This is a genomic window from Faecalibacter sp. (assembly GCF_057177045.1).
Genome location: NZ_CM169987.1, coordinates 2,076,172 through 2,133,842, shown reverse-complemented (window position 1 = coordinate 2,133,842; position 57,671 = coordinate 2,076,172). Strand labels below are relative to the sequence as shown.

Sequence of the window (57,671 nt, the reverse complement as noted above, 5' to 3'; positions counted from 1 at the left end):
GAATGAATGTTCTTTTTAACCAACCTCAATCTAAACCAACAACCTTAAAGTCGAAAAAAGCGAGCTAACCACTCGCTTTTTTTATTTTATTCTTCGGCCATTGCCTGCCACTTCCTATATCGATTAATCATGAAATAAAATACGATAACTACTACCATTGGATTAATGTACGTATACCAATTCAATAGTTCATCCAATAATAGCAAGTCAGGATGATTATACACATCATAACGACTATATGTTGGATCTTTTAATAATTCGGCCTGATAAATCATTTCTTCTTTTATTTGTCGATAGCATCCAAAAAGGATATACATGATCACAAAAGAAGAAATTAACCACCAATTCATAGTCATTCCAGTAATTACTTTATTTTTATTCTTGGATAATCCATACCAACTAATCACGATAAATAGGATATAAAACCCTAACGTTATGATGTAGTTCGAATACTCACTTATTCCAAATAGACTAAGTGTAATTCCCATTCCTCCTCCAATGATAGATAAGATTCCTAAGCCAATCCCACTCATCAACCAGACTTTAAATGAACTTAATCGGAACATCATGATGATAAGTGCTACAACTAACGCTCCGGTGATGTAATGAATAAAATCTTCATAAAAGGAATAGGTATATTTTGAATATCCAATGTTCTTGTAGATTTCGATGAATGTATCCATATTGACATAATCGCTTTTCTGGTTTTTCACTCCATCCGAATAATGAGGTTGCGAAAGATTTGAATGGATAAAATAATAGGGCGGCTGATAGACATGATCAATCCATGGTTTCTCATTAAAACGATATCCGATTTGGTATTGATCGAATTTGTTTTGAACAGTTGTTAATAACATTTCAATCTGCTGCTTATCATTGGATTGTAAAAGTTTTATCAATTGCTCATCATAGTATTGGTGTGTTTTTTCGGGCTGAGAAGGAACTTCGAATACACGCTTACTATAATTATATATGCTATACATCTTCGGCGCATCACTTTTCTTTTCAAGATCGTCCGCAGCATCCATGACCACCATATCCGGAGCATAGGTTTCTTCGACATAGTGATTTGTATTTATTTCTTTATAATGGTGATAATTTTGGTCAAAACGTAAACCAGACGGTTGATATACTCCCGATAATTTTCGATACAATAGAATATTATACTCTTCATTACGAAAATACGGCTCTAAAAATTCTTTGTAACCATAATTATTTTTTGTGACATACTCATTTTTACGTTGTGTGTACAATTGCAATACTTCTTGTGCACTGACTAACGAATCAAAAATTGGAACAGATAAATTTCTGGAATGATTACTATATCCATTTTGATCCTGTAGGGCAAAAGGCATCGCTCGATTAATTAAATCCACATCTTCTTCATAGGCTTCATCTGAAATAAAATGAGAAATTCGAGTATGCACACCCGCTGAAAACACATTAGGAATTGCAGCAAATAGCATGATAATACCAAACACACCCAAAAATTCTTTGAAGATATAATTTCTGCTCGTTGGATATTTGGATTTGAAACGGTTGTTTTTAATATAATAGTACAACCAAATAATTAAGATGATCAGTATAATAATGAAGTAATAAAAAATGTATAACTCCGAATAAAAGATTGTCTTAAAATTATTATTTGTAATTAACGTGGGTTTGCTGTAATGGAACCATCCATTCACGAATGCAATAATATTAAATAGTATTCCAATCAGAACCATCCAAACCAATTTAAGATTCCAGATGAGTGGGTAATGGGTAATTAAATATTGATTTATTTTTTTGAACATAGTAATAAGGTTAGTTGACAAAGAATCGACGACTTGAAGTTGAAATATCTCGGATATATTTTACTTTTAGATCTGAATTTCCTATCGCAATTAAAATATGATTTAAAGTGATTGATTCTTCAAAATAGGCGATATATGATCCTCCATTGAATTTTAAACTTTGCATTTTTAAATGTTGTAAGGCTGTTGATAACTCCTCTTTCGAATTGTCTACATCAATTTCAACAATAGTTTTATTGGAAGATGCTTCCGTTTGATCTTCTTGATATCGAACGACTCCATGTTCTAGAAAGATCACTTCCGTCGAAACTTTTTCCACTTCATACAATTGTTGAGAACTCAAGATCACACCAAATGGATTCCGAATGGATTGGGATAAATATTTTAAATCTTCCAAAATAATTTGTTGCGCCATTATATCCAAATTGGCCAACGGTTCATCCAACAAAAGTACTTTCGGACGACGAAGTAAAGTTCTTGCTAATTCGAAGCGCATCTTATAACCTGATGAGAGTTGACGCCATTCCAAATCCTTATATTCCCACAACCCCAAACGTGCCAACATCACTTGAGCAAGTAATAAATTTTCTTCCCCTTTGATCTGATACGAACTTAACGTGAACTGTAAATTGTTCATTAAATTCCCATATAATTCTTCGATGCGTTGTGGAACAAAAATTAATTGTGACTTTAAGTCAAAAGAAAATGGTTCGTGCTTGCTGAAAAGATATTCAATTTTTCCACCCGTTGGTTTCAATTCTCCTGCAATAAGTCGGAGTAAAGTGGTTTTACCATTTCCGTTTTCTCCAACTAGTCCAACAACTTCGCGCGATCGCAAATCAAAACAAACCGGATGAAGTTTAAAATTTCTGCGATGATAAGCTTTTTCAACATCTTCTGTTCGAATTAAAATTTCTTCTTCCGAATAAGTGGGAGGTGTTGTTTGTTTTAATTCTTCTAATAGGTCTAAGGCTTGAGATTTTTTCTTTTCATCAGAGGTTTGTTCTGTATAATACAGATCTGAATAAGCAATTATTTTTTTATAAAAGTGTAAATCGCCCAAATCTAAAATTAGGTCGATTAATCGTCGGTACCCCAAGTTCAAATCTTGTTGATGAATGTGGTTTTCGACTTCGTTAATTCTGTGTAGAAAGATATTCATTGGTTTAGATCTTTCATTTAAAACGGCAATCCTTTCATTTTGTTTTAAATGGCTCGTTACCAATATTATCAATGAACATCTTTGGTTATCAACAGTTATTAACAATCACTATTCATAACCTTTTAATTTACTGAAAATCAATTGTGTTTTATTAACAATTCTGACTATAAGGAATAAAAAAAGTCGAACCGAAGTTCGACTTTATGGATATGATTTTAACTTATTTTTTTCTATTTTAAAATGGCAGCTACCCCTGGTAATTCTTTTCCTTCCAAAGATTCTAACATGGCTCCACCACCTGTTGAAACATAACTTACTTTGTTATCGTAACCAAATTGTTTCACAAATGCGACAGAATCACCACCACCAACTAAAGAAAAAGCACCGTTTTGAGTGGCCTCAGCAATAGCATCACCTAAAGCGACTGTACCTGCAGCAAAATTTTCCATTTCAAACACACCTAATGGACCATTCCAAAGAATGGTTCTTGAGTTTTTAATGACCTCTGCATTTTGTTTTATAGTTTCTTCAGCCACATCCATTCCCATCCATCCCGCAGGAATTTCTCCAACCGCAGTAATTTGTCGTTGGGCTTCGTTATTGAAATCATCTGCAATCACATTATCAATGGGTAAATAAACTTTAACGTTATGTTTTTCACAAGCTGTTAAAATTTCTTTGGCTAACTCTAGTTTATCATCTTCTACTAACGATTTACCAATTTGGCCTCCATTCGCTTTAACGAAAGTATAGGTCATTCCACCTCCAATAATCAAGTGATCAATTACAGGTAAAATGTTGTTAATAATCGTGATTTTAGAAGACACTTTTGCCCCCCCAAGTATTGCAGTAACAGGCTTTTCACCATCTTCTAACACTTTTTTTATGGCTGTTAATTCTTGTTCCATTAACAATCCAAAGCATTTGTTCTCTGGGAAAAATTCAGCAACTATTGCAGTAGAAGCGTGCGCACGATGAGCTGTTCCGAAAGCATCATTCACATAGATATCACCAAAAGCAGCTAATGCTTTCGCAAATTCATGATCTCCTTTTTCCTCTTCTGCATGGAAACGAACATTTTCTAATAATAAAACTTGGCCTGGTTTTAGATTCTCTACTTTTTGTTGAGCATCAGGACCAATTACATCGTCTGCTACAATGATTTCAGTTCCTAAAACTTCAGAAACTTGATAAGCGATATGTTTTAAAGCGTATTTATCGTTAAATTCTCCTTTAGGACGTCCCAGATGGCTCATTAAGATGACTGCCCCACCATCCTTCAAAATTTTTGCGATCGTTGGCTCAGCGGCTCTAATTCGTGTATCATCGGTTACCTTTAAGTTTTCGTCTTGTGGCACATTAAAATCCACACGGATTAAAGCTTTCTTGTTTTCAAAGTTGAAGTCGTTAATTGTTTTCATCTTGTTTTGAATTTCTGTTTCACAAATGTAACTAAACTTCAAAATGTAGCCTCAATTTTCCATTTTAGCTTTTCAACGATTCACACATATAAACATTAATAATAATTAACTTAAATTTTAAATTTTTAAAAAAAGAAAAATATGTTGCTATTATTAGCACTGTTAATATGTGTATAACTAAAACAAGATAAATTTTGTTTAACTTCTATTAACAGCTTATTATTTGTAATTTTGCTTTAGAATTAAAGGGTTATCTCTTGTATCAACAACTTATTAAATTTGTTCATAAACAACTTTTGTGTAAAAGTTGATTGCTGAAAAGTATTAATAATGCTGTGTAAAGATTTCATGCCAAAATGAAAAGTTTTACTTGACTCGTATTAAAATATTTTTAATTCGAATTTTGAATCACATTTCCAAATTTTTTGTGGCGAAACTTATTAGAATTATTAATCGAAATCTTAACAAGTTGTTATTATAGCTTAATCTTTGAAATTCAACACATTAAAACAAAAACATAAAAAACAGTTGTTAATAGTATGAAAATAGTAATTGGTTCTGACCACGCAGGGTATGAATATAAGGACAAATTAGTGGCCTTTTTAACAGGTAAAGGATTTGAAATTCAAGATGTTGGACCGTTCTCAACAGATAGTGTTGATTACCCTGATTTTGCACACGCTGTAGCGCAAAATGTAGAGGAAGGAAAAGCAGAGTTTGGAATCTTACTTTGTGGAAGTGCACAAGGGGTAACCATGACAGCGAATAAACATCAAAAAATACGTGCTGCATTATGTTGGATGACAGATATCGCTGCATTGGCTCGTCAACACAATAATGCCAACGTATTAACCTTACCGGCACGTTTTATTGCCTACGAATATGCAGAACAAATTGTCGATACCTTCTTATCGACAGCATTTGAAGGAGGACGTCACGAAGCGCGCGTGAATAAAATCGCTTGTTCTTGCTAATTGAAAATAAAAAATAGACGGATATTATTCCATTCAAAGGCTAATTCGACTGAATTAGCCTTTTTTCATGGTTTATTTTACTCCTTTTATTAAGGGAATAAGTTTAAAACGTAAACTACGAGTTGTTTAACTTGTTGATAAATTTTTAATAAATGAATCAATTTGTTTAATTATGAAATCTTTTATTTAAATCCATTTTACTTTTGACATCAGAAAAATGAAAATGATTTAATTATTAAAGAAAGAGAAATGAGCAGAGCATTATTATTAAGAGAACAAGCCATATCATTTGTTAAGGATCAATTTGCAACACATTTGCAACACCATCTTAATTTAATTCCAGTATCTGGACCATTAGTGGTTTTAGATGGGACAGGTATCAATGATGACTTGAATAGTATTGAGCGCCCTGTAAAATTTCCGATTAAATCATTAGGGGATCAGAAAGCGGTTGTTGTGCATTCGTTAGCAAAATGGAAACGTATTCGATTGAAAGAATTGGAATTAGAAGCGGGTGAAGGGATTATTACAGATATGAAAGCTTTGCGTCCAGATGAAGATTATTCGCCTATCCATTCGATTTATGTTGACCAATGGGATTGGGAAAAAGTCATTTTACCTCAAGATCGTCAGTTGGATTATCTACAAGCGACTGTACGTTCCATTTATGATGCCATGCGTATTACCGAAAAATTGGTAGAAGAACGATATCCAAAATTAAAAGCGGTTTTACCAAAAGAAATCAAATTTATTTCTTCAGAAGAATTGTTGCAATTGTATCCGAATCATACCCCAAAAGAACGTGAAAATGCAATTGCAAAAGCGTATGGAGCCGTTTTTATTTATGGGATTGGAGGATTGTTAACAAATGGTGAATATCATGATTCTCGAGCTGCAGATTATGACGATTGGAGTACAGATAATGCTGCTGGTTTTCAGGGATTAAACGGTGATATCTTGGTGTGGAATCCTGTGTTAGAACAAGCGTTTGAATTATCTTCCATGGGAATACGTGTAGATAAAGAAGCTTTATTAAAACAATTGAAAATAAGAAATTCATTGGATCGACAAGCATTGTATTATCATCAATTGTTATTAAAAGATCAATTAACAGAATCCATAGGAGGTGGGATTGGACAATCCCGTTTAGCCATGTTTATGCTAAAACGAAAACATATCGGAGAAGTACAACCAAGCATTTGGGATGGAGAAACTAAAAAACAACTTATAACAGAAGGTATCGAATTATTATAGCGTTTTAAAAAGAGGTTTAATGAGAAGTTAAACCTCTTTTTATTTCTTTAAATCCCCGAATATTGGATGTTAATAAGTGTAGAATAAGGGTGTTAATGCATTTATATTCAATGATATTACGGTGTGTATAACTGGATGATGTAAAGGGAAAAGGTATAAAATATTTTTTGGCTCAATTTTAGCATTATGCTACAATGTATAACAATCATTTACTCAACCGAAGTAGATACTTCCTCGCCAATAGGTTATACTCCGCAAAAGTTATCTTACCTTTGCGTCGGTTATGTTATTAAGGTTATTAACATCTTATATGAATATGTTATTATTTGATTGAATTCTAATTTGTTAAGGTGTTGATAGAGAAATTAAATTTAGAGTGATATCATGAGATATCAGAGGAAAAAACAAATTATGCCAAGAAAGAATTTTAAAAATAATAAAGCTTCAAAAAAAGAGAAAAACATCACCAAATATACCAAAGCCATCATTGAGGTATTATTTCAGAATCCAAAGAAAGCTTTAAATTATAAACAAATATCAGCGGCAATCGGGTTAAATAACCGTATTGAAGTTGAATTATTAATTAAAAATATTAACGTTTTATTAGCCGATAAAAAAATCGAAGAAGTAGAACGTGGTAAATATAAAGTCAACGCGACGAAAGACTACTATGTAGGTACTGTAGATTTAACGTCTTCGGGAAGTGCTTATATCATTGTAGAAGATTTTGAACAAGATATCTTTGTACAAAAAGGACGAACAAAAAATGCTTTACAAGGCGATGAAGTTCGTGTCTATCTGTACCCTAGAAAACGACAAAGTTCAAAATTAGAAGGTGAAATTGTAGAGATTATTCATCGTAATAAAACGGAATTTACAGGAATTTTTGAGTTAGGGAAAAATGGCAATTTTGGTTTTGTCGTGATGCAAAACGGAAATCATGATTTCTTTATTCCTAAAGAACGTTTTAATGGTGCAAAACCGGGTGAAAAAGTGGTTGTTCGTTTATCAAACTGGCCAGAGGGTTCTAATTCTCCATTTGGTGAAATCATCCGTGTGCTGGGTGACCCAACAGAAACAGATGTTGAAATCCATGCCATTTTATTGGAGTATGGTTTACCGGCAGAATTTCCTGCTGAAGTAGAAGAAGAAGCCAATAATATTGATACGCGTATTACGGAAGAGGAGGTTGCTCGTCGTCGTGATATGCGTGATATCACAACATTTACCATTGACCCAAAGGATGCCAAAGACTTTGATGATGCTTTGTCTATCCGTCAATTAGAGAATGGGAACTGGGAAATTGGTGTTCATATTGCGGATGTATCACACTATGTTCGTCCAGGTTCTTTATTAGAAAAAGAAGCGTACGAGCGTGCTACATCAGTTTATTTAGTAGATCGCGTAGTTCCAATGTTACCTGAAATTTTATCGAATGTCGCTTGTTCATTGCGACCAAATGAGGATAAATATACGTTCTCAGGGGTATTCGAAATGGATGATAATGCCCACATCGTCAATACGTGGTTTGGACGTACAGTAACTCATTCGGACCGACGTTTTACTTATGAAGAAGCCCAAGAAATTATTGAAGGTGCAGATGGGGATTTTAGAGATGAAATCTTAAAATTAGATGAATTAGCTAAAATTATGCGTGCCCAACGAATGAAAGTGGGAGCCATTAACTTTGATAAAATTGAAGTTAAATTCAATTTGAATGATGATCATAATCCAGAAGGAATTTTCTTTAAAATCGCTAAAGACTCCAATAAATTAATTGAGGAATTCATGTTGTTATGCAACAAAAAAGTTTCTGAATTTGTGAGTTTGGATAAAAAAGGAAAAGAGAATGGAAATACTTACGTTTACCGTATTCACGATGATCCAAATCCTGATAAATTATTGGATTTAAAAAAATTCATTCGCCAATTCGATTACGAATTAGAGGTAGGAGATCGTAAAACAACTATTCAATCCATCAATAAGTTGTTAGCAGATGTTAAAGGAAAACCTGAAGAAAATATGATTGAAACTTTGGTTTTACGCTGTATGGCAAAAGCCAAATATTCCACAGAAAATATTGGACACTATGGTTTAGCATTTGATTATTATTCGCATTTTACATCACCTATTCGTCGTTATCCTGATATTATGGCGCACCGTTTATTACAAGATTATTTAGACGGAAAAAAATCACCAAATGCAGACACTTATGAAGAAAAGTGCAAGCATAGTTCTGCCCGAGAAAAAGTGGCTTCAGATGCTGAACGTGATTCTATTAAATTCATGCAAGTAAAATACATGGAGCAATTTGTAGGGGAAACATTTGATGCTTTTATTACAGGAGTTCAAGAGTATGGATTATTTGTTGAAATTCCTGAAACACGTTGTGAAGGTTTAGTTCGTTCGCGTAATATGGAAGGTGATCATTTCTTTTTCGATGATAAAAACTATGCTTTAGTTGGACGTCGTACAGGAGTGAAATATCAATTAGGGGATCCAATTCGTATTAAGGTGGTGAATGCTGACCTGATGAAGAAGCAATTAGACTTCGAAATGGTAGAGGATTAATATGTCGAGATAAAGTATTATCTTGCAGCCCTTAAATCAAGTTATGGAATTAATTTTATCAGCCATACTGATTGGTTTTGTTCTGAGTACAATTTTAATAGGTCCTGTTTTCTTTTTATTGATAGAGACCAGTATTAGAAAAAGTTGGAAATCAGCGGTTACATTGAATTTAGGAGTAATAGCGGCCGATATGTTATGTATCGCAGCGGCCTATTTTGGGAGTAAAGATTTTGCAGACTATGTGACAACTCATCCAAAATTCTATCGCATATATATTATCGCAGGATTTTTTGTAATTATCTATGGGATATTTATGTACTTTTCAAAACCAAAGTTGCACTTAGAGAACGACGAACAATTAGTAAGCAAAAACTATTCACGTACCTTTTTTAATGGGTTTGTGATGAATCTTTTAAATATTGGAGTAATCGTATTTTGGTTTGTAATCGTATCATCAATTATGATTAAGTATCCAGATCCAAAAGATTTTATCCTCTATATGGGAGTCATATTAATTACCTATTTTTCAATTGATTTGGCCAAAATTTTCCTTGCAGGAAAATTACAGAAAAAAATCAATGATGAAATGGTTTTTAAAATCCGAAGAGGAGTCGGTATTTGTTTATTAATTTTCGGAATTATCATCTCTTTGAAAGGGTTTGGTTTCTTCAAAGAAATTGACAAAAAAATAGAGAATCAATTGATTCAACAAAATGATTAAAATAAAATCAACATAAAAAAAAGCCATTTCAAGCGAAATGGCTTTTTTTATTGGATTCTACGAAGAATTTCTTCGTAAACATATTCTGCACTTAAGTTTTGGAAATAATCAAAATTTTCAAATCCTTTCGGGTCCTTTCCAAAGATAGAAGTAGGACGGCAAGCTAAGGTTTCATCTTGAATAACATCTGCATAGGATTGTCCATAGCCTAAAAATCCTGCATAAGGATGTGTTCCTCCCCAAATGGAGATTGCACGTGTTCCTTTGAGAGAAGCTAAATGCATATTAGCACTATCCATAGATATCATCACTTGTAAGGATGCAATCTTTTCTAATTCTTCTTCAAATTTCAATGTCCCGGCTAAAGAATGGATATTGGGATGAAATTCTTCCCACGTTTTTAACTCTTCAACTTCTTTTGAACCACCACCGAAGAGATAAATTTTAAAACCATTTTCGGCTAATTTTTTAGCCACTATTTTCATCTTTTCGATAGGATACATTTTACTTTTAAATGCGGCAAAAGGAGCAATACCAATCGCTTTTTCTTCTTTGTTGAATGAAGGCTTTAGTTGGTGTGATAAGTGAAGTGTGAATCCCAAAGCTCGAAAAACATCGGCATAGCGTTCTGTTGTTAACTTTAATTGTTGAAAAACACGATGCTCTTGATGAATCAAGGCTTTTTTTTCCGCTCTTCCTTTGTCTAAAGTTGCTGTTTTTGTACCATTTAATCGAAATAAAGCAGTAATTACCTTAGTACGGATGACATGATGTAAATCGGCAACATAATCGAATTGATGAATTTTTAATTCCTTGTACAATTGGACCAATCCCCAAAAACCTTTATACTTATTCTTCAAATCAATGGGAATAAACTTGATTTTAGGATTTGATTGGAAGATTGTCCCCATAAACGGTCGAGAAGCTACATAGACTTCCACATCTGGATGTTGCGCCATAAATTCTTCCAATACAGGAGCAATCATTGTCACATCACCCAATGCCGAAAAACGCAACGCTAAAAGTCTCTTTTTCGCCATAAAAAGCTTATGAATTCAACTTCGATTGGAAAGCAATGGCATAAAACTTAAATTGTTTTACCATGGCTAATAATCCATTTGCACGTGTTGGAGATAAAAATTCAGATAATCCAATTTCATGGATAAAATCAGTATCCGAATCTAAAATATCTTTAGGTGCTTGGTTATTGTACATACGTACTAATAAGGCAGCAATTCCTTTTGGTAAAATGGCATTGGAGTCGGCCTTAAAAACAATTTTATCCCCTTCTAATTCTGCATCCAACCATACAGAAGATTGACAACCTTTGATAATTTTATCATCTGTTTTTGCTTCTTCTGGTAATGATTTTAAACTTTTACCTAATTCGATTAAATATTCATAACGTTCTTCCCAATCTTCAAAAAATGAGAATTCGTCTACTATTTCGTTTTGAATTTCTTTAATTGTCATACTGCAAATTTATGAAGAATTATACGATTAATGCTTTTCAAACATGACGTATTTTATTGGTTTTGTAAGAGGTTATAGGAGAAAAATTGAAATAGTCCTCATCCGTATTTTTAATTCAAAATCGATTCGATTAAATGCAGTTATGAACAAATTTCAGTGTTGATTATCAATAATATAAAAGGTTGTTAACAAGGTTATCAATAGTTTGTCAATTTTGATTTAGTCTAAAAAATCTATTGTACATTTGATAAAAAATTAAAGATGTCAAGTCCATATAAAATCTTAGCCATAGACTCGAATCACGAATGTCTGAATCAAGGATTGCGTGAGGCCGGATTTATTGTAGATGAAGATTATACTTCCTCTAAAGAAGTTGTTGAAAAGATTATCGATCAATATGACGGAATGATCGTTCGTTCACGTTTTCCTATCGATCGTACTTTTTTAGAAAAAGCAAAGCAATTAAAATTTATAGGTCGTGTAGGGGCTGGATTGGAAAATATTGATGAAGAATATGCTGCTGAACGTGGTATTATTTTGTTTAATTCACCCGAAGGGAATCGTGATTCGGTAGGAGAACATGCCGTAGGAATGTTGTTGATGTTGATGCATCATTTGCGCCGTGCAGATCAAGAGGTTCGTCAAGGGATCTGGAGACGTGAAGAAAATCGGGGGGATGAATTGATGGGAAAAACCGTAGGAATCATTGGTTATGGAAATATGGGCAATGCCTTCGCTCGTCGTTTGCAAGGATTTGGAGTTGAAGTGATCTGTTATGATATTTTACCGAACAAAGGAAATGAATTTGCAACGCAAGTTTCTTTAGAAGAATTCTTTGAGCGTGCAGAAATTGTCAGTTTGCACACGCCTCAAACTCCTGAAACCACAGAAATGATTAATGCAGAATTCATTCAACGTTTTAAACATCCGTTTTATTTAGTCAATACTGCCCGAGGAAAAAGTGTGGTGACCAAAGATGTTGTGGAAGCGATGAAATCTGGAAAAATACGTGGTGTAGCTCTTGATGTATTAGAATTTGAAAAATCAAGCTTTGAACGATTAATTGCTTCTGAATTACCGGAAGAGTTTCAATACCTCATCGAAGCTGATAATGCTGTTTTAGCTCCGCATATTGCCGGATGGACGCATCAATCAAAAATAAAATTAGCGGAATTTATTCGTGATAAGATTATAGCATGGAAAGAAAATTGAACATATAATTAACCATGTTAATAACCCGTTAAGCATCTCTGTATGAGGTGCTTTTTTTATTTGGATAAACTTTTATACACTCTCCATACCATAAAAAAAGTGCCAATCAAAGCTATGACGGATAGCAATGACCATAAAAAAACTTTTAATTCGATAGCGGTATAATCCATTGTCGGGTATTTTGTGATGACTTTCTGTTTTCCACATTTGTGAATAACCTTTTATCCACAATGCTATTTCAATGTTTTTAACATCTTATTTAAAACTTATAAAATATTAGTTTATTGTATTTTAGATTAAATATTATTGTATTAACATATTTTATGAATTGTTAATTCTAATAAGTTAGAAGCGCTACGAACAAGTTTTACATACGTAATACACATGCATTACTTAACCCATATCAATTCATTTGAAAACATTCCGATGTAAATTTGATGAAAAGATAAATCATGAAATATCAAATATTAAAAGCTGAAGAAAGAGGAGGAGCCAATCATGGATGGTTAAATACAAAGCACTCGTATTCATTTGCCAATTATTTTGATCCTGCTCGAATCCATTTTGGAGCATTACGTGTAATGAACGATGATATCATTACAGGAGGAATGGGATTTGGGAAACATCCACATGATAATATGGAAATTATTACCATTCCAACCAAAGGAGAATTAAAGCATGAGGATTCAATGGGGACAGGTTCTGTAATTGAAGCTGGAGATATTCAAGTGATGAGTGCAGGGACAGGTGTTTTTCATAGTGAAATGAATGCCTATGATGACCTTACGACTGAATTTTTTCAAATTTGGATTTTTCCTCATACACAAAATGTAGAGCCTCGTTATCAACAAATTTCATATAAATCCTTAGCGAAAGAAAATGAGTTGTATCAAATTTTATCACCTCATCAAGATGATGAGGGAGTTTGGATTCATCAAAAGGCTTGGATGTATAAAGGAGAATTTTCTGAAGAGAAAGTCATCACGTATAAAACACATGATATAAACCAAGGGGTATTTTTGCTGGTTATAGATGGTGAAATTGAATGGGATGGTCAATTGCTACAGCGAAGAGATGCTGTTGAAATTAATGCTGACGAATTTCAGTTTAAATCCACTGCTAATTCGCAAGTTTTATTGATAGAAGTTCCTATGAATTTATAACTTTGAAGGATAAACAGCCACGGAAATGAATCCACCTAAACCAAAGAATAACAAAAAAATAGCGGTTGAGAATCCAACCAAAAAAAGATTTGAATCAACAGCTTTTATTTTTCAGAATATCCCGTTGTGGATTGCTTCGTGTGTGATTGGTTTACTGGCTGTATTATATGCCGAAATTCTTCATTTTGGTGAATCAACATTTTTAAAAATATATCAACAAAATAAAGCATGGGTGTTTTTATTAGCACCTGTGTTTTTCTTTTTGTCTTATATATCCGTTCAGAAATTTGCAAAATATTCAAATGCTAGTGGAATACCACAAGTGATGGCTGCATTGAGTTTACCCAAAAAGAAATCCAAAAAACGCATTGATCAGCTGTTAAGTATTCGAATCATCTTCATCAAAATTTTAAGTAGTTTCTTCATGTCTCTTGGTGGAGGAGTCGTTGGTCGTGAAGGACCAACCATCCAAATTGCAGCTTCAGTTTTACATGTTGTCAATAAGATGATTCCTGACTCTTGGCCAAAGATTTCACAGCGTTTGATGATTATTACGGGCGGAGCTGCTGGTTTAGCTGCAGCATTTAATACGCCATTGGGTGGAATTGTATTTGCTATTGAAGAACTTTCAAAGAATCATATAAAATACCTAAGAACAACTGTTTTTTCTGCAGTTATTATTGCTGGTTTTACGGCTCAAACTATTCTTGGACCTTACTTGGTGTTTGGATTCCCTAAAGTAGATCCCGATGGATGGCCTTTTTTCTTTATTTTATTACTCGTGACTTTTTGCTGTGGGATTCTTGGAGCATATTTCGGGAAAGCAGCTTTTGCACTGAATCGTTTTAAAAAGAAATTAACCAAACGAAACCAATTTATTTTTGGATTTCTAGCGGTTATGGCTTTTTCCACAGTGGTTTTTTATACCAATTCCGATAGTGTTGGTGCTGGAAATTTGCTTTTGGATCGTTTATTATTTGAAAGTGATAAGACCGTGGAATGGTACACTATTCCTGCCCGATTATTTAATGGAATTATATCTTTTACCAATGGAGGTGCGGGGGGAATTTTTGCTCCTGCATTAAGTTTTGGAGGATCCATAGGAGCTTTTGTAGGAGAATTGTTTACGCTCAAACCAAAGCAAGTGAATATGTTGGTCCTAATTGGTATGGTAGCATTTTTAACAGCGTTTACACGTTCTCCATTTACCTGTGCGATTTTAGTTTTAGAAATGACGGATCGTCATTCGGTTATATTCTATATGTTAGTAGCTGCCTGGGGTGCAAATATCATTACGAACTTGATTGATAAACGTTCATTTTACGAACGAACAGCTGAAATAATCGCTTTGGATCTTTTGAAAGAATTGGACGAAGAGAAAATCAAATTAAAATCTGAACAATCCGTTCCTAAAAATGTCCAACAATAATAGAATTGGTTTTATTTTTGCACATCAAAAGTTAATATTAGATTTGTGTCTAATACAAAGCCTTACTATTTAGATCGTTAAAACCATAAATTCCATATAGGATTTAGACTTAATATGAAAAAAGTTATACTAATTGCTTCTTTATTATTCGCAACAATCAGTTGTATGAATGATAACCAGAAAATTGATGGTAGAGATGCTACTGTTTTTAATGAAACAGTAGATAAAGTTGCAAAAGATTTACCGCTATTGCAACAAACAAAATTTAAAGAAGCTTTAGACATTATTTTCCATTATCGTACAAATGCGAACAATAATGAGGAACAACGTTGGGCTGCCGTTCGAAATTTAGTGGATGGTAAAACTGCAGATGAGGTCTTTGATTTTGCGGAGCAAATCGCAATAGATAATTCGTTCACGTGGAACAGAAATCAAGTGCCTTTAGCCAATGGAATTCCTATGCCTGGAACAACTACTTTGGTGGAAGAAACAGAAGAAAAAGAAGGAGAAGTTTCAGCAATCCAACGTTTTGATTTTCGGATCAAAGCTGAAAATGATGTGATCCGAATTGATCCATTTTTCTTTGATGTTGAAGGCAATGAATTACAATTAGACAAGGCAACAACTGCTACTGTAGAAGTTTTTAGTGGCGGATCCATTATCTATACGCAACGTGCAACCATAGATCCTAATTCAATGGATGCATTGTATCGTAACAATGGCATTATTATTAAATATTCCAATTTAGATCCTTCTAAAATTAATTCGAATCGGGTAGATGTATTAATTCGAATTCCACATCCTGAACGTTATTTAACCCAACGTAAATCGGTAGAATTACCAAACGACTTAGTCGGTGGAGTAGGGGAGACCAAAATGGATTCTGTAGCGAAAGTGATTAATAAAGATGTGACGATGATTACGACATTAAGCAATCGTTTTGTTCAAAATCTATCGAAGAAAAATTATTCTGCTGCTTTTGCACTAACGCGTAGTGCTGATTGGAGTACTTATCAGAAATTTTCATCCGATCATACAATTGTTGGATTAGAAAATGCAAAAGTAAAGGAGTCCAAAATCCTAGATGCTGATGAACGAGTGACTGTTGTAGAAGCCCAAGTTACACTAGAAGATAATACGACGAAAAAATACATTTTAACATTAGAAAATTTAAATAATAAATGGTTTATCGTCCATATGAAATAAAAAAAACCTTCAGATTAATCTGAAGGTTTTTTTTATGTTTTTATCTTAAATTATTGAGCGCCTGCTTCTCTTTCAGCATCTGCTTTCATTTTTTCATTTGCTGTAATCGCAATTTCTACACGACGGTTAGCTGCACGACCTTCTGCAGTAGCATTATCAGCGATTGGCTCTTCTAATCCACGTCCTGCAGATGTTAAACGAGAAGATGCAATACCATTTGCCACTAAGTAATCACGTACAGATTGAGCACGTTGTTCAGATAAAGGTTTGTTATACGATTGAGAACCTACGTTATCCGTATGACCAACAATTAATAAATTAGTATCTGGATACTCTTTGAATACTTCTACTAATTTATCTAAATTTTGTTTTGCTGTTGAAGTTAAACTTGATTTATTGTATTCAAAAGTTACTTTAGAACTTTCATCTAAAATTAAGTTGATTCCTTCTTCTGTTCTTACAACTTCAGCTCCTGGTAAAACTTGCTCGATTTTCTGAGCTTGTTTATCCATTTTATTTCCAATAACTGTACCAGCAGCACCACCAACAGCAGCACCAATTACAGCACCTAAAGCTGTGTTACCACCTTTACCGATGTTATTTCCTAAAATTCCACCAATTACAGATCCTGCAACGACTCCAATACCAGCACCTTTTTGTGTGTTATTTGCATTTTGAACAGCTGAACAAGAAGATAGAACGAATGCTCCACCGACAACTAAAGCTGTTAATTTTGTATTTAATTTTTTCATAATGATCTAGATTTTGAATTAACGTTGAAATGAATAAACAACTTGTACAATTTTACCGTTTGCATTAACATCTTGTACTAATGTCATAGAATTAGCATCTAAGTAATCTACTTTTAAACGGTAACCTGCGGTATTTTGCTTGGCTTTAATTCCAGTAATATCTTTAAATGTGAAATAGGTTGTTGTACCTTCTTCTTTGATATCCCATATGATTTTAGCTGTACCTGTAGGACATGCAGCGTCTGAATTGTTAAAAGTGTACGTACCTGTTTTATTGTTTTGAACTAAGTTCCATGTTGAACCTTCATAACATTCTGGAGCAGCCATATCGAATACACTAGCTACTTTTTCTGTAACATAGCTATTTCCCTGTACTTCTTTATCCGCTAACCCTCTATAGCTCACATCAGATAACGTCCAATTTCCACGAACTTCTTTACCCGTTTCCATTTGAGATTTCTGAACATTTGTAGATGCACACGATGCAAAAATTAAAGCTGTACCTACAGCTAAAGTTAGAATTCCTTTTTTCATAGTTGTTTTATTTAAATCAAAATTGCTTCAAAAAACGGCCTTTATAGTTTTGATTTAAGAGTGTTTTGCAAAATTTTAGACATCTTATATCTTAATGTGTTTAAAAATGTCTTAAATCCGCTTATTTTAATTTTTGACTTTAATCGTATAAATCAAAGATGAAAATTGACCTGTTTTTGATGCTTTAAAGTTCGACTGTAATCCTACGCAGAATGCTTTAAAATAAGGGAATGAATTTCCTCTGTATTTTTCAGAAAGTAAACTAACGTAAAAGGCGTCTAGCTTCATCGGACTGATATTTTCAATTTTCATACCAAAATTGTTAAAATAAGATTTTAAACTTTCGGGATTGAAATGCCATAAGTGTCGTGGAACATCATAGGCAGCCCATTGTTGACCATAGTAAGTAGCGTCGTAAGAAAGATGATTTGGAACTGCAATGATTAAGGTTCCATTTGGATTTAAATGATTTTTTAATTCATTAACAATCTCATTCAAATTAGGAATATGTTCTAAAACATGCCATAAAGTGATGATATCAAATTTACGATTAATTTCTTTTAATTCACAATTAACCACATGATCCTTTCCAATTTTGGATTGTGAAATTTCACGCGCTTTATCATTAGGCTCCATACCCATGACTTGAAATCCGTTCAATTTCATGTGCTGTAAAAAATCTCCAGCGCCACATCCGTAATCCAAAATGGATTTTCCTTGTGTAGTTTCGCGAATTAATTTTAGCTTTTGATTTAAATTATATTGCTTCGCAATTTGATAAATTTTCTCGAAAAGAGATTTTTTACCATCCGTGTGTGAAATATAATTTTCACTTTCGTAGTAGCGTGATAAATCATTTAGGGGTTGTGGATAGGTGAAATGAACCCCCGTTTGATCATCTTTATAAATGCTGAAATTTTCTTGAGTTAAAAAATAATCTTTTAAATCGAATACCTTAATACCAGAAAATCCTTCGATGGAAGGATTTTCTTTTATTGTTTCACGTGGAACGTTGTTCATATATTATCTACCCATATGGATTAATAAAACACTAATATCTGCTGGTGACACTCCACTAATACGTGAAGCTTGTGCAACAGTAGCAGGTCTAATTTTATTTAATTTTTGACGCGCTTCAATGGACATTGAACCCATCACATCATAATCAATATTTGTTGGGATACGAAGATTTTCTAAACGTGAAAGTTTATCTGCATTTTGTTGCTCTTTCTTAATATACCCTTTGTATTTAATTTGGATTTCTGTTTGTTCTAACTCTTCCGCATTAATATTGTTTTCTTCGATGAAGTTCGCCACACGATCCAATTTTGTAAAATCAGCAAGTTTCAATTCTGGTCGTGTAATAACATTTACCATTTTATTTGGTTGAGCTAATGGAGAACCATCGCGTTCTTCAATTACCTCATTAATCTCTTTTGGTTTTACTGAATGTTCTTCAAAATATTGAACTAATTTTTCAGCATTGGCATACTTTTGTTCCATACGACGTAAACGATCTTCTTTGGCTAAACCAATTTCAAATCCTTTACGCGTTAAACGTTCATCGGCATTATCTTGACGTAATAAAATACGATATTCTGCACGAGACGTAAACATACGATAAGGTTCTTCTGTACCTTTTGTAATCAAATCATCAATAAGTACTCCGATATAGGCTTCATTACGATTAAGAATAAATGGATCTTTTTCTTGAACTTTTAAAGCCGCGTTAATTCCAGCCATTAAACCTTGTGAAGCGGCTTCTTCATAACCAGTTGTACCATTAATTTGACCAGCACAATATAAGTTGTCGATAATTTTCGTTTCTAAGGTATGCTTTAATTGTGTTGGTGGAAAATAATCGTATTCGATGGCATAGCCAGGACGTAAAATCTTCGCATTTTCAAAACCTGGTATTGTACGTAAAGCTTTTGCTTGTACATCATCTGGTAATGATGTAGAGAAACCATTGATGTAAAATTCCATGGTATTCCATCCTTCAGGTTCTGCAAAGATTTGATGACGATCTTTATCAGCGAAACGATTAATTTTATCTTCAATTGATGGACAGTAACGAGGACCAGTAGACTTAATCGTTCCATTAAACATTGGCGAACGATCAAAACCTTCACGCAACATATCATGTACATCTTGATTAGTATATGTAATCCAACATGAACGTTGTTGCTTTAATTTTGGTGTATCTGTATATGAGAATTTACCTGGAATTTCATCACCAGGTTGTTCAATCATTTTTGAATAATCAATTGAGCGACCATCCACACGTGGTGGAGTTCCAGTTTTCATTCGACCAGCTTCAAAACCTAATTCGGTTAATTGTTCTGTGATGCCATATGCAGCACCTTCACCCATACGTCCACCTCCAAATTGTTTTTCACCGATATGAATTAATCCGTTTAAGAAAGTTCCGTTAGTTAGTACAACTGCTTTGGCGCGAATTTCCATTCCCATTCCTGTACGTACACCACAAACTTTACCATTTTCGATGATTAATGATTTCACCATATCTTGGAAGAAATCTACATTTGGAATTCCTTCTAAAGTTAAGCGCCATTCTTCAGCGAAACGCATACGATCCGATTGTGCACGTGGTGACCACATGGCTGGACCTTTAGATAGATTCAACATTTTAAATTGAATCATAGTTTTGTCCGTTACGATACCAGAATAACCTCCTAGGGCATCGATTTCACGTACAATTTGCCCTTTGGCAATTCCACCCATTGCAGGGTTACAAGACATTTGACCTATCGTTTGTAGGTTCATCGTAACCAAAAGTGTTTTGGCTCCTAAATTTGCTGCAGCTGCAGTAGCTTCGGCACCAGCGTGACCACCACCAACTACAATAACGTCATATTCTGATTGAAATATCATCGGAAATCTTGTTTTATATTTTGTATCAAAACAAAGAATGTTCCACGTGGAACATTATGCTTTGATGTAATCAAATCTATTTAAATAAAAATCTTCTTTTTCGGTCATGATTCGTTTTTCCTCTTCACCTTTATCGGGATAACCCGCAAAATGAAGAATCCCATGAATCATTACGCGAGCTAATTCGTTCTCGAAAGAGACATTATTCTGTTTGGCATTATCAGCAACACGTTCTTCGCTGATAAAAATATCTCCTGTTAAGATGTCGTCATGCGAATTATCAAAACCAATAACATCTGTATAATAGTCATGATCCAGATATTGACGATTAATTTCTAATAAATATTCGTCGTCACAAAAAATATAATTCAGTTCTTCAACCGATTTACCTTCATTTTTCATACTTTCTGTAATCCAATCTATCCAGATTTGTTCGTCCTTTAATTCGAAATCTGATTCGTAAAATAATTCTATCATTGTTCTAAAACCAATAGCCTAAGCTTAAATTAAAAAGTCCTTTTTCGGTATGTGGAGAATAAGCCCAAATAAAATGAATAGGACCTAATGGACTATCATAACCATATTTTGCACCATAACCAGCATAGGTATAATCCAACAGCTGAATATGCTCTAAACGATCTTCAACATTGGCAACGTTTAGGAATACCCCAGCATAATGATTTTTTAAAATTTTAAATTGCAATTCTGATCCCAGAATTAATTTATTATCTGCAATTGCCGTAGCAAAAGGTAAACCATAAAAGCGGGTATAATTCAGAAAACGTTGTCTCACATATCCACCGACCATAAACTTTTGTGGTCCAGTATTATTCCCGTTGAAAAAGGTTCCAAAGTTAGCAGTAAATCTGTAACTTAGGAAATTATTAATGTGAAAATTAGCTTCTAAATCGGCCTCTAATTCATAAATTTTATCAAAGTCTTTAACATTTGAATCAAATAGATATTTTAGAGACGAATTAAACATAATTCCTTTCGATGCAAAGTTAGGATTATTTCTGCTATCTGCCCCTATATAAGCATAAGCTTTCCAATAGTTTCCACGGTCATCTATGGAGAATGGAAATTCTTCTGTATCCTGTAAATTTTTGGTGTATAATTCTAAATATTGATGTTCTAATCCAAATCCAAATGCATAACGTTCTTTGATTGTGGATTGGACATAAATTTGGTTCACAAAATCGTTAAATGTATAATTCAATAGATTCAACGTTGAAAAATTATCATCCCTGAATTCAGATAAATCAATCTCTTTTTTGAAACGATACATGCGAGATCGAATTCCGACACTTGGTAAGTATCCATTGTCGATAAAATAATTGATATTATAACGCATATGATCACCTACAATGAAATCTGTCGATAACGTTGAATTTTTAAAAATGAAATTTCGATTGGTATAATTCAGCAATAAACTGGTCTTAAAAAAATCATCGTAATGTAAACCAAATCTGATTTTTTGTTTTGTTGGATTTTCGGAAATATTTAATGTAAGATTATAATCATTCGGTTCCACTTCATCCAATTTGTATTGAATTTTGTTGAAATTTCCTGAAGAATATAATCGATTAATTCCTTTTTGAATTTGTTCATAACTTGCCAATTGAGGACTTTTAATTTTTAATTTTCCCTCAATGTAATTTTTATTAAATGTTTCAGCACCTTTAATATCAACATCACGGATTAATATATAATCTTTAAGATCGAGATTATTTCTCTTTTCTGTGGCTCCTTGTATTGCAGCAATGTTTCGTAATTCATCCATTTTTTCAGTTGCGGCTTGCAAACCTAGTTGAAGTATGGGTTGAACCTCACTAAAACTAGCGACGTTGTACCCATCTAATTTTGGAGTAATCATAACATCTACCAATTGGCGTTGTTCATCTGAACGTTTCTCCATATTAAACTTGATGATTTGCATTAATACATCCGTAGCAGAATCTAATTCGTCTTGAGATTTTAACGGGTCTTGTAAATCTACTCCAATAATAATATCGGCTCCCATATCTTTGACCTCTTTCACAGGAAAATTATTTAAAACACCACCATCAATGTAAAGTTTGTTATCAATTTTAACTGGTTTGATCATGGATGGATATGCACCACTGGCTAAAACGACTTGGGGCAGAAATCCAGAATCAAATACTTTTTCTTCACCTGTTTCGATATCAGTGGCAATACAAATAAACGGTGTAGGAAGCTGTTTAAAATCTTTAATGTTATGAACATGTCTGAACAAATAGGTTAATAAATCCAATGGTCCTTGGCCTGAAGATATGGCTTGTGGAATGGATAATTTGAAGTTATTAAAAGGTAATTCTAATATGTATTTTTCACTATTTGTTTTTTCAAAATATGGAATTTCTTCACGGTCTTTTTCATTAATGATCAGAGAAGTTAAATCCATTTGTTGAATAATTGTTTCTAATTCATCAGGCGAATATCCTGCGGCGTATAATCCACCGACAATTGCTCCCATACTCGTTCCGCCGATGTAATCAATTGTAATTCCTGCTTCTTCAATTTTTTTTAATGCACCAATATGCGCATATCCTTTGGCACCTCCACCGCTTAAAACAACCCCCACTTTAGGACGTTGTTTTTCCTGAATAGTATCTTGGGCAATGGTTGTTATAGGAATACATAAAATGGCTATCAAAAGTCGCTTTAGCTTCATGAGAATTGGATTAGTTCTTATAAAGATACTTTAATTTTTGATGGAATGGTTTAGCCTTTGGAAATAAAAAAGAGTGATGTTATCATCACTCTTATGTTCTTATTCTTTATAATATACACGATTGACCCGCTGATCAATCGAAGTTAAAACTTCATATGGAATGGTATCAAGATCTTTGGTAATATCAGCTAATGTTGGATACGATCCAAAAATAATCACTTCATCACCTTCTTTACAATCAATGTCGGTTACATCAATCATCATCATGTCCATGCATATGGTTCCAGTAATTGGAGCTAATTTTCCATGAATACCTACTTTCCCTTTTCCATAACCTAATGAACGACGAATACCATCGGCATAGCCAACAGGTAATGTAGCAATACGTGAAGGTCGTTGTGCTGTAAAACGGCGGCCATAGGAAACAGTTTCTCCAACTTTAAGTTCAGATATCTGAGAAATTACCGTTTTGAATTGAACGACAGGTTTTAATCGTTTGTTCATAAAATCGGAATATTCTGAATAGCCATACATTCCGATTCCTAAGCGAACCATATCGTATTGATGATCATTATAGGCGACAATACCAGGTGAGTTTAGACAATGCTTGATGGGCTTGATATTAAGACCTTCAGAAAGGATTTGATATCCATTATTAAAACGTCCAAATTGATAATTGACATACTCCTTTTCATCTTCCATATCGGCCGTAGCTAGATGAGTAAAAATCGATTGTACAAAAACTTGTGGTGTATTTTTTAGAGTTTCAATCAATTGATCGTATTCTTCTTCATGAAATCCTAAACGATTCATCCCCGTTTCCAACTTAATGTGGATGGGATATGGACTTGAAATCTGTTTTTCTTTCAGTTTTTTTACAAAAAGATCTAAAACACGGAAACTATAAATTTCAGGTTCCAATTGATAATCGATAACAGTAGAATAACTGCTTTGTTCTGGGTTCATCACAATAATTGGTAAAGTGATACCAGCTTTACGTAACTCTTTCCCTTCATCGGCGATGGCTACACCCAAATAATCCACTCCATTATTTTCAAGCACATTGGCCACCTCATAACTTCCGACACCATAGCTATTCGCCTTTACCATACACATCATTTTGGTGGATGGTTTTAACAAGGAGCGATAGGTTTTGATGTTTTCAATCAAATGCTGAAGATTTATTTCGAGTACTGTATCATGAGTACGAGTTTCTAATTCTTCTGAAATTTTTTCCAATTGAAATGGTCGAGCGCCTTTTAATAAAATGGCTTCGTCAAACACATTTTGTGTTTTAAATTGTTCTAAAAAATCATCTGTTGTTTTGTATGAACGAACATATGAAGTGAACAAGTCTTTGTATGTTGAGATTTTATCTCCAATTAAAACAACTTCTGTGAATTGATAGGGATTAACTAAATCTGCTGTTTGTTGATACAATTCAACATCTGAAAGATTACTTTGTAAAATATCAGTTAAGACTAATGTTTTACGATCTTTCTTTTGTTGATTTAAAACATTTAAACCAATTTTTAAAGAATTTAAATCTGAATTAAAGGTGTCATTAATAATGATTGAATTGTTAATGGCTTCCTTAATTTCAAGACGCATTTCGATGGGTAAAAGTTCTTTAAAATTCGATTTATATTGTTTGTAATCAATATTTAAACCGATTAATGTCGTTAAACAAATTAAGCTGTTTTTAATGGAAGCATCATCCGTAAAAGGAATCTCATATGTGAAAATTTCATCATTATGTAAAATAGAAATTTCTGTATTTGATTCTTGATGTATAATTTCCTTAATTTGAACTAAAGCAGAATCGGAATAACCATAAGTGAATTTATCAATATGAGAAAATTCGGGTTGAGTTGAAAGGATATGATGCAATTTTGAATTTTCAACATTGTACACCAATTTTTCAACATGTCGGAATAATTTTAATTTCTCATGAATCAATTCATCTTGGGATGAAAAATTCTCGAGATGAGCGTCACCAATTTTTGTTAAGACTCCAATGGTTGGTTGAATCATTTCTTCCAAACGTTGCATTTCGTTTGGCATTGAAATTCCAGCTTCGAAAATGCCTAAATTATGATCTTCTTCCATTTGAAGGACCGATAATGCTGCACCCAATTGCGAGTTATAACTTTTAGGACTGCGAACGATGTTGAATTTTTTCCACAACAATTGATTCAACCATTCCTTCACGATTGTTTTACCATTGGAACCGGTGATTCCTAAAACGGGAAGATCAAATTGTTGGCGATGAAATTTAGCCCATACTTGTAAAGCCTGTAAAGGATGATCAACAATGATTTGATTTATTTGGTTGTATTGAGTGATGGGGTGTTGAACAACAAATGTTCGTATGCCTTTATGATAAGCATCTTGGATATAAGAGTGTCCATCTTTTTGATTCCCAGAAAGGGCAAAGAAAATGGCATTTTTTGGATGAACAATTAAACGAGAATCGAAAAATATTTGTTCGATAGGCGTTTGATCATCTCCAATCAATTGACCAGAGACGATCGCTGCTATAGTTTGTAATTTATAACTTTTCAATTTTTACTTTGTTATTTTCTTCCCAATACGCACGTCTGCTTAACGGTTCATATTCAGAAGTTTCTCCTAATTCGACTAACTTTTCGCTATCGATAATACGGTGCGAATAGTGTGCCAAACCACCAGTACGTACACAAATGGCATGTACTTTAGTTACATATTCGGCAGTGGCCATTAAATTAGGCATTGGTCCGAATGGTCGACCTTTAAAGTCCATATCTAATCCTGCGACAATGACGCGTTTGCCTTGATTGGCTAATTCGTTTGCAACATCGACAATACCTTCATCAAAGAATTGCGCTTCGTCAATTCCTACCACATCACAATCGTCAGCTAATAATAAGATACTTGAAGAGTATTCGACTGGCGTACTTGTAATAGCATTTTGATTGTGAGACACCACTTCACGATCAGCATAGCGCGTGTCTACTGTTGGTTTAAAAATTTCGACCCGTTGTTTAGCGAATTCAGCACGCTTTAAACGACGAATTAATTCTTCTGTTTTACCAGAAAACATTGAACCACAGATGACTTCTATCCAACCTGTTTTGTTATGATCTTGAAATGTATTTTCGATAAACATAAAAAAGATATGTTAGTGTTTATTAGAAATGAAAAGCAAATTTACGGAATAAATTAGATGATGAAATTATAAAATTTGATTTTACTCTTAGGTTCTAATTACAATGTTTCTATCTTTACTCTAATTTAAAGTACTATATTAATAATGAAAAAAGTTTTAATTGTTTTTGGGACTCGTCCTGAAGCAATAAAGGTAGCTCCTCTTATCAAAGCACTGAAAGAAGATCAATATTTCGATGTGAAAATATGTAATACAGGACAGCATAAAGAAATGTTAGATCAAGTATTAGATTTTTTTGAATTAGAATGTGACTATCGATTAAATATCATGACTGAAAGTCAAACACTTTATAGTATTACGGAGAAGATTATTCATCGTATGAAAGAAGTTTTAGAAGATTATAATCCAGATTATGTCTTTGTGCATGGTGATACTTCTACCACTATGGCTGCAAGTCTATCCTCTTTTTATCATGGTGCAAAAATCTGTCATATTGAGGCGGGGTTAAGAACTTCAGATTTAAGAAATCCATTTCCAGAAGAAGCGAATCGAAGAATAACTTCTGTTTTATCGAATTATCATTTTGCTCCTACAGAATCGTCTAAACAGAACTTATTAAAGGAAAATATTCAGGAAAATAAAATTGTTGTAACTGGAAATACAGTAATTGATGCTTTATTCTATGGTATAGAAAAAGTGAATAACCATAAAGAAATTATAAGTGAATTAAAATCAAAGTTAATCGCTGACAAAGAAATTGTATTGATTACTTGTCATCGTAGAGAAAACCATGGTGAAGGGATATTAAACGTTTGTAAAGCCATTAATACTTTAGCACGAAATAATACCAATTACCAATTTATATTTCCAGTCCATTTAAATCCTAAAATTTTAAATATTGTTCATGAACATCTAGAAGGTATCGATAACATATTATTAATTGAACCTTTAAATTATCCAAATTTCATTTGGTTGATGAACCAATCTAAAATTATAGTAACGGATAGTGGTGGTGTACAAGAAGAAGCACCAAGTTTAGGAAAACCAGTACTGGTAGTTAGAAATGAAACTGAAAGACCAGAAGCAGTAGAAGCAGGAACAGTAAAATTAGTTGGATCTAACACACAAAAAATTGTAACAGAAGTTCAAAAATTAATTGATGATAATTCATTATATCAAAAGATGAGCAATGCGCATAATCCTTATGGAGATGGTGAAGCTGTAAAAAGAATTATCCGTTTTTTAAAAGAGTTTGAATAATGAAAAAAATTGTAATCATTTTTCCTTGTTATAATGAAGAAGAAATTTTATATCAAACAAAAAATGAAATCGTAAATAAGTTTGATGAACTAAAACATAAAAATTTAATTTCATGGGACAGCAAAATTTGTTTTGTGGATGATGGAAGTAAGGATCAAACTTGGGAAATTATAGAAAGTTTTAAAGAAGAAAACATCATAGGAATAAAATTAGCTCGTAATGTTGGTCATCAATTTACTTTATTAGCAGGATTAGAAACTTTAAAGAATCAATTTGATGCATACATTACTATGGATGTGGATTTACAAGATGATATCAATTCTTTATCAGATATGATTGAGGAATATCTTAAGGGATATGATATTGTTTATGGAGTAAGAGAAGAACGTACTACAGATACTTATTTTAAGCGTAAAACTGCAGAAATATTTTACACTTTAATGATAAAAATGGGGGTTAATATCCATTACAATCATGCTGATTATCGCTTAATTAATAATAGAGTGCTATTAGAATTTTTAGCGTTTAAAGAATCTCATCTTTTCTTAAGAGGAATATTCCCATTGATAGGATTTCAACAAAGTAAAATTTTTTATAAACGAAAAGAACGATTATTAGGAGAAAGTAAATATCCTTTAAAAAAAATGTTATCCTTCGCATGGGAAGGAATTACATCATTTTCAGATAAGCCGATAAAACTCGTATTAAACTTAGGGATATTTTCGATTGTTGTATCTCTAATTTTATGTGTTTGGGCTTTAGTACAATTACTTTTAGGAAATACTATTACGGGTTGGACATCGATTATCGTTTTAATTATATTCTTCGGAGGAGTACAAACCTTATCTTTAGGATTAATAGGAGAGTATATTGGTAAAATATACATACAAAGCAAGAATAGACCTCGATATGGAGTTGAAAAATTAAAAAATATATCCAATGAAGAAGCTATATGATTTAGGAGCAACGGCTATCCTTATAATTTTTGGTTGTTTATTATGTTTTATGGGATTGAAATCATTTGATTATATTTCAGAAATTAACAATATTTTTATTATAAAATTTTTAAAATTAATCGTTTGTATTGGTGTATTTATCTTAGTTTATTTAGGAATTTATAGATTAAATTTTTCAAATCAATTAGCTTCGTTAGGTCTATTTTTAAGCGCATTTTTTTTACGTTTTCTCTTTATATTAAATGTAGATATACAGCCCATTTCAGATTTTAAATTACTTTACGAAACTGCATATGCGATAAGTAATGGCAATCTAGAACCTATAAAAAATGACGTCTATTTTAAATTATGGAATTATAATATTCCATTTACTTTATATGAAGCATTTATATTGAGAATATTTGATAATCAATTTGTTCTTCAGTTTGTCAATGTTTTGTTAAGTTCAGGTATAGTCGTTTTAATTTACAATATATCGCGAAAGCTTTTTAATCAAAAAATAGGGCTATTCTCTGCAATTATAGCGATTGTATTTCCACCATTTATAGTTTATTCAGGAATTTTGACCAACCAAACCATCTCGATATTTTTCTTACTACTTGGCATTTATTTTTATTTATCAAAAAAAGAATTGATATGGGTTGGGTTAATGTTAGGTTTTGCGCAGATTTTTAGACCAATTGGAACATTATTTTTATTAGGAATAGTATTAATGTTATTGATTCAGTTCATTTCTAATAATCGATTTAATTTTAATTCGATTAAATCACTGATAATAAAGAATATTAAATTGTTCTCATCCTACCATTTAGTATTAATCATTACAAGCGTTATTTTATTAAAGGGAAATTATTCGGAACATTCTTTATATCATAATGCATCATCAAATTATAAATTTCTAGTGGGTTTTAATTACGATAGTAAAGGGGGATATTCGGAAGAAGATTCAAATTTATTATTTAATACTTATGATACAACATTTGAAAACTATTCCAAAGAATTAATAAAAATAAGAACAGAAGATAAGTTAAAGGTATTAGAATTATTTGAAGAAAAATTTAGAATCATGTGGTCTTCTAGTGATTCGTCCTTTTATTGGGCGGATTGGTATAATGATCAACTACTAAAAGTTACCAATTACATGTGGGTGGTTATACTATTCCTTGGCAGCTATGCATCATTTAGTCTTATCAAATCCATTTCTAGACAACATGTTTTGATGATTCCAATTCTGTTAGGTCTATTCATCGGAGTATATTTTTTGATTGAAATCCAAAGCCGTTACCGCTACGAATTATATCCTTTGTTTATAATAATCTCAGGATATGGAATGTTTGAAATGTTTCAATTTCTATATAAAAAAGTAAGGGTCAAATAGACCCTTACTTTTTTTCTTGAAAATATGTTTTAAATAACAATAGAATAAACTTGGTATTGCTTACTAGGTATCTTTTCCACATTCGTTTAGGTTCTTGATAAACTCTATATAACCACTCTAAACCTGACTTTTGCATCCATACTGGTGCGCGCTGTATAAATCCGGCGTGGACATCAAAACTTCCTCCTACACCCATTACAAAGTTTATTTCTTTTAAATCTTTCTTGTATTTGTGTAAAAACTGTTCTTTTTTAGGAGAAGTTATGGCAACAAATAATAAATTAGCTTTACTTCTCTTAATATCGTCTATTATATCACGCTCTTGTTGTTCAGTAAAATAACCATTTCTGTAACCGGCAATGATTTGATTTCCAAATTGGGATTGGTATTTATGAATTAATGTAGATACTACTTCTTCCTTTGCACCAAGAAAATATATGCTATATCCTTTGATGGCTGAAAGTTCTACTAATTTCTGCATTAAATCTACACCTGTAACTCTTTCCTTTAAATTATGTCCAAATAATTTGGCCGACCAAATCACAGCTTGTCCATCAGCATTTACAATGGTAGCATCTTTAAAATAATCTTGGATAAGTTTATCATGCTGTAAAGTAACGATTTTGTCTGCATTAACATCAGCATATACGATTTGTTCTTTGTTAAGAATTGCATTTTCTACTTTAGCTAATGTCTCTGTCATTGATAAATTATCAATATATGTGTTAAAGAGTTTTATTTTTTTCAATGTATAAAGGTTTATAAAAAGTTTCGTAAGTGATTAATGTTAATATTAATGCAAATATCATGATACCACTCTGACGGACCAAAAGAGATTCAGTTATAAAGAAAATGATAAAAATATTAAGCATTAAAAGAGATACAATTTTTCTTTTCTTAATTTGATAATAATATAAATATATAAGAAGAAATATAAAGGAAATTAATCCTATAATACCGTAATCTAACATTATTTCTAAAAATTGATTATGAGCATTATATTCTTCCAAATACGCAGATGTTAACTTTCTAATTTGATATTGTTCAATTAAAAATGTACGATCAGAACCTGTCCCTTTTCCAAAAAATATATTATTGTTTTTTATGGTTTCAACTACTGACAACCAATGTTCTTCTCTAAATGAAAGACCATTCATTTCTCCAGCTTCAGTCATACTGGGCAAGAATCTTTTTTTGAAATTCGGCAGATTAAATACAAGATAACTTAACAATGTTAGACCAACTACAACAAAATATTTTATTTTATTTTTTAATGTTAAAGTGAGGAAAATGGTATTAATAAATATACTAATCATTGCAATTCGAACACTTAAAAAATAGATTTGCAAACATAGAAATCCTACTAATAATGGATATACAAAATTTTTGACTTTATCTTTTTTATATCTTAATTCATATAACAAATAACTGATAGATAATGCAATGAAAAGTGCACTATAAGTCGTATGCTTGCCAAAGAAAAGACCGTAATTCTCGTAATAAAAATAATCTCCAAGTTGATTAAAATAAAGAGAAGAGACATATCCCATGACTAAAATACAATAGAAGACAGTAGAAAAAGTAAGTACTTTTAAACAATAATCTAAAATTGTTGGTTTTAATCGTATAAGTAATAGGCTGAATGGAATAAGGACGAAAGGTAACAGATTCACGACAATCTTTAATCCATTTTCTTTATCGTTAGAGTATATTAAACCACATAAAGCTAGGAGAAAAGGAATACCAATAATTAGAATATTAAATTTCTGTTTTTTAAAATATAAGATTTTAGTCCTTAAATTATCTTTTATTAATAAAGAATATAGAGCCATTCCAATCAAACATTGAGTATTGAAACTATAGGAAGGAATTACAAAAGACGTTATGAATAAACCTAAAATGCAATAAAAGATAATATTTTTAATGGAGTTATTCATTTGATTTCTTTAGAGATTAATTGAGCTATTTTTTTATAAGCTTCAAAAGTTAAATACTTATTATCCCCGAAATAATAGACCTCTTTATTCTTTTCGAAAATGTCGTTACAATCAATTAGGATAATTTTTTGTTGAGGTCTGATTTTATCTAATTTAAAATCGGATTGATGTCCATATAATGCGCTAGGCTTTTTTATGATGATAAGTTTTTTATTCGAATTTGATAAAAATTGATTGAGTTTAATATAAAATTGTTCTGGATATATTTTGCTGAATAAAACGACATATTCAGCTTCATCAGGTATATTGGTATTCTCATTTTCAATATTGCTAAATGAAGTATTGAAAACATCTTTTTGATTTCCTAAAAAATGAACATCAATAGTTTCCTTAATCTCTTTTCTTAAGTATTTGGCTTCATTTTCATAAATCAAATGATCACCTATTATTGCAACCTTAGGATCGTTGATCTGTTGTTTAAGAGGAAGGTCAAGTTGAATTATTTTTTTTTCTAAAATTTCTTCGGTTGGAGAATCAATTATCCAAGAGATATCTTGTAAAATTATTGTATCGTTGTGTTGTTCTGAAAATGCAAATCTAAAATAGTAATCTTTTTTACCTATGATTTGATAGGTATATTGATTGTCAGCTAAAAAATAATTGGATTTAATTTTTATAAAGTAAGGTGTTATCTCAATAAATTCATCAATGGGATAATCTTTTAATACAGATTTACTCTTCCAATCATATTGTAATTGATAAAATGATCGATTTAGTTGAGAAAAATGATATAGTCCAAATATTAGAATGAGTACTCCTAAGAATAAATAGAAGCATTTATTATTTTTAATCATTATGATACGCTTGGATTAATTTTTTAAAAACGATATTCTTATCAAAGTTTTTAAAACTATCAAAAGCATTTTTACGAATCTTTTGAAATGTTGGGTCATCTATTTTTTGAATGGTATTTTTCAATTCTAGGGCATTTTTAGGGGGGATTAGATACCCATTGTAATCCTGCTGAATAATTTCAGGAATAGAAATCCAATCAGTGGTTATAGAAGGTATTCCAAAGGCTAATGCTTCAATGATAATACCTGGATAACCTTCTCCTGAAAAATAGGTAGGAAGTAAAAGAAAGTCATATTCTTTTAAGACACGATCAACTTCATGTGGTTGTAATTCTCCTTTATAATTGACATTACTCTTTTCAAATTCTTTTGGATCAAAATACCGTTGATCGATTGGGCCATATACATCAAAAGTATATGACGGATCTAGTAGTTTTGCTGCTTGTATAATTTCTTCTACCCCTTTTTCTTTAATTACACGAGAAATAAAAACAAATTTTTTAGAATACACTCTATTATCCAACGCATCGATTTGTTTTTCTCTTGCATTTGGAAGCCATTCAATATTCTTCACTCCTAAATTCTCGAAATAATTAATACATTGTTGCGTTTCGAAAAATATGACATCCGATTTCAAAATAGTATTTAAATATATTTTTTGAATGATAGAAGGTAAAGCTTGAAAATGGGTATGAAAATCACCACCAAAGAAATGATAAATAATTCTTTTATTGAAGAGTTTAGCCCATATCCAAAGGATAGGTCCTACCGTAAAATTAAAATCCCATGTGGTATGAAAGCTTACAATATCTTTTTTTACCAAAATAAAAGGAAATCTTATTATCCAAAGAAAATGTTCAAGTATATGTACTTTAGGAATCCATATCTTTCGGATATCATAATGATTAATTTCCATCTGATTTTTTTTAAGGAATTGAAGCATTTCTAAGGCTAAAACTGTTGCTCCACCAATAGAATTACTTGAGGCTTTATGAGGGATATTCCCGAAAAAAAGTATTTTTTTATGCTTCGACATAGGTGATGTTATTTCTTTGAGTAGTATAAAGTATGGGATAAATAAAGACTAATGAATACATTAAAAATTCTAGATTATTTAATGAAAATGAAAACAACATATCAAAAAATAAAGCAAAATAAATTATTATAGCAATCGCATAGTTTTTATCAAATTTCTTTCTAAATAAAGGAATAAGTAATAAGAAAAAATAGAGGGATGCTCCTATTATTCCTAATTCTACAAATGCATGTGGAGGATAAGTATCGGTCGTGGGAAGCTCTAGCCAGGCAGTGTCAAACCAATAAAAATAGACTTCTTGATAATATGGAGAATTATAGGATATAGAAGCGGGTCCACCAAACATACCAATTCCTTTTCCTAATAAGTTGAAGTTTTTAATTTCATGAAACATCACGCGGTAAGATTCTGCTCGCATCGAAGTTCCTTCAGAAATATATACTGTAAAACGATTGACAATTTCTTTTATAATATCATTTATTAATTTCGGAAAACTTACATACACAGCAAAAATGCCCATTCCAATAAGTGGAGATAATTTTATAAATGTTTTATAATAATAGAAACATAGTATTACTAAAAATACTCCAATAGTTTTATAAGAAAGGCTAAGTATAATTCCTAATAAACAGATTGCAATAAATATATTTTTAAACTTACCTGAATAATATTCTTTAATTAAAAATAAGGAGATCAAATTAAAAAAACCAAAAAAACCAAAGAATACTACAGTACCGGTGGCACGCATTATTCCAGCAGATTCATTATAGTATCTTAATCCATCTGATGTTTCATAATAGAACCATTGATCAATTCCTCTTATCCAATTTATATAATTTATAATTTGAACAAAAAAATTGATTAATACAAAGGCAATAACAAATTTTATGATTAAAGGCAAATGATGACGGATAGAATAACCATAATACAATGTTATTATGGGGAAGAAATAGCGAATACCATCACTTAAACCTGCTTTGATATTAAATGAGTTAAGTACTCCATAAATAACAAAGGGCATAAAACATAATGTAGCTAGAAATAAACTAACATTTAACTTGTTGTTTATGATGATATAAACAATCATGTAAGCAAAACCAGCCATCTTAATGATGCTTGATAATGATGCATTTGTATTTTGAAACGCAGTCCCTACATAAATAAGTAAGAATGGTATAATTATAAATATACTTTTGAAAAATTTTTGATTAAACTTTGGCATGATGTTTCTTAAAGTATTTATAATTTAAATATCTCAAAATAAAATAACGACCTCCTAATGAAATAATACTACTACTTATGATGCCATATAATCCCCAATTTTTATAAAAGAAATAACATAGTAACACATTTATAATCAATGACAATATATTGATGTAAAGATTAAGATTATATCGCTTTTGGATTAGAAGATTTGTTCCAAATAAGTTGGATAAACTTTGGAATATTTTAGCGAATATTATTAGTACAAAAATTAAGAATGTGTCTTGATAATCCACATAGATTAATGTAGTTAATGCTTTGTAAAAAATGATAAGTAGCAGCGAGATACCTATAATGATAATGCTGATTTGGCGATCTAATTTTTGAGTAGTTAGTAATGGAGAATGTTTTAAATTTTCAATATTTACTTGTAATATAGTTGTAGGTATAATTAACATTATAGCAGCGATATTTAAAGCAAAACTAAAATTGGCAAGTTCTAAATTAGGATCTTGTGATAATAATTTTATGATAAATATATCGGTGTATAAGAATAATATATTTGCAAAGTCACTGATAACCATTGTAATTGAGCCATAAATAAGTTTTTTAAAAAGCTTAAAATACTTATTTAAAATTCGTGCTTCTAGATTTATTTTTTTTAATGTATATAAAAAGTAAACTATAAACACAGGGAGTATAAAATAAGATGCATATATAAATGATTGCTCTTTAATCCCAAATAAATAAATGCAACAAAATACTGCAACATAAAAAAAAGGGAAACAATTATCTTATAATATGAAGCTAATTCTGAACCCAACTTAACGATGATATAATTTTGAGTAATGCTACCTGTAAAAAATAAAGCGTAAAAAATAATAGGAATTAATAAAGCTTGATAATTAAAAAAATTAGAAAGAATAAAACTGAATATTCCAATTAATAATACAACGGAAACAGAAAGGATATAAAAATAATCTTTGTTTCGATTGCTTCTGGTATAACTCATTATCAAACTTGGAAAACCAAATGCTAAACCAATAGAAAATGTTTCTATTAATTTTTTGTAATATTCAAATTCACCATACTCGTGTTTAGTCATTGTATAAGCAGCAAAAAAGAGGATTAAAAATTCTAATCCTCTGCTAATTATTATAGATGCCCCATAAATGAGATAATTTTTATTTATGAATGTATTAATCATAATTAAAGAATCATTTATGAGTATTGCTTATACTTATTAATAAATTTGTTCATACCAACACATAAGAAATATCCGAATAATAATGCAATAGGTAATATTAATTTAAAATTCTGATTTGTCGTTTCTTTATTAGATTTTAAATCTGCGAGTTTAAAAATTACATTTTTACTTTCAATTAGTTGCTTGTCCAATTTTTTGTTTTCCTCAAGTAAATATTGTTTGTTTTCAATCAATTTGTTAATTTCAGTGAATACCTCAATATTTACATTGCTATTTGTAGAAGGTTGATTTGTTCCTAATTTTTCAAATAAGTTATTAATATTTTTTATTGAAATCTTATTTTCTTGAATCTTTGATTTTAAAAATTTTTGGTTTAATAATAAACGTTCGGTGAAATAGGTTTCATTATTCAATTGTTTAAGAATACTATCAATTTCTTTTTCTCCTTTAATATAATTTTTACTATAAAATCGAATTAGATGATAAGGATAAACTTGCTCTGTTTCATTACCCTTAGTATGTTTGACTAATTTTACATTGTTGTCTGCTAAAAATTTTGCAATTTCTAAGTTATTTGCATTTTCAGACATAAAATTAAATATGTCTATAATGGGTTCTATTTCAACAGATTTTATGGCTGAATTTTCCTTAAATTTTAAAGCGTTTATTTCTTTATATAAAAATGATTGACTATCTACATTTGGAGTTACAATCAACTCATGCTTGAAATTACTTCCTTTAGAATAATAGTCAATTCCATAGCCTAAACTTGCTCCTAATACCAATAAACTTAGGATTATAAATTTTTTAGCAAAAATGAATTGAATAAATTTATAAACATAATATCCAAATCTATCGATTGATTTAATAAATGCTTTAAATAATTCACTAATATTTATTTCTTCAGAGTGATTGTTTTTTAAGTCCATTTTTGTTGAATATATTTGATACAAATATATTTAAATTTTGATAGGAAAAATTTAAATTAAAAGCCTTAAAAACTCTATAATAAATAATTAATGTCTGTAAGAAAAAGATTCAATCAATTTGAAGTCGCAATTGATACAATCCTAATTGTTACCTTGCTAATCTTATTTCTAAGATTTCACTATTTAGTAAATATAAAATATATTATTCCTACTTATAATGAAATTATAAGTTCACATTATAAAGCGATTATTCTTATTTCTAGTTTTTGGTTATTATTAGTGAATAGTTTTAATTATTTATCTATTAAAAACTTTAAACTATATAAACAATTGGGAGTCTTATTGAAAATCTTTGTACCCTTTTCATTATTTTTCTTTACTATTTCAAGTTTAAAAAGTGAAGATTTATTATCATCCAATTTATCGATCCTTTATCTGCTGACTACTTTTATATTTATATTATTAATAAAGCTTATTTCTTTTTATCTTTTAAAATATTATTTCCAAAAGGGGAAATATACTTCAAATGCTGTAATAATTGGAAATAATAATAATATCGATCGTTTTTTAAAAATTGTGAATAGAAGAAAAGATTTAGGTATTAATATTCTAAGAACCTTTAATGATAATGATTTTAATAAAATTGATATTCACCAATATTTTAAAAATAATAAAATTAATATAATTTATTTTGCTCAAAACGGGCTAAATTATAATTCCATTTATAAAGAATTTTATGATATAGCTCAACGAAATCACATTGAGATAAATTATATACCCTATACCTTTGAAGAGAAGGTGTTAGAATTCAGTATTAGCTATATAGATACTTTACCCATTTATAGTATTAAGAAATATCCGTTGGATTATATCTTCAATCAGATTATTAAATCTTTATTTGACATTATTTTTTCATTCTGTGTGTGTGTATTTATTTTAAGCTGGTTATTCCCAATTGTTGCCATATTAATAAAGCTAGATTCTAGAGGTCCAGTTATATTTAAACAAAAAAGGAGAGGTTTAAGTGGTGAAGAATTCGATTGTTATAAATTTCGTACGATGCGTAATGATGGAACTAATTCTATAAAAGCTACCGTCGTAAATGATTCTCGAGTAACTAAAGTTGGTCATTTTTTACGCAAAACTAGTTTGGATGAATTACCTCAATTCCTTAATGTCTTAAAAGGGGATATGTCTATTGTAGGTCCACGTCCCCATATGATATCTCAAGATGTGCATTACAGTGAAATTATTGAAAAGTATAATATAAGAAATTACGTAAAACCGGGTATTACTGGGCTTGCTCAAGTAAAAGGCTATAGAGGTGCTATAAATTGTGATAAGGACATGGAAGATCGTATAATCACTGATATTTTTTATGTTCGAAATTGGTCGCTCTTATTAGATATTCAAATTATATATCAAACGATTGTTTTGATTTTTAAAGGGGATGAAAACGCTATTTAATCGCAAAAAAAAACCTTAGAAGTTGATTCTAAGGTTTTAATTATTATAATATAAGCTGATATCTTACCAACCTGTATAATCTTTTTCGTTTTCGCTACCAAACTGTGTTAATTTGTATAACCACCAACACATTAAACCGAAACCTACTGCAGTAAAGAACCATCCAGCCCAATAACCAACTGGTACCAATAGAGTTTCAAAGGCCCATTTAAAAAATGCGCTTAGTGCAAAAAATAAATCAGTTATTAATCCCATATCCTAGTTTATTGCTTAATTTGCATCAAAGTTATAAAAATGTTAGTTAATCTACTCGCGAAAAGAAATTTTTTTATACAAATTTTTATCATTTTTCTGTTTTTCGTGCTCGGAGCTACGAATTTTAACAGTATTTATTTGAGCAAATTAGAATTTGTTGGGGTAGGCCTAACGATTCTTTCCATTGCATATGTAGGATATGTCGATCATCAAAACGAATTGATTTCGAAAAATTCGTACACGACATGGTTTTATATGCTTTCATTAATGCCATCCATTTTGACATTAACGGACTATAAAATTGCGGGAAGTTTACTTTTAGTGACCTATATTACAACCAAATTAATTTACTTTGAATCAGATAATACCGAAAAATACGAGGCATTTGATATTGGGGTATTTCTAGGGTTTGCTATTCTTTTACATCCTCCTTTATTTATATTAGGAATTGTAATCTTAGGGTATTTTCTATCGTTACGAGCAATAGATTCATCTATTTTTATTCTTTCAATTTTAGGACTTTTAGTACCGATTTTAGTTTTTATACAAATCAGCTATTTATTGGATTTTGAATTTTTAATTGATTACTATCGTGAAGCGTTAATGTTGGATTACTTCCGTTTAGATATCAAACAAATTTTTCTTATTCCGATTGTCCTTTTGGCTGTTGTAGCATTTATCAATTATGTCAGAACAATTAACAAAGAATCTGTTCAGATTAAACGAGTATTCTTGTTGCTAAATATTATGCTATTGGCATTAATCGTGACATCAGCTCTCTTCGGGGGATCACAAATTATACAACTTAGTTTCTTTGCTTTTTTATTTATGATCATCTTCTCGAAATATTTTACCAATAAAAAAGCCCACTTAAATTGGCTAAAAGAAACCATTTTGTGGACTTATTTAATTTGTATGTTATTTTATAACTTTTATGATCGAATTCCGAGAATCTACAGTTTGATCACGGAGGTAAGTCTTTAATTCAAAGTTTTCTCCATCAAACACACCATATGTAAAATAATTAATCCAATCACCTAAATTAAAGTGTTTGGATTTTTTTATGTCAATTTCCATAGGCAAATGGCGGTGGCCATACACAAAGAAATCATAATGTTTACGATCCAATTGACGTTCGGTATATTGGATTAACCATTCGTTATCTACGCCTAAGAAATGAACATCTTCATCTCCAGAAATCATTTTATTCTTGCGAGAAGCAGTAATTCCAAGCCACATGGCTAAATCGGGATGCAAAAGATAAAATAAGAATTGACACACTTTATTGGTAAAGACTTTCTTCATGCGTTTATAGCCCTTGTCTCCTGGACCTTTACCATCACCATGAACGATAAAAAATTCTTTTCCGTTGATGACAAAGTCTTGTTTATCTCTAAATATGATGGCTCCAATCTGTTCTTCTAAATAATCCTTCATCCATAAATCATGGTTTCCAACATAAAAGTAAATTGGAATTCCACGATCAGCAATTTCAGCTAATTTACCTAAAACGCGAACAAAACCTTTGGGAACAACATGTTTGTACTCGAACCAAAAATCAAACAAATCTCCAAGAAGAAATAGAACACCACAGTCTTCTTTAATTTCATCTAGCCATTGTACAAATTTTTTTTCGCGCACTAAACTTGCTTCTTCATTCGGTGCACCAAAATGATGATCCGATGAAAAATAAGCTTTTTTTCCTTCAGCTAATTGGATGTTTATTGGTTGTCCTCCGCTAACCATTCTCCGTAAGAATTTTCAGTTTCGTGAAGTTTTAATTTGACTAATTCGATGTGCTCTGGTAAGCGATTTTTAATGCGATCCACCATCCATAACATCATGTTCTCACACGATGGTTGATAATCAGTAAAGATGACGCGATGACCTTCTTTGATCAAGTGGTCTCCTAAATGTTTGTGAGGTGAATTTTGATTTAATAAAATCGCATGATCAAAAATATCAACAACTTCTTCGTTTACAATCTTTTTTAAATCTCCAAAATCCATCACCATACCCAATTTCACGTCGCCAACGTCTTCAGAAGGTTTTCCTTTCACTGTTACAAACAATTTGTAAGAGTGCCCATGTATGTTTTTACATTTTCCATCATAACCATGTAGGGCATGAGCCGTTTCAAAGTTAAATGTCTTTGTAAGTCTTACGATATTCATTAAATTTATGATTAATGCTTTAATCTGCAAAGGTAATGGAAATCAGAACAATCGTAAATTCTTTGATTGATTTATTTTTTCCCATGCGGTGTATCCATTGCAGCGATGTTATTGCGTCTACGCAAATATTGTGTGTTCCATGCAGTACACATTTACCTTATACCCATTGGGAATTAAATCAGAACAATAAAGCTTTCAGACAATTATATCAATATTGTAGGGTAGAAGCCGCTTATAGTTTACTCCATTTCTCAAAACGAAATGTAACGCAGTCCTTATTGCATGAAATGAAGTATAAAGCTCGTCCAGAGATTGGAGCATTACTGGCAGCAAAAGTTAATATCGATTTATCAGGATATGATGGGATTATTCCAGTTCCATTACATCCAAAACGATTAAAACAAAGAGGGTATAATCAAGTGGCTGATTTTACAAAGAAATTAGCCGAAATTCACAGCTTGCCCTATCTCGATCAAATTTTGATTCGGAATCGGTTCAATTCTTCTCAAGTATTCAAGAATAAAAGGGATCGTATTCAATCCTTGAATAATGCCTTTCAGTTGATGAATCCAGAAATAAAAGGGCATTACATTATCGTGGATGATTTGATTACTACAGGCGCTACTTTAAGTCAAGCGATTGTACCATTCAATGCAAACAATGGTGTTAAAGTCAGTGTCATCACAATCGCATGTGCATAATCCAACGCTTTTTTCTTAACTTGCGTGCATGAAGAAACTTGTAGTTGCAAGCCTGTTAATGGCAGGTATTTTTTCGCTTAATTCTTGTGCTCGTAAAGGGTCACCAAGTGGAGGTCCAAAGGATATTGATCCTCCTGTAATGGTAGCTTCTTTTCCTGATACAATGGCTGTTAACGTTGATCCAAACGTTAAAGAAATTCGCATCGACTTTAATGAATATATTCAGTTAAAAGAGTACAATAAAAATGTAGTCATCTCACCACCATTTGAAAAAGCTCCGGTGGTGACACCATTGTCGATGGCAGCAAAAGAATTAAAAATTAAACTACAAGAACCCTTACAGCCCAATACCACATACAATATAAATTTTGGAGATGCTATTCAAGATTATAATGAAGGGAATAAGTTATCGAACTTTTCTTATGTTTTTTCAACAGGGAGCTATATCGATTCATTAAATGTAAAAGGTCGAATTTCTCCAGGATTTGATTTCGAGTTACCCAAGAAAACATTAGTCGGGTTATATAAAATCACGGAAGAATATAACGATAGTGTCATTTTAAAATCAAAACCCTATTACATTTCCCGTGCGGATGAAAATGGGAATTTTGATTTAAAGTATTTAAGCCAAGGGAAATATAAAATTATTGCTTTTGAAGATGTGATTGAAAATACAAAGTTTGATCCAGCAAAAGAGAAAGTAGCTTTTCATAATGAAATCATTGATTTAAAGGGAAATGCTTCAGTAGATTTAAAATTATTCAAACAAAAACCCAATTACCGTTTTTCAAAAGCAGAGCAAAAAGGATATGGGCACATTGTCTTTCGTACAGAAGGGGCAACACAACCTGTGACAGTATCCATTTTGGAACGTGAATTTCCAACAGCAGTAATTGATGCGCATCCAGCAAATGATTCAATCAACTTTTGGTTTAATCCAAAAACGGAAGGTTTTACCAATAAGTCTGAACGTATTTCATTCGAAGTTAAACACGGCGATAAAGTAGATAAAGCAACAGTATTATATTCAAATCCAGTAAAAGAGTACGAGTTTAATTTTAAAACGATCAGCAATTTAAAATTAGCACCAACAAGCCCTTTTGAAATAGCTGGTTCAGCGCCTATTGCATCTATTGATAAATCCTTAATAAACGTATTTAAGGATACAGTTCAAATTCCGTTTGATGTACGTATTAATGAAAAAGATAAACAAATTGTTGAATTCTTATTTGAGAAGAATTTAGGTGAGAATTTTGAAATCAATGCGTATCCTAATGCTTTTAAAGATATTTTCAACACACCAAACGATACGTTGGTTTATCAATTTAAAACAGGTCAGCGAGAAGATTTTGGGAATTTAAAGGTTCGCCTTCAAAACTTACCAGAAGCACCAATTTTCTTGCAATTGATTCAGAAAAATCAAACGTATAAAGTGGTACAAGAACGAACAGGTACCTCGCGTGAATTTGAGTTTCCTAACTTAACACCAGGCGAATATTATTTACGTGTGTTAATTGATTCCAACAATAATGGGGCATGGGATTCAGGAAATGTTTTAGATCAAATTCAACCAGAGCCTGTGTACATTTATCCGGATAAAATTCTGATTCGAGCGATGTGGGATTCGGATGAAACATGGATCATTGGTAAGGAAAGTGAATTTACAGTACCGATTGAAAAAGAAGTGAAAGAAGAGCAAGATCCAACTAAAAAATAACAAGAAAGCGAGCTAAATAGCTCGCTTTTTATATTTAATCAATTCGAAGATCTTTCGTAATCGAACTTGAAGGTTGAATATCATAGATTGGTGCACCTAAATGACGGTGAATAATTCGGGATATTTCAATATAAATGCCGTAACGCGTTTTAGAAATCTTTTGCGTAAAAAATTGATCTTTATTGGCGATAATGATAGCGTTAATAAATTGTTCAATGGTCAATTGATTCCACTCAAATAAATAATAATTGAATATCTTTTTAAGCTTCGCAAAACGTTTACTAGAGTGTTGAGGTATTTGTAAATCTAAAGTACTTTCGAAAGTAGAAATGTTATCTAGGAGTAAATATCTATTGACTAATTCATAAAGTTTTACATCAGAATTCCAATGACTTTTTAATAAGGAAAACACTACGTTGAATTCCGTTTGATCATTATTAGTTATCAACAAATAATCGGCGACTAAATCTGCGATTTCTCCTACTTCAGAAATATTCCTGATATCATCATCTTTGAAATAAATATCAAAATACTTTTCGATGGTGATGATTAATTCAACCGTATCCAATCCCATATTTATTGGAATAAAGTGCGGTAAATATCCTCCACTTTCGATACACGAATAATTTTAATGCCATGATCGGTATCTTTTATTTTATTGTATTTGGATACAAAGATGACATCAAATCCTAACTTTTCAGCTTCAATAATACGTTGTTCCACACGATTTACAGCCCTAATTTCTCCACTTAAACCTACTTCGCCCGCAAAACAACAATTATCTGGAACTGCAGAATCTTCGTTGGAAGATAGAATAGCGGCACAAATCGCTAAATCAATCGCAGGATCATCCACACGGATTCCACCTGTAATGTTCAAGAAAACATCTTTCATGTTCAATCGGAATCCCGCACGTTTTTCTAAAACGGCCAATAACATATTCAGGCGTTTTGAATCAAAACCCGTTGCCGTACGTTGTGGTGTACCATAAACTGCAGTGGAAACCAAGGCTTGGATTTCAATTAACATGGGGCGAACTCCTTCTAAAGTGGCGGCAATCGCATTTCCACTTAATAATTCATCTTTCTTTGTAATTAAAACTTCAGACGGATTAGTCACTTCGCGTAATCCTGCACCTTGCATTTCGTAAATTCCGATTTCGGCTGTCGAACCAAAACGGTTTTTGTTTGCCCTAAGAATTCGGTAAATATGGTTGCGATCTCCTTCAAATTGTAAGACAACATCCACCATATGTTCTAAAATTTTAGGACCAGCAATCACACCTTCTTTGGTAATATGCCCAATCAAGATGATCGGTGTATTCGTTTCTTTGGCGTATTGAATCAATTCAAAAGTCGTTTCACGAATTTGTGAAATACTTCCAGGAGAAGATTCGACGTGTGGTGTCTGTAAAGTTTGTACTGAATCTACAACAATGAGTTGAGGTTGAATTTCTTTGGCGTGTGCAAAGATTTTCTGGGTATTGGTTTCGGGTAATACAAAACATTGATCTGATTCAATTCCGATTCGCTCTGCACGTAGTTTGACTTGAGATACCGATTCCTCACCAGATACATATAAAATTTTGATGGTGTCTAATTTTAAAGCGACTTGTAGCATCAACGTTGATTTTCCAACACCAGGTTCTCCACCAACAAGGATCACTGAGCCAGGAACAATTCCGCCACCTAAAACACGATCTAATTCTTGATTCTTCGTTGAGATTCGGATTTCGCCTAAAGGATTAACTTCACGTATGTTTAAGGCAAATGTTTTTTCCGTTTTAGAACCTTTTTCTTTCCACGTTTTTTTCTCTTCGCCTTTGTCTATAATTTCTTCTACAATGGTATTCCATTCCCCACAACTTTTACATTGTCCCATCCATTGGGAGGTTTGTGTTCCGCAATTTTGACAATAATAGGTCGTTTTTGTTTTAGCCATTGGAAATGAGTTTTAATTAACATTCAAATTTAATCATTCACCGCGACAAAATAAGGTGTTGTAAAGCGTTAAAATCTTAAAATAATTTACATCAATAGATGGTTTAGTTAAAATTTAATTTCAGTTATTAACATTTTAGAGCTTTACGATAAAGTTGCGTTAAATGTTAAAATTCTGTTCAATTCTCGATTACTTTTAAATCAAATTGACACACTACTATGAATAAAACTCTACTTCTGACTTTTTTTTCAATGATAAGTCTTTTGACTTATGCACAACCTATCATGATTACAGGAAAGGTGGAAATAGATAATGTGGATGAACCACTAAATCTAAATACTATTGTTATAGAAAATATAACATCATTAGCGAAAACCAAAGCCAATGATTTGGGGGTGTTTTCTATAAAGGTTAGAGAAGGTGATGTATTACAATTTAGTAGCAGCTATACGACGCAGAGAAGTATTAAAATAACATCATCCATTTTATCCAAAGGTTACCTTAATGTGCATTTGGATTTAGAAGTAATAGAATTAGCAGAAGCGAATCTGAATCCGTTGAAGAAAAATTTTAAGGATAATATCCATACCTCGGATACTTCAAAGGATCAGTTGTATAAAAGTTTGGGATTGGATCCTAATCTTCAATACATGAAAATCGATCCGACCTATACGTCTCAGGTGAGTGGAGGATATGGTCCCATTAGTAGTTTAATTGGTATAATTAATGGATCGACAAAAAAAGCAAAAAGAACTTATGCAGCAATGAAAAGATTAAATGAAAAGGATAAAATAAAGTCTTATTTCGAGGAGAGTTTTTTTACCGATTATTTAAAAATTCCAGCGCATAAAATTTCTGAATATATAAGTTATTGTTACACCAATTATGAATTAAAAAAATTTGTGGATAATGGGCGCTATACAGAAATTGAAGAAATTTTAAAAGAGAATGTCAGCAATTACTTAGACCTTCTCAATAAAAAATAGAAAGAAATGATTAAGATAATTCAACTCCTAATGTTGTTGATAACATGTGGAGTATATGCACAAAGTGTTGATTTGGTAGGAAATGTAATTGTTGATAACGTGGATGAAGAGTTTAATCGTTCGGGAATTCATGTTTTCAATGAAAAATCAAATCAGCATGTGGTGACTTCTTCGGAAGGAGGCTTTCAAATCCAAGTTAAATTGGATGATGTCCTAATTTTTAAAAGTGATTTCACCCAAACAAGATCCATTAAAATCAGTCAAAACATAATCGAGAAAGGTTATATTAATGTACACCTGGATGTGGAGATGATTAATTTAGCTGAAGCGAATTTAAGACCGTTAAAACCAAATCTAAAAGATAATTTTGCGAAAAGCGAAACAGACGAGTATAAGCTTAAAAAATCCTTGGGCTATGATACGGATGAGTTTCGAAAAGCAATGGCCACTAAACATAATGACCAGAAAGTTCGTAATACAATTGCTCAAACTGGAGGAGTCAATTTAATTGGAATTGCGAAAATGTTTATTAAAGACAAAAGTCCTAAGCAACCTCAAAAAATGAATTATGAAGTGATTGATGAGATCAAATCTTATTTTACGGAGAATTATTTCATCAATGATTTGAATATTCCAGAAAAGCGAGTAACCGATTTTATCGGATATTGTTTTAAAAAATACAACCACAGAGGAATGTTTGAACAACAGAAAATTACTGAAATGTTAATGCATTATGAGCAAGCAGCACCAGAATTTCTACGATTGATTGCTAAACAGCCTTCTTAGATCGCGAGCTAATTCGGCTAATCATCACCATCGAAATTAATCCAAAAGAAATCATCGAAATTACTTGAGCGATATAAAGGATTAATCCGAAATAATCTCCAATTGCTCGCCCTTCACTTTGAAGACCTCCAGTTGCCAAGTAAATAGCGGAAAATGCGATGGACATAATATACGGATAAGCCAATCCTCCAGAAACGGGTAATATCATGCCTAATGATCCAGCAATTAAAAGAAATAGTCCTTCAGGGATTCCAAAATGTGCTGTATCAGGAAATGCATAAAAGACCAGATAGGTCATTAGAAAATAACTGATCCATATGGCAAAAGAATAGAAGACGAAAAGTCCCCTTTTTTGAAGTTTAGAAATGGACAGAATACCTTCCCAAAGTCCTTTTAAAAATGTAATGATTTTTTGGAAAACGGTAGTTTGAATTAATTTTTTCCAAAAGGAAAGAATAAGGATTCCACCAACAAATAGACTTGCACCCACCACATAAAATTTGGTGTATGATGGTTCTTTAATTGGCGTTTTAGCTTGGGCTTGATTCCCTAATTCAAAAAACTGCATTAGGGTATCGTAATTGAAAAGAAGCGTTAACCCAAATACAAGTCCTAAAAACATTAAATCGATGACACGCTCTAATACAATTGTACCAAATGATTTTTCAAAAGGAACCTTTTCCATTTTGTACATGGATGTAGCACGTGCAACTTCTCCACTGCGAGGTATCGTAAGGTTCATGAAATAAGCAAAAGCAATGGCCCAAAATCCGGATTGGGTTTGGGTATGATACCCCATGGGATGCAAAAGTAAATTCCATCGTGCGGCACGAAGCCAATACGAATAAATACTAATAGCCATCGAGGCAAATATCCAAAAATAATTCGCTTCTTTTAAAGCGTTTTGAACTCTCCCAAAATCAATTTGCTTCACTGTTATAACGATAAAAAATACCGCTAACAATGAAGCAAAGATTAGAAAGAGCGATTGTTTCCATTTGCCCTTCATAAATTGTATTGGAATTAATCTAAACGATTATTTTCGTTCGGGAATACCACAGTAGGCTCATACGTTTTAGCCTCTTCGTAATCCATCATGGCATAAGTAATGATGATTACAGTATCACCAACTTGTACACGACGAGCTGCAGGTCCATTTAAGCAGATTTCTCCACTACCACGTTTTCCTTTGATAATGTACGTTTCGAAACGTTCACCATTCTCTTGAACGACAATTTGTACTTTTTGTCCCACTACCATATTTGCAGCATCAATTAAATCTTCATCAATTGTGATACTACCAATGTAGTTAAGTTTTGCATCTGTTACTTTTACTCTATGGATTTTAGAGTGAAAAACTTCTATCATCATATTTGCAAAATTTTGCTTTAAAAAGCGCTTTAATTTTATTCGGCTAAATTACGAATATTTTATTGATTTTTTAGAATTGAATATTGTCTATCAAACGAATATCTCCGGCATAAGCCACTACAAATCCTCTTGCTTTTACATCCGATTTGAATGTCGAAATAGGCTGTAATTTTTCTTCGTCTGTAATTTCAAAATACTCTAATTCGAATGGCGATTGTGCAAATGATTCTTCAACATAGGCTTTCACTTCAGCAGGCGTTTGTCCTTGATTTTTTAGTTCAACGGCTTCTTTCAATACTTGATAGATGAAAGGGGCAGCTTCTAAATTTTCAGGCGTTAGTCGCATGTTACGAGAACTTAATGCTAAACCTGTTTCAGCACGAAAAATTGGCATTGGTACAATGGTAACATCAATTTGCTCTTGTTTGACCATTTCTTGTACAATGCGAATTTGTTGAAAATCCTTTTCACCAAAATAGGCACGATTTGGGTTTACGGCGCGTAATAATTTCCCTACGACAGTTGCAACACCATCGAAATGACCAGGACGGAATTCACCTTCCATGACATGTTCGATTCCTCCAAAATCATATTTTTTAGCCACTTCGCCTTCTGTATATAGATCAGCGACTGATGGTAAATAAACGTAATCAACTCCAATAGAAGTTAATAATTCAATGTCCTTTTCTTCCGTTCGAGGATATTTTTCTAAATCTTCAAGGTTATTGAATTGTGTAGGATTAACGAATATGCTGACTACAGTATAATCATTTTCCTGGATCGATGCTTTTGCTAAAGATAAGTGACCTTCGTGCAATGCGCCCATAGTAGGCAAAAATCCGATAGTTTTACCTTCGTCTTTTAAATTCTGAATAAAAGGAGTTAATTTTTCCTTTTCGGTAAATACAATCATAAAAATGATGTTAAAATAAACTAATATAAGGGCAAAGCTACTATAAGCAAATAATATATCAACATTTTTTTGTAATTTTGTGCCTTATTTATTCATTAGGAAAATAGTATAAAATATTATGGAAGGAAAACGCATATTATATGTAACAACAGAAATGACTCCTTATTTTCCTGAAAATCCGATGTCATCACAAGCATTAGAATTACCAAAAGTAATGCAAAGTAATGGAGCTGATGTACGAATCTTTATGCCAAAATTTGGTGTGATTAACGAAAGAAGACATCAATTACACGAAGTGATTCGTCTTTCAGGAATGAATATGATTGTTAATGACTTAGATCAACCTTTGATCATTAAAGTAGCATCTGTTCCAGGAGAAAGGTTACAAGTTTATTTCATTGATAATGAGGAATATTTTAAACGCAAAGAAGTGTATACCGATACGGATGGCGTTTTATGTTCTGATAACGATGAACGTGCAATTTTCTTTGCAAAAGGTGTTTTAGAAACGGTTAAAAAATTAAATTGGAAACCTGATGTGGTTCATGTAATGGGTTGGATGTCAAGCTTATTACCAGTTTATTTGAAAAAATATTACGCAGATGATCCATTTTTTAGCGATGCTAAAGTTGTAGTTTCTATCTTTGATAATGGCTTTGAAGGTGAGCTTGATCAAAAGTTAGTCGAAAAATTAACGTTTGATGAGGTAGAAGGAGATATTAAACAATATTTAGAAAAACCGACTCACTTAGGAATGATTCAAGCGTCTTTACAATATGCAGATGCAGTTGCAAAAGGAGAAGAGGTTATTCCACAAGATGTAAAAGAATACATCGAAAGTCAAAACATCTCGTTGTTAGATTATTATGATAAAGACCAAGCAAAAGAGGTTTATAATAATTTCTACATCGAAGAAGTGATGAACTCAAATTAATTTATACCACTCTAAATTACAAATGAAAAAAATTTTTAATATCCTTGTCGCGTCCGTACTTACGCTTACAGTTGGTACTTCAGTAGTCTCTTGTAACGAAGACCCGATAGGATTAGGAGGAGGATTAGTCGGTGGAGATGCATCAGGTTATGTAGATTCATTGGACGTAATCGCTTATAATTCTCGTTTTGATTCGATTCGTTCTGATCAGCGATTTTTACAAAATGCACTTCTTGGTGCATATGAAGAACCTGTTTTTGGACGTACACAAGCGAGTTTTATTTCACAGTTACGTTTAACTTCACTTTCTCCATCATTTGGGAAAAATCCATCAGTCGATTCAGTACAATTATTTATTCCGGTGTATTATAATAGTACATCTGATTCGGTACGTGTTGATACACTTAACTTATCGAAACCAGGGATAAAACCTGAAGATTCTGATACCATCTTAATTCGTAAAAGTTACCGTGTAGATTCTATTTATGGAAATAGAAATGCAACGATGACGTTGAATGTCAAAGATATTAGCACGGTTTTATATACGGATAAAGCCTATTATTCGAATAACAATTTAGGTGAAGATCAAATTGCTGTAAATTCTACAGTTTTAGGATCTGCCTCAGTTGGTGGTCGTGTGCAAAACATTACGATTAAACAAAAATCTTCATCAAGTAATATTTATGAAGAGCCAATTGGTTATAAAATTAATTTAGACAAAAACTACTTCAAAGAAAAAATTATTGATAACGAGAAGACAGGAATGTTAGATGACTATGCTACATTCATTCGTCGTGTGATTCAAGGTTTTCAATTTTCAGTAGAAGAAAATAATGGTTTCTTATTTGCATTTAATCCAAACGATATCCAAATGAGAATGTATTATTCGAATGATGGATCTACGGATGATGCTGAGAGAAATTCTTCAAGTATTGCATTCAATTTTTATAACTTATGGAATGCTACTTCGGGATCAAATGTTCAAGTGAATCATTTTATTAACTCAAATCAAGGGGCAGATTTCGTTAGAAATTATACTTCTCCAAATAAAACAGAAGGAGAAAGTAAATTATACTTGAATGGAGCTGACGGAACACGTGTTCATGTGAAATTGGTTCAAGATCAGTTGAATGCTTTAAGAACCAAAAAAGAAGCAGAAGGCTTAACATTTATTGGAGCAAAATTAGAATTCCATATCGATAACGCTTATAATTTACCAAAACCAGGATTTATCATGGCTTGGAATAATTATAAAAAAGAGGGTAAAGTAGTTGATGAATTGTTTGCAGATGTATTAGAATTTTATAATTCTTATCCAAACAATGTTCACTTTAACCCAATGATTGGAAGTAATAATTACTATACCATTGATATTACGAAACACTTCAAAAAAATGCTAGAGCAGAATGAAGAATTCGAAGATCAAGAAATGATTGTTGCATTAGGAAATTTCTTAATGGGAACTAGTGATACATCAACAATATTCTCGACAAGTCCTTTCTACAGAAACACTGTAGCTAACCCTTACCGCGTAGTTTTACATGGTAATAATATTCAGGATGAAGCGAAAAAATTGAAACTTAAAGTTTATTATACAAAAAAATAAATAGCTACTTAATATGTGTGGTATTGTAGGTTATATAGGGCACAGAGAGGCTTACCCTATTATCGTTAACGGATTAAAAAGACTTGAATATAGAGGCTATGATAGTGCAGGACTTGTATTATCTACGAATCAAGGATTTCAGTTGGTGAAAACCAAAGGTAAAGTTGTTGACTTAGAGGATAAAGCTTCAGGATTAGATAAAACGCCAAATATTGGTATTGGTCACACTCGTTGGGCAACTCACGGTGTTCCAAATGATGTAAACTCGCATCCACATTTATCTAACAATGGTCGTTTAGTGATTGTTCACAATGGAATCATTGAAAACTATGAGTCAATTAAGCAGTTATTAACTGATAAAGGATATACATTCCATAGCGATACGGATACAGAAGTTTTAGTTAACTTCATTCAATTATTTCAAGAAGAGCACAACTTAAATTTAACGGACGCTGTTCGTATGGCTTTAAATGAAGTTATTGGAGCATATGCCATCGCTGTATTAGATAAAGAAGACCCTGATACTTTTGTAGTAGGACGTTTAGGAAGTCCATTAGCTATTGGTATTGGTGAAAACGAATTTTTTGTTGCATCGGATGCTTCTCCATTTATCGAGTTTACAAAAGACGCGATTTATTTAGAAGATGGTGATATGGCTACTATTCGCTTAGGTGAGGAAGTTGATATCAGAACAATTCAAAATAATGAGCCTGTTCCATTAGATGTACAAGAATTACAATTAAATATCGAAGCGATTGAAAAAGGTGGATACGATAATTTCATGTTAAAAGAAATTAATGAACAACCTCGATCTATTCGTGATACAATGCGTGGACGATTATTGGTAAATGAAGGTGTTATTAAAATGGCCGGAATTTGGGATAATCAAGAGAAATTCTTAAAAGCAAAACGAATCATTATCGTTGCTTGTGGAACATCTTACCATGCAGGTTTAGTGGCTGAGTATATGATTGAGGATTTTGCTCGTATTCCTGTAGAAGTGGAATATGCTTCAGAATTCCGTTACCGTAACCCAATCATTAAGAAAAGTGATATTGTAATCGCTATTTCTCAATCGGGAGAAACGGCTGATACTTTAGCAGCATTAAAATTAGCGAAAGAAAAAGGTGCTTTTATCTTTGGTATTAATAACGTGGTAGGATCTTCTATCGCTCGTATTACAGATGCAGGTGCATATACACATGCAGGACCAGAGATTGGAGTTGCTTCTACTAAAGCTTTCACTGCTCAATTAACAATTTTAGCTTTAATTGCATTAAAATTAGGAAAACATAACGGAGAATTATCAGCGGAGAAATTCAACTTATTAACTCGCGAATTAGAACGTATTCCTGATTTAGTTCAACAAATTTTAGACAATTGTGAAGGGGTTGTAGATGCTATTGCAGAAAAATACAAAGACAACCGAAATGCAATTTATTTAGGTCGTGGATACAATTATCCATCGGCTTTAGAAGGAGCATTAAAATTAAAAGAGATTTCTTATATCCATGCAGAAGGTTACCCAGCTGCTGAGATGAAACATGGACCAATCGCTTTATTAGATGAGAATATGCCTGTTATCGTTATTGCAACGAAAAAAGGATATTACGAAAAAGTGGTTTCTAACATCCAAGAAATCAAGTCACGTTCGGCAAAAGTTATTGCAATTGTAAACGAAGGGGATGAGCAAGTAACAGCAATGGCAGATGATGTTGTCGTAATCCCAGAAACGGCAGAGGAATTCTCTCCAATTCTTACAGCGATTCCGTTACAATTATTATCATACTGGATTGCAGTGAAGCTAGGTAAAAATGTGGATCAACCACGTAACTTAGCAAAATCAGTAACTGTTGAATAATATTTTAACATTTATAAATCAATAAAGGATAGCATTTTGCTATCCTTTTTTATTCAAATTACAAAGATTTAAGATTATATTTAAACTTTACAAAAGACGATAAATTCATGTTTACAGGAATAGTAGAAGGTACAGGGAAAGTAATTGCCATTGAACAAGATCAATCCAATATTCACTTTTGGATTCAATCTGATTTTACAGCAGAGTTAAAAATTGATCAAAGTGTAGCACACAATGGAGTATGCCTTACTGTGGTAGATTTTCGAGAAGATCAATACAAAGTTACAGCCATTCAAGAAACATTAAATAAAACCAATTTAGGAGATCTTAGAGTAGGTGATTTAATCAATTTAGAACGTTGTTTACAATTCAATGGACGTATCGATGGTCATATTGTTCAAGGTCATGTGGATCAGACGGGTATTGTAAAAAGCATTGTAAACAGCGATGGAAGTTATGTAATCACGGTCAATTATAATGAAGAATTGTATGGTAACGTAACTGTAGAAAAAGGTTCAATTTGTTTAAACGGAATTAGTTTAACTGTTTTGGATAGTTCAGTAGGAGAATTCTCTGTTGCAATCATTCCTTATACTTGGGAGTTTACGAATTTACATCAGTTAGCTGAAGGAGATACTGTAAATTTAGAATTTGATATTTTAGGAAAGTACATCAAAAGATTAATGCATAAATAAGAATGTCTTCTCGATTTCGTATAAATTTTAATTCGATTCCGATAAAGATAACATTGTACATGATAGCAGTGTTATTAACTACGGCTGTTCTTATTTTACTTATTACCAATCGTCACTTTAACGATCAAACTAAAAAATATCACGAAGATATTTTAAATCGTAAAGAGAAGGCGGTTCTTACGTCGATTGACTATTTGTTGGATTCTTATTCGATTTCGGATGGGATTAATAAAGACAATGTTATCCCGATTATCGGAGAGCGTATGCTAGAAATTTCGGATATTAACAAGTTGGATATCGTTTTATACGATTATCGTGGAAACTTGAGAATGACTACTTTAGGCGAGTCGCCTCGTTATCCTGTTTTACCCCAATTTATATTAGACAGTTTAAATAAGAATGGTTATTATAAAGAATCGATTCAGGAAAAAGATAAAGACCGTTCCTATTATGCTTCATACAGCTATGTTAAAGATGTTTTTGCTTCTGAAAATTTAGCGATTGTCAACTTGCCTTACGAAACCAATGATGTCTTCTTACAAGATGATATGTTTACTTTGATGGGAAGCTATGGGGTTGCTTTTATGTTTATTCTTCTTCTTGGAGCAATTATGATTTATGTGGTAAGTAATAATACCTTTAATAAGTTAAGTTCTTTTGCAGAACGAATTAAAGAAACAGAAGTGATTTCGAATAATATTCCCATTCAGTACGATCGTGAGGATGAAATTCGTGTGTTGGTCGACGCCTATAATGAGATGTTGATTAAACTAAAAGCTCAATCGGAACAATTAGCAACGATAGAAAGGGAAGAAGCATGGAGAGAATTTGCGCGACAAGTGGCACATGAGATTAAAAATCCATTGACACCGATGAAGTTGATGATTCAGAATTATATGCGAAAATTCGAATCGGATGATACTGAGTTAACAGCGCGAACAAAACGTACTTCTGCAATTCTAATGCAGCAGATTGAAACCATTGAATCCATTGCCGATGCATTTTCTGATTTTGCTAAAATGCCAAACCGTAAAGATGAGCTAATCGACATTGTAGAGGTGATTAAAAATACGTTGGAGATTTTTCCAATGCAATATATTACTTACACATTTTCGCGACCTCAAATCAATACGATGTTCGATAAACAGTATCTGAATCGTATTGTGACCAATATTGTAAAGAATGCATTTCAGTCTATTCCTATGAATCGTACAGCAATCATATCTGTTGACGTTTCATTAGTTGAAAATCATATCATGATTATTATTGAAGATAATGGAAAAGGAATTTCAGATGATGAAAAACAAGAAATTTTTAAGCCACGCTTCACAACAAAATCCAGTGGTTCTGGAATTGGATTATCAATGGTAAAAAAGATTATTGAAGATTATAATGGGTCAATTGAATTTGATAGTACCGTGGATGTTGGATCAAAATTTATTATAAAATTTCCATTTAGAAAGGATGAGAAAGTCGTTTAGGTTTAAGCAGTTTGAGATTTATCAAGATCAAACAGCAATGAAAGTAGGAACAGATGGGGTTTTATTAGGTGCTTGGGCTGAATTGAAACAAGGAAAACATGTCTTAGATATCGGATCCGGGACAGGTCTAATCAGTCTTATGCTTGCACAACGTTTTACAGAGGCTCTAATTGATGCAGTTGAATTAGATGAATCTGCATTCAATCAAACCAATGAAAACTTCTTAAACTCAAAATATACTGATCGTTTAGCAGTTTATCAAATGCCTATTCAATCGTATCAAACGATGAAGAAATACGATTTGATTGTGAGTAATCCTCCATTTTTCGTAAACAATGAAAGAGTGGAGTTGGATGCTCGTAAAACGGCTCGACAACAAGAGACCCTTACATTTGATCAACTATTAAAGAAAACGAAGGAATTATTAGCAGAAAATGGAAGAGCATCGTTTATTATACCATTTGATTTGGAAGAGCAGTTTGTAATAATTGCCAAAGGTTTAAATTTATTTCCTCAACGATTGGTTCACATTAAAGGAAACGCAAATGCTCCTTATAAACGTAGTATGATTGAGCTTGGATTTCACCCTACAGGTCCGATGATTTCAACTTTAATTATAGAAGTGGATCGTCATCAGTATACAGAGGATTATATCCAACTGACCAAAGATTTTTATTTAAAAATGTGACTAGTCCTAAAATAGATTGACAGTTATTAAACAATATTTATATCCGAAGAGATTTTATTTCTTCGGATATTTTGTGTCTCATTTCAGGGGTCTGCATATTGAGACTCAAATGAGGACGTGTCTTATTATAAAGATACACACTTTGTTCTACCATTTTGGTTAATTCAGTGAGATCTTTAGTTTTTTCGATTAAAAATTCTTGTTTCAATATCCCATTAATTCTTTGCGCTAAAGCATTTTGATAACAATCATAGCCATCAGTCATCGATGGTATAATCTGATTTTGTTTTAAAATTGCCTGATAATATTCCGAACAATATTGCAATCCTCTATCCGAATGATGGATTAATTTCTCATTATTTACTCTATTTTTAATAGCCATTTTTAGCGCTATAGATACATTTTCTGCATTCATATTTTCACTTACAGAATAACCCATTATTTTTCGACTATAGGCATCTGTTACCAAAGAAAGATAACAAACAGCTTGCTTGGTTTTTACATATGTTATATCACTCACAAAAACCTGTTCCGGTTTATTTACCTCTATTTCTTTGTATAAATTAGGATGTTTCCTTAACCAATGTTTAGAGAATGTGGTTCTTGTATATTGTTTTTTAGGTTTTATGAGTAAATTTTCTCTTCTCAGATAATCAAACAAAGCATCTCGACCTATCTTGATGTTAAGCTCTTTTAGTTGTTCACTCAGAATATAGTAAAGCTTTCGAGTTCCTAATCGTGGTAATTTCATTCGAACTTCCAGAACTAATTTTTTAACGTGTAAAAGCTCTGATTCTCGAATAGAATGACGCTTTAATGCCGCATAGAAACTTTGGCGACTTAACCCAAGCAATCGACATGAGCAAGAAATAGTTATTTCTTGTTTTTGGAGTTTGAGGATTGTTGGGTATTGTACTTTTTTCTGATTT

Annotated in this window: 53 protein-coding genes (1 of these 53 running past the window's edge); 23 read left to right on the top strand and 30 right to left on the bottom strand. The window is 32.1% G+C overall.

Features of this window, described 5'->3' with window-relative positions; genetic code table 11:
* Positions 1-86: 86 nt before the first annotated feature.
* The 3 genes from AC1QSP_RS09975 to AC1QSP_RS09965 form a co-directional block, all read right to left on the bottom strand.
* Positions 87-1,796, bottom strand: a complete 1,710-nt coding sequence (locus AC1QSP_RS09975; RefSeq protein ID WP_484078569.1) for a hypothetical protein — start codon at positions 1,794-1,796, stop codon at positions 87-89.
* Positions 1,797-1,806: 10 nt separating this feature from the next.
* The gene (locus AC1QSP_RS09970) at positions 1,807-2,958 is read right to left on the bottom strand and encodes an ABC transporter ATP-binding protein (RefSeq protein WP_484078568.1); all 1,152 of its coding nucleotides are present in this window, start codon (positions 2,956-2,958) and stop codon (positions 1,807-1,809) included.
* Between the two features lie 230 nt (positions 2,959-3,188).
* Positions 3,189-4,379, bottom strand: a complete 1,191-nt coding sequence (locus AC1QSP_RS09965) for a phosphoglycerate kinase (protein ID WP_484078567.1) — start codon at positions 4,377-4,379, stop codon at positions 3,189-3,191.
* Between the two features lie 539 nt (positions 4,380-4,918).
* Between AC1QSP_RS09965 and rpiB the strand changes: the two genes are divergently transcribed.
* The 4 genes from rpiB (at position 4,919) to AC1QSP_RS09945 (ending at position 9,899) form a co-directional block, all read left to right on the top strand.
* Entirely contained in the window at positions 4,919-5,353 is a 435-nt protein-coding gene (gene rpiB, locus AC1QSP_RS09960; protein WP_322971442.1) for a ribose 5-phosphate isomerase B, read from the top strand.
* A 249-nt stretch (positions 5,354-5,602) separates the two neighbouring features.
* Positions 5,603-6,607, top strand: a complete 1,005-nt coding sequence (asnA, locus tag AC1QSP_RS09955; RefSeq protein WP_484078566.1) for an aspartate--ammonia ligase — start codon at positions 5,603-5,605, stop codon at positions 6,605-6,607.
* A gap of 411 nt (positions 6,608-7,018) precedes the next feature.
* Complete coding sequence (gene rnr / locus AC1QSP_RS09950; protein ID WP_484078565.1) at positions 7,019-9,178, top strand: ribonuclease R; 2,160 nt, start codon at positions 7,019-7,021, stop codon at positions 9,176-9,178.
* 43 nt (positions 9,179-9,221) lie between these two features.
* The gene (locus AC1QSP_RS09945; RefSeq protein WP_484078564.1) at positions 9,222-9,899 is read left to right on the top strand and encodes a LysE family translocator; all 678 of its coding nucleotides are present in this window, start codon (positions 9,222-9,224) and stop codon (positions 9,897-9,899) included.
* A gap of 47 nt (positions 9,900-9,946) precedes the next feature.
* On the opposite strand, the gene AC1QSP_RS09940 is transcribed toward AC1QSP_RS09945, so the two are convergent.
* Together AC1QSP_RS09940 and AC1QSP_RS09935 are read right to left on the bottom strand one after the other, a co-directional pair.
* Positions 9,947-10,939, bottom strand: coding sequence for a glycosyltransferase family 9 protein (locus AC1QSP_RS09940; RefSeq protein ID WP_484078563.1), 993 nt, complete (start codon positions 10,937-10,939; stop codon positions 9,947-9,949).
* 7 nt (positions 10,940-10,946) lie between these two features.
* Positions 10,947-11,372 carry a SufE family protein gene (locus AC1QSP_RS09935; RefSeq protein ID WP_484078562.1) on the bottom strand — a complete coding sequence of 142 codons (426 nt, stop codon included), beginning with the start codon at positions 11,370-11,372 and terminating at the stop codon, positions 10,947-10,949.
* 261 nt (positions 11,373-11,633) lie between these two features.
* Between AC1QSP_RS09935 and AC1QSP_RS09930 the strand changes: the two genes are divergently transcribed.
* The 4 genes from AC1QSP_RS09930 (at position 11,634) to AC1QSP_RS09915 (ending at position 16,382) form a co-directional block, all read left to right on the top strand.
* Positions 11,634-12,584, top strand: a complete 951-nt coding sequence (locus AC1QSP_RS09930) for a 2-hydroxyacid dehydrogenase (protein ID WP_484078561.1) — start codon at positions 11,634-11,636, stop codon at positions 12,582-12,584.
* A 452-nt stretch (positions 12,585-13,036) separates the two neighbouring features.
* Positions 13,037-13,747, top strand: coding sequence for a pirin family protein (locus tag AC1QSP_RS09925; protein ID WP_484078560.1), 711 nt, complete (start codon positions 13,037-13,039; stop codon positions 13,745-13,747).
* Between the two features lie 25 nt (positions 13,748-13,772).
* Positions 13,773-15,176: a chloride channel protein gene (locus AC1QSP_RS09920; protein ID WP_484078559.1), complete on the top strand. Its 1,404-nt coding sequence runs from the start codon at positions 13,773-13,775 to the stop codon at positions 15,174-15,176.
* A gap of 114 nt (positions 15,177-15,290) precedes the next feature.
* On the top strand, positions 15,291-16,382 hold the full coding sequence (locus AC1QSP_RS09915) for a hypothetical protein (protein WP_484078558.1): 1,092 nt from the start codon (positions 15,291-15,293) through the stop codon (positions 16,380-16,382).
* 50 nt (positions 16,383-16,432) lie between these two features.
* Here the strand turns inward: AC1QSP_RS09915 and AC1QSP_RS09910 are convergent, their stop codons facing one another.
* The 8 genes from AC1QSP_RS09910 to AC1QSP_RS09875 form a co-directional block, all read right to left on the bottom strand.
* A complete protein-coding gene (locus AC1QSP_RS09910) occupies positions 16,433-17,134 on the bottom strand; it encodes a YiaD family glycine zipper/OmpA-like lipoprotein (RefSeq protein WP_484078557.1) in 702 nt (233 codons plus the stop codon).
* A gap of 18 nt (positions 17,135-17,152) precedes the next feature.
* Positions 17,153-17,668 (bottom strand): hypothetical protein, encoded by a 516-nt coding sequence (locus AC1QSP_RS09905; protein WP_484078556.1) that lies wholly within the window; start codon positions 17,666-17,668, stop codon positions 17,153-17,155.
* A 126-nt stretch (positions 17,669-17,794) separates the two neighbouring features.
* Positions 17,795-18,688, bottom strand: a complete 894-nt coding sequence (locus AC1QSP_RS09900; protein ID WP_484078555.1) for a class I SAM-dependent methyltransferase — start codon at positions 18,686-18,688, stop codon at positions 17,795-17,797.
* Positions 18,689-18,691: 3 nt separating this feature from the next.
* Complete coding sequence (mnmG, locus tag AC1QSP_RS09895; RefSeq protein WP_484080401.1) at positions 18,692-20,560, bottom strand: tRNA uridine-5-carboxymethylaminomethyl(34) synthesis enzyme MnmG; 1,869 nt, start codon at positions 20,558-20,560, stop codon at positions 18,692-18,694.
* Positions 20,561-20,617: 57 nt separating this feature from the next.
* Positions 20,618-21,040, bottom strand: coding sequence for an rRNA maturation RNase YbeY (gene ybeY / locus AC1QSP_RS09890; protein WP_322971455.1), 423 nt, complete (start codon positions 21,038-21,040; stop codon positions 20,618-20,620).
* Between the two features lie 4 nt (positions 21,041-21,044).
* Positions 21,045-23,258 (bottom strand): patatin-like phospholipase family protein, encoded by a 2,214-nt coding sequence (locus AC1QSP_RS09885; RefSeq protein WP_484078554.1) that lies wholly within the window; start codon positions 23,256-23,258, stop codon positions 21,045-21,047.
* A gap of 99 nt (positions 23,259-23,357) precedes the next feature.
* Positions 23,358-25,823, bottom strand: coding sequence for a bifunctional UDP-N-acetylmuramoyl-tripeptide:D-alanyl-D-alanine ligase/alanine racemase (locus tag AC1QSP_RS09880; protein WP_484078553.1), 2,466 nt, complete (start codon positions 25,821-25,823; stop codon positions 23,358-23,360).
* The gene (locus tag AC1QSP_RS09875; RefSeq protein ID WP_484078552.1) at positions 25,810-26,406 is read right to left on the bottom strand and encodes a thymidine kinase; all 597 of its coding nucleotides are present in this window, start codon (positions 26,404-26,406) and stop codon (positions 25,810-25,812) included. The genes AC1QSP_RS09880 and AC1QSP_RS09875 overlap by 14 nt, the downstream gene beginning before the upstream one ends.
* Before the next feature lie 144 nt (positions 26,407-26,550).
* Between AC1QSP_RS09875 and wecB the strand changes: the two genes are divergently transcribed.
* Genes wecB through AC1QSP_RS09860 form a run of 3 tightly spaced genes read left to right on the top strand, consistent with a single transcriptional unit; the run spans position 26,551 to position 30,000 of the window.
* Positions 26,551-27,666 (top strand): non-hydrolyzing UDP-N-acetylglucosamine 2-epimerase, encoded by a 1,116-nt coding sequence (gene wecB, locus AC1QSP_RS09870; RefSeq protein ID WP_484078551.1) that lies wholly within the window; start codon positions 26,551-26,553, stop codon positions 27,664-27,666.
* Positions 27,666-28,622, top strand: a complete 957-nt coding sequence (locus AC1QSP_RS09865; RefSeq protein ID WP_484078550.1) for a glycosyltransferase family 2 protein — start codon at positions 27,666-27,668, stop codon at positions 28,620-28,622. The genes wecB and AC1QSP_RS09865 overlap by 1 nt, the downstream gene beginning before the upstream one ends.
* Positions 28,606-30,000 (top strand): glycosyltransferase family 39 protein, encoded by a 1,395-nt coding sequence (locus tag AC1QSP_RS09860; protein ID WP_484078549.1) that lies wholly within the window; start codon positions 28,606-28,608, stop codon positions 29,998-30,000. Before AC1QSP_RS09865 ends, AC1QSP_RS09860 begins: the two co-directional genes overlap by 17 nt.
* Positions 30,001-30,004: 4 nt before the next feature.
* Here the strand turns inward: AC1QSP_RS09860 and AC1QSP_RS09855 are convergent, their stop codons facing one another.
* The 8 genes from AC1QSP_RS09855 to AC1QSP_RS09820 are packed head-to-tail and all read right to left on the bottom strand — an operon-like array spanning position 30,005 to position 37,166.
* A complete protein-coding gene (locus tag AC1QSP_RS09855; protein ID WP_484078548.1) occupies positions 30,005-30,703 on the bottom strand; it encodes a WecB/TagA/CpsF family glycosyltransferase in 699 nt (232 codons plus the stop codon).
* Between the two features lie 22 nt (positions 30,704-30,725).
* Positions 30,726-31,937 (bottom strand): O-antigen ligase family protein, encoded by a 1,212-nt coding sequence (locus tag AC1QSP_RS09850; protein ID WP_484078547.1) that lies wholly within the window; start codon positions 31,935-31,937, stop codon positions 30,726-30,728.
* Complete coding sequence (locus AC1QSP_RS09845; protein WP_484078546.1) at positions 31,934-32,791, bottom strand: hypothetical protein; 858 nt, start codon at positions 32,789-32,791, stop codon at positions 31,934-31,936. Before AC1QSP_RS09845 ends, AC1QSP_RS09850 begins: the two co-directional genes overlap by 4 nt.
* The gene (locus AC1QSP_RS09840; RefSeq protein ID WP_484078545.1) at positions 32,784-33,827 is read right to left on the bottom strand and encodes a glycosyltransferase; all 1,044 of its coding nucleotides are present in this window, start codon (positions 33,825-33,827) and stop codon (positions 32,784-32,786) included. Before AC1QSP_RS09840 ends, AC1QSP_RS09845 begins: the two co-directional genes overlap by 8 nt.
* Positions 33,814-35,049, bottom strand: coding sequence for a hypothetical protein (locus AC1QSP_RS09835; protein ID WP_484078544.1), 1,236 nt, complete (start codon positions 35,047-35,049; stop codon positions 33,814-33,816). Before AC1QSP_RS09835 ends, AC1QSP_RS09840 begins: the two co-directional genes overlap by 14 nt.
* Positions 35,036-35,722 (bottom strand): MATE family efflux transporter, encoded by a 687-nt coding sequence (locus AC1QSP_RS09830; RefSeq protein WP_484078543.1) that lies wholly within the window; start codon positions 35,720-35,722, stop codon positions 35,036-35,038. Before AC1QSP_RS09830 ends, AC1QSP_RS09835 begins: the two co-directional genes overlap by 14 nt.
* The gene (locus AC1QSP_RS09825; RefSeq protein ID WP_484078542.1) at positions 35,713-36,237 is read right to left on the bottom strand and encodes a hypothetical protein; all 525 of its coding nucleotides are present in this window, start codon (positions 36,235-36,237) and stop codon (positions 35,713-35,715) included. Before AC1QSP_RS09825 ends, AC1QSP_RS09830 begins: the two co-directional genes overlap by 10 nt.
* Positions 36,238-36,251: 14 nt before the next feature.
* Positions 36,252-37,166 carry a hypothetical protein gene (locus AC1QSP_RS09820; RefSeq protein ID WP_484078541.1) on the bottom strand — a complete coding sequence of 305 codons (915 nt, stop codon included), beginning with the start codon at positions 37,164-37,166 and terminating at the stop codon, positions 36,252-36,254.
* Positions 37,167-37,256: 90 nt separating this feature from the next.
* Between AC1QSP_RS09820 and AC1QSP_RS09815 the strand changes: the two genes are divergently transcribed.
* Positions 37,257-38,633 (top strand): exopolysaccharide biosynthesis polyprenyl glycosylphosphotransferase, encoded by a 1,377-nt coding sequence (locus tag AC1QSP_RS09815; protein WP_484078540.1) that lies wholly within the window; start codon positions 37,257-37,259, stop codon positions 38,631-38,633.
* Between the two features lie 63 nt (positions 38,634-38,696).
* On the opposite strand, the gene AC1QSP_RS09810 is transcribed toward AC1QSP_RS09815, so the two are convergent.
* Positions 38,697-38,888 carry a hypothetical protein gene (locus AC1QSP_RS09810; RefSeq protein WP_484078539.1) on the bottom strand — a complete coding sequence of 64 codons (192 nt, stop codon included), beginning with the start codon at positions 38,886-38,888 and terminating at the stop codon, positions 38,697-38,699.
* Between the two features lie 39 nt (positions 38,889-38,927).
* Here AC1QSP_RS09810 and AC1QSP_RS09805 point away from each other — a divergent pair, with 39 nt between their 5' ends.
* On the top strand, positions 38,928-39,872 hold the full coding sequence (locus tag AC1QSP_RS09805; RefSeq protein WP_322971472.1) for a DUF6427 family protein: 945 nt from the start codon (positions 38,928-38,930) through the stop codon (positions 39,870-39,872).
* Here AC1QSP_RS09805 and AC1QSP_RS09800 read toward each other — a convergent pair.
* Complete coding sequence (locus tag AC1QSP_RS09800) at positions 39,807-40,634, bottom strand: UDP-2,3-diacylglucosamine diphosphatase (protein ID WP_484078538.1); 828 nt, start codon at positions 40,632-40,634, stop codon at positions 39,807-39,809. The genes AC1QSP_RS09805 and AC1QSP_RS09800 overlap by 66 nt on opposite strands.
* Complete coding sequence (queD, locus tag AC1QSP_RS09795; RefSeq protein WP_323674076.1) at positions 40,610-41,056, bottom strand: 6-carboxytetrahydropterin synthase QueD; 447 nt, start codon at positions 41,054-41,056, stop codon at positions 40,610-40,612. The genes AC1QSP_RS09800 and queD overlap by 25 nt, the downstream gene beginning before the upstream one ends.
* 41 nt (positions 41,057-41,097) lie before the next feature.
* Between queD and AC1QSP_RS09790 the strand changes: the two genes are divergently transcribed.
* Positions 41,098-41,763, top strand: a complete 666-nt coding sequence (locus tag AC1QSP_RS09790; RefSeq protein ID WP_484078537.1) for a ComF family protein — start codon at positions 41,098-41,100, stop codon at positions 41,761-41,763.
* A gap of 28 nt (positions 41,764-41,791) precedes the next feature.
* Entirely contained in the window at positions 41,792-43,480 is a 1,689-nt protein-coding gene (locus AC1QSP_RS09785) for an Ig-like domain-containing domain (protein ID WP_484078536.1), read from the top strand.
* A gap of 34 nt (positions 43,481-43,514) precedes the next feature.
* Here the strand turns inward: AC1QSP_RS09785 and AC1QSP_RS09780 are convergent, their stop codons facing one another.
* A complete protein-coding gene (locus AC1QSP_RS09780) occupies positions 43,515-44,054 on the bottom strand; it encodes an acyl carrier protein (protein ID WP_484078535.1) in 540 nt (179 codons plus the stop codon).
* 2 nt (positions 44,055-44,056) lie between these two features.
* A complete protein-coding gene (radA, locus tag AC1QSP_RS09775) occupies positions 44,057-45,421 on the bottom strand; it encodes a DNA repair protein RadA (RefSeq protein ID WP_484078534.1) in 1,365 nt (454 codons plus the stop codon).
* Positions 45,422-45,705: 284 nt separating this feature from the next.
* Here radA and AC1QSP_RS09770 point away from each other — a divergent pair, with 284 nt between their 5' ends.
* Both AC1QSP_RS09770 and AC1QSP_RS09765 read left to right on the top strand, forming a co-directional pair.
* A complete protein-coding gene (locus AC1QSP_RS09770) occupies positions 45,706-46,407 on the top strand; it encodes a hypothetical protein (RefSeq protein ID WP_484078533.1) in 702 nt (233 codons plus the stop codon).
* Positions 46,408-46,413: 6 nt separating this feature from the next.
* Positions 46,414-47,193 carry a hypothetical protein gene (locus AC1QSP_RS09765; RefSeq protein ID WP_484078532.1) on the top strand — a complete coding sequence of 260 codons (780 nt, stop codon included), beginning with the start codon at positions 46,414-46,416 and terminating at the stop codon, positions 47,191-47,193.
* On the opposite strand, the gene AC1QSP_RS09760 is transcribed toward AC1QSP_RS09765, so the two are convergent.
* From AC1QSP_RS09760 to panC, 3 genes are all read right to left on the bottom strand, one after another.
* Positions 47,177-48,202, bottom strand: coding sequence for a lysylphosphatidylglycerol synthase transmembrane domain-containing protein (locus tag AC1QSP_RS09760; protein ID WP_484078531.1), 1,026 nt, complete (start codon positions 48,200-48,202; stop codon positions 47,177-47,179). The genes AC1QSP_RS09765 and AC1QSP_RS09760 overlap by 17 nt on opposite strands.
* A 14-nt stretch (positions 48,203-48,216) precedes the next feature.
* Positions 48,217-48,564 carry an aspartate 1-decarboxylase gene (gene panD, locus AC1QSP_RS09755; RefSeq protein WP_322971482.1) on the bottom strand — a complete coding sequence of 116 codons (348 nt, stop codon included), beginning with the start codon at positions 48,562-48,564 and terminating at the stop codon, positions 48,217-48,219.
* A 70-nt stretch (positions 48,565-48,634) separates the two neighbouring features.
* Positions 48,635-49,477 (bottom strand): pantoate--beta-alanine ligase, encoded by an 843-nt coding sequence (gene panC, locus AC1QSP_RS09750; protein WP_484078530.1) that lies wholly within the window; start codon positions 49,475-49,477, stop codon positions 48,635-48,637.
* A gap of 118 nt (positions 49,478-49,595) precedes the next feature.
* On the opposite strand from panC, the gene AC1QSP_RS09745 reads away from it, so the two are divergent.
* The 6 genes from AC1QSP_RS09745 (at position 49,596) to AC1QSP_RS09720 (ending at position 56,742) form a co-directional block, all read left to right on the top strand.
* Complete coding sequence (locus tag AC1QSP_RS09745; protein ID WP_484078529.1) at positions 49,596-50,411, top strand: glycogen/starch synthase; 816 nt, start codon at positions 49,596-49,598, stop codon at positions 50,409-50,411.
* Between the two features lie 22 nt (positions 50,412-50,433).
* Complete coding sequence (locus tag AC1QSP_RS09740) at positions 50,434-52,017, top strand: DUF4270 family protein (protein WP_484078528.1); 1,584 nt, start codon at positions 50,434-50,436, stop codon at positions 52,015-52,017.
* A 13-nt stretch (positions 52,018-52,030) separates the two neighbouring features.
* On the top strand, positions 52,031-53,878 hold the full coding sequence (gene glmS / locus AC1QSP_RS09735) for a glutamine--fructose-6-phosphate transaminase (isomerizing) (protein WP_322971486.1): 1,848 nt from the start codon (positions 52,031-52,033) through the stop codon (positions 53,876-53,878).
* A gap of 107 nt (positions 53,879-53,985) precedes the next feature.
* Positions 53,986-54,573 (top strand): riboflavin synthase, encoded by a 588-nt coding sequence (locus AC1QSP_RS09730; RefSeq protein WP_322971487.1) that lies wholly within the window; start codon positions 53,986-53,988, stop codon positions 54,571-54,573.
* A 59-nt stretch (positions 54,574-54,632) separates the two neighbouring features.
* Entirely contained in the window at positions 54,633-56,054 is a 1,422-nt protein-coding gene (locus AC1QSP_RS09725; protein ID WP_484078527.1) for a sensor histidine kinase, read from the top strand.
* Entirely contained in the window at positions 56,038-56,742 is a 705-nt protein-coding gene (locus AC1QSP_RS09720) for a tRNA1(Val) (adenine(37)-N6)-methyltransferase (RefSeq protein ID WP_484078526.1), read from the top strand. The genes AC1QSP_RS09725 and AC1QSP_RS09720 overlap by 17 nt, the downstream gene beginning before the upstream one ends.
* 37 nt (positions 56,743-56,779) lie before the next feature.
* On the opposite strand, the gene AC1QSP_RS09715 is transcribed toward AC1QSP_RS09720, so the two are convergent.
* Positions 56,780-57,671 (bottom strand): IS3 family transposase gene (locus AC1QSP_RS09715; RefSeq protein WP_484078525.1). Its coding sequence is split into 2 segments (ribosomal slippage): positions 56,780-57,619 and positions 57,622-57,671, totalling 1,224 coding nucleotides (it continues 334 nt past the right edge of the window); the frame shifts between segments, so codons are not numbered across the junction.

Bases quoted from the DNA above. Each gene is read 5' to 3' on its own strand.
- AC1QSP_RS09975 (WP_484078569.1), bottom strand. From the start codon at position 1,796: ATGTTCAAAAAAATAAATCAATATTTAATTACCCATTACCCACTCATC.
- AC1QSP_RS09970 (WP_484078568.1), bottom strand. From the start codon at position 2,958: ATGAATATCTTTCTACACAGAATTAACGAAGTCGAAAACCACATTCAT.
- AC1QSP_RS09965 (WP_484078567.1), bottom strand. From the start codon at position 4,379: ATGAAAACAATTAACGACTTCAACTTTGAAAACAAGAAAGCTTTAATC.
- rpiB (WP_322971442.1), top strand. From the start codon at position 4,919: ATGAAAATAGTAATTGGTTCTGACCACGCAGGGTATGAATATAAGGAC.
- asnA (WP_484078566.1), top strand. From the start codon at position 5,603: ATGAGCAGAGCATTATTATTAAGAGAACAAGCCATATCATTTGTTAAG.
- rnr (WP_484078565.1), top strand. From the start codon at position 7,019: ATGCCAAGAAAGAATTTTAAAAATAATAAAGCTTCAAAAAAAGAGAAA.
- AC1QSP_RS09945 (WP_484078564.1), top strand. From the start codon at position 9,222: ATGGAATTAATTTTATCAGCCATACTGATTGGTTTTGTTCTGAGTACA.
- AC1QSP_RS09940 (WP_484078563.1), bottom strand. From the start codon at position 10,939: ATGGCGAAAAAGAGACTTTTAGCGTTGCGTTTTTCGGCATTGGGTGAT.
- AC1QSP_RS09935 (WP_484078562.1), bottom strand. From the start codon at position 11,372: ATGACAATTAAAGAAATTCAAAACGAAATAGTAGACGAATTCTCATTT.
- AC1QSP_RS09930 (WP_484078561.1), top strand. From the start codon at position 11,634: ATGTCAAGTCCATATAAAATCTTAGCCATAGACTCGAATCACGAATGT.
- AC1QSP_RS09925 (WP_484078560.1), top strand. From the start codon at position 13,037: ATGAAATATCAAATATTAAAAGCTGAAGAAAGAGGAGGAGCCAATCAT.
- AC1QSP_RS09920 (WP_484078559.1), top strand. From the start codon at position 13,773: ATGAATCCACCTAAACCAAAGAATAACAAAAAAATAGCGGTTGAGAAT.
- AC1QSP_RS09915 (WP_484078558.1), top strand. From the start codon at position 15,291: ATGAAAAAAGTTATACTAATTGCTTCTTTATTATTCGCAACAATCAGT.
- AC1QSP_RS09910 (WP_484078557.1), bottom strand. From the start codon at position 17,134: ATGAAAAAATTAAATACAAAATTAACAGCTTTAGTTGTCGGTGGAGCA.
- AC1QSP_RS09905 (WP_484078556.1), bottom strand. From the start codon at position 17,668: ATGAAAAAAGGAATTCTAACTTTAGCTGTAGGTACAGCTTTAATTTTT.
- AC1QSP_RS09900 (WP_484078555.1), bottom strand. From the start codon at position 18,688: ATGAACAACGTTCCACGTGAAACAATAAAAGAAAATCCTTCCATCGAA.
- ybeY (WP_322971455.1), bottom strand. From the start codon at position 21,040: ATGATAGAATTATTTTACGAATCAGATTTCGAATTAAAGGACGAACAA.
- AC1QSP_RS09885 (WP_484078554.1), bottom strand. From the start codon at position 23,258: ATGAAGCTAAAGCGACTTTTGATAGCCATTTTATGTATTCCTATAACA.
- AC1QSP_RS09875 (WP_484078552.1), bottom strand. From the start codon at position 26,406: ATGTTTATCGAAAATACATTTCAAGATCATAACAAAACAGGTTGGATA.
- wecB (WP_484078551.1), top strand. From the start codon at position 26,551: ATGAAAAAAGTTTTAATTGTTTTTGGGACTCGTCCTGAAGCAATAAAG.
- AC1QSP_RS09865 (WP_484078550.1), top strand. From the start codon at position 27,666: ATGAAAAAAATTGTAATCATTTTTCCTTGTTATAATGAAGAAGAAATT.
- AC1QSP_RS09860 (WP_484078549.1), top strand. From the start codon at position 28,606: ATGAAGAAGCTATATGATTTAGGAGCAACGGCTATCCTTATAATTTTT.
- AC1QSP_RS09855 (WP_484078548.1), bottom strand. From the start codon at position 30,703: ATGACAGAGACATTAGCTAAAGTAGAAAATGCAATTCTTAACAAAGAA.
- AC1QSP_RS09850 (WP_484078547.1), bottom strand. From the start codon at position 31,937: ATGAATAACTCCATTAAAAATATTATCTTTTATTGCATTTTAGGTTTA.
- AC1QSP_RS09845 (WP_484078546.1), bottom strand. From the start codon at position 32,791: ATGATTAAAAATAATAAATGCTTCTATTTATTCTTAGGAGTACTCATT.
- AC1QSP_RS09840 (WP_484078545.1), bottom strand. From the start codon at position 33,827: ATGTCGAAGCATAAAAAAATACTTTTTTTCGGGAATATCCCTCATAAA.
- AC1QSP_RS09835 (WP_484078544.1), bottom strand. From the start codon at position 35,049: ATGCCAAAGTTTAATCAAAAATTTTTCAAAAGTATATTTATAATTATA.
- AC1QSP_RS09825 (WP_484078542.1), bottom strand. From the start codon at position 36,237: ATGATTAATACATTCATAAATAAAAATTATCTCATTTATGGGGCATCT.
- AC1QSP_RS09820 (WP_484078541.1), bottom strand. From the start codon at position 37,166: ATGGACTTAAAAAACAATCACTCTGAAGAAATAAATATTAGTGAATTA.
- AC1QSP_RS09815 (WP_484078540.1), top strand. From the start codon at position 37,257: ATGTCTGTAAGAAAAAGATTCAATCAATTTGAAGTCGCAATTGATACA.
- AC1QSP_RS09810 (WP_484078539.1), bottom strand. From the start codon at position 38,888: ATGGGATTAATAACTGATTTATTTTTTGCACTAAGCGCATTTTTTAAA.
- AC1QSP_RS09805 (WP_322971472.1), top strand. From the start codon at position 38,928: ATGTTAGTTAATCTACTCGCGAAAAGAAATTTTTTTATACAAATTTTT.
- AC1QSP_RS09800 (WP_484078538.1), bottom strand. From the start codon at position 40,634: ATGGTTAGCGGAGGACAACCAATAAACATCCAATTAGCTGAAGGAAAA.
- AC1QSP_RS09790 (WP_484078537.1), top strand. From the start codon at position 41,098: ATGGAAATCAGAACAATCGTAAATTCTTTGATTGATTTATTTTTTCCC.
- AC1QSP_RS09785 (WP_484078536.1), top strand. From the start codon at position 41,792: ATGAAGAAACTTGTAGTTGCAAGCCTGTTAATGGCAGGTATTTTTTCG.
- AC1QSP_RS09780 (WP_484078535.1), bottom strand. From the start codon at position 44,054: ATGGGATTGGATACGGTTGAATTAATCATCACCATCGAAAAGTATTTT.
- radA (WP_484078534.1), bottom strand. From the start codon at position 45,421: ATGGCTAAAACAAAAACGACCTATTATTGTCAAAATTGCGGAACACAA.
- AC1QSP_RS09770 (WP_484078533.1), top strand. From the start codon at position 45,706: ATGATTACAGGAAAGGTGGAAATAGATAATGTGGATGAACCACTAAAT.
- AC1QSP_RS09765 (WP_484078532.1), top strand. From the start codon at position 46,414: ATGATTAAGATAATTCAACTCCTAATGTTGTTGATAACATGTGGAGTA.
- AC1QSP_RS09760 (WP_484078531.1), bottom strand. From the start codon at position 48,202: ATGAAGGGCAAATGGAAACAATCGCTCTTTCTAATCTTTGCTTCATTG.
- panD (WP_322971482.1), bottom strand. From the start codon at position 48,564: ATGATGATAGAAGTTTTTCACTCTAAAATCCATAGAGTAAAAGTAACA.
- panC (WP_484078530.1), bottom strand. From the start codon at position 49,477: ATGATTGTATTTACCGAAAAGGAAAAATTAACTCCTTTTATTCAGAAT.
- AC1QSP_RS09745 (WP_484078529.1), top strand. From the start codon at position 49,596: ATGGAAGGAAAACGCATATTATATGTAACAACAGAAATGACTCCTTAT.
- AC1QSP_RS09740 (WP_484078528.1), top strand. From the start codon at position 50,434: ATGAAAAAAATTTTTAATATCCTTGTCGCGTCCGTACTTACGCTTACA.
- glmS (WP_322971486.1), top strand. From the start codon at position 52,031: ATGTGTGGTATTGTAGGTTATATAGGGCACAGAGAGGCTTACCCTATT.
- AC1QSP_RS09730 (WP_322971487.1), top strand. From the start codon at position 53,986: ATGTTTACAGGAATAGTAGAAGGTACAGGGAAAGTAATTGCCATTGAA.
- AC1QSP_RS09725 (WP_484078527.1), top strand. From the start codon at position 54,633: ATGATAGCAGTGTTATTAACTACGGCTGTTCTTATTTTACTTATTACC.
- AC1QSP_RS09720 (WP_484078526.1), top strand. From the start codon at position 56,038: ATGAGAAAGTCGTTTAGGTTTAAGCAGTTTGAGATTTATCAAGATCAA.